General features: G+C 52.6%; 42 protein-coding genes, 1 tRNA gene and 1 riboswitch. Of the genes, 31 read left to right on the plus strand and 12 right to left on the minus strand.

The annotated features are described in order from the left end of the window. Positions 1 to 113: 113 nt before the first annotated feature. Positions 114 to 608 (minus strand): CinA family protein, encoded by a 495-nt coding sequence (locus FHS90_RS07445; protein ID WP_182512564.1) that lies wholly within the window; start codon positions 606 to 608, stop codon positions 114 to 116. A gap of 165 nt (positions 609 to 773) precedes the next feature. Here FHS90_RS07445 and FHS90_RS07450 point away from each other — a divergent pair, with 165 nt between their 5' ends. The 5 genes from FHS90_RS07450 to FHS90_RS07470 all read left to right on the plus strand — a co-directional run bounded on the left by FHS90_RS07450 (position 774) and on the right by FHS90_RS07470 (position 5,238). Next, entirely contained in the window at positions 774 to 1,499 is a 726-nt protein-coding gene (locus FHS90_RS07450) for a phosphatase PAP2 family protein (RefSeq protein ID WP_066830004.1), read from the plus strand. Between the two features lie 93 nt (positions 1,500 to 1,592). After that, a tRNA-Leu gene (locus tag FHS90_RS07455) sits at positions 1,593 to 1,674 on the plus strand. Positions 1,675 to 1,762: 88 nt separating this feature from the next. Then, entirely contained in the window at positions 1,763 to 2,485 is a 723-nt protein-coding gene (locus FHS90_RS07460) for a phosphatase PAP2 family protein (protein ID WP_182512565.1), read from the plus strand. Positions 2,486 to 2,729: 244 nt separating this feature from the next. Beyond that, positions 2,730 to 3,923 carry an enoyl-ACP reductase FabV gene (gene fabV, locus FHS90_RS07465; RefSeq protein ID WP_182512566.1) on the plus strand — a complete coding sequence of 398 codons (1,194 nt, stop codon included), beginning with the start codon at positions 2,730 to 2,732 and terminating at the stop codon, positions 3,921 to 3,923. A 481-nt stretch (positions 3,924 to 4,404) separates the two neighbouring features. Next, positions 4,405 to 5,238 (plus strand): hypothetical protein, encoded by an 834-nt coding sequence (locus FHS90_RS07470; protein ID WP_182512567.1) that lies wholly within the window; start codon positions 4,405 to 4,407, stop codon positions 5,236 to 5,238. Positions 5,239 to 5,311: 73 nt separating this feature from the next. Here the strand turns inward: FHS90_RS07470 and FHS90_RS07475 are convergent, their stop codons facing one another. From FHS90_RS07475 to FHS90_RS07505, 7 genes are all read right to left on the minus strand, one after another. Next, on the minus strand, positions 5,312 to 5,776 hold the full coding sequence (locus FHS90_RS07475; protein ID WP_343049625.1) for an O-acetyl-ADP-ribose deacetylase: 465 nt from the start codon (positions 5,774 to 5,776) through the stop codon (positions 5,312 to 5,314). A gap of 512 nt (positions 5,777 to 6,288) precedes the next feature. After that, the gene (locus FHS90_RS07480) at positions 6,289 to 8,652 is read right to left on the minus strand and encodes a GAF domain-containing protein (protein ID WP_066830011.1); all 2,364 of its coding nucleotides are present in this window, start codon (positions 8,650 to 8,652) and stop codon (positions 6,289 to 6,291) included. 298 nt (positions 8,653 to 8,950) lie between these two features. Next, on the minus strand, positions 8,951 to 9,643 hold the full coding sequence (locus FHS90_RS07485; protein ID WP_182512568.1) for a hypothetical protein: 693 nt from the start codon (positions 9,641 to 9,643) through the stop codon (positions 8,951 to 8,953). Between the two features lie 466 nt (positions 9,644 to 10,109). Next, positions 10,110 to 12,056, minus strand: coding sequence for a type I pullulanase (pulA, locus tag FHS90_RS07490; protein WP_220483016.1), 1,947 nt, complete (start codon positions 12,054 to 12,056; stop codon positions 10,110 to 10,112). A gap of 116 nt (positions 12,057 to 12,172) precedes the next feature. Next, a complete protein-coding gene (locus FHS90_RS07495; protein WP_066830023.1) occupies positions 12,173 to 13,327 on the minus strand; it encodes an MFS transporter in 1,155 nt (384 codons plus the stop codon). A gap of 183 nt (positions 13,328 to 13,510) precedes the next feature. Continuing rightward, on the minus strand, positions 13,511 to 14,077 hold the full coding sequence (locus FHS90_RS07500; protein ID WP_182512570.1) for a thioredoxin family protein: 567 nt from the start codon (positions 14,075 to 14,077) through the stop codon (positions 13,511 to 13,513). A 129-nt stretch (positions 14,078 to 14,206) separates the two neighbouring features. After that, a complete protein-coding gene (locus FHS90_RS07505) occupies positions 14,207 to 15,586 on the minus strand; it encodes a dicarboxylate/amino acid:cation symporter (protein WP_066830298.1) in 1,380 nt (459 codons plus the stop codon). 221 nt (positions 15,587 to 15,807) lie between these two features. On the opposite strand from FHS90_RS07505, the gene FHS90_RS07510 reads away from it, so the two are divergent. Further along, positions 15,808 to 16,806 (plus strand): dipeptide epimerase, encoded by a 999-nt coding sequence (locus FHS90_RS07510; protein WP_066830032.1) that lies wholly within the window; start codon positions 15,808 to 15,810, stop codon positions 16,804 to 16,806. 105 nt (positions 16,807 to 16,911) lie between these two features. Here FHS90_RS07510 and FHS90_RS07515 read toward each other — a convergent pair whose 3' ends face one another. Then, positions 16,912 to 17,526 (minus strand): DUF6799 domain-containing protein, encoded by a 615-nt coding sequence (locus FHS90_RS07515; protein ID WP_182512571.1) that lies wholly within the window; start codon positions 17,524 to 17,526, stop codon positions 16,912 to 16,914. Positions 17,527 to 17,564: 38 nt separating this feature from the next. Beyond that, the gene (locus FHS90_RS07520; protein ID WP_182512572.1) at positions 17,565 to 18,221 is read right to left on the minus strand and encodes a DedA family protein; all 657 of its coding nucleotides are present in this window, start codon (positions 18,219 to 18,221) and stop codon (positions 17,565 to 17,567) included. Positions 18,222 to 18,365: 144 nt separating this feature from the next. Here FHS90_RS07520 and FHS90_RS07525 point away from each other — a divergent pair, with 144 nt between their 5' ends. Both FHS90_RS07525 and FHS90_RS07530 read left to right on the plus strand, forming a co-directional pair. Continuing rightward, positions 18,366 to 18,815 carry a MarR family winged helix-turn-helix transcriptional regulator gene (locus FHS90_RS07525; protein WP_066830300.1) on the plus strand — a complete coding sequence of 150 codons (450 nt, stop codon included), beginning with the start codon at positions 18,366 to 18,368 and terminating at the stop codon, positions 18,813 to 18,815. Positions 18,816 to 18,866: 51 nt separating this feature from the next. Then, on the plus strand, positions 18,867 to 19,577 hold the full coding sequence (locus tag FHS90_RS07530) for a YceI family protein (protein WP_182512573.1): 711 nt from the start codon (positions 18,867 to 18,869) through the stop codon (positions 19,575 to 19,577). Positions 19,578 to 19,893: 316 nt separating this feature from the next. On the opposite strand, the gene FHS90_RS07535 is transcribed toward FHS90_RS07530, so the two are convergent. Next, positions 19,894 to 20,121 (minus strand): hypothetical protein, encoded by a 228-nt coding sequence (locus FHS90_RS07535; RefSeq protein ID WP_066830044.1) that lies wholly within the window; start codon positions 20,119 to 20,121, stop codon positions 19,894 to 19,896. A 159-nt stretch (positions 20,122 to 20,280) separates the two neighbouring features. Then, positions 20,281 to 20,377: riboswitch (TPP riboswitch) on the plus strand. Positions 20,378 to 20,604: 227 nt separating this feature from the next. Between FHS90_RS07535 and FHS90_RS07540 the strand changes: the two genes are divergently transcribed. The 6 genes from FHS90_RS07540 (at position 20,605) to ruvB (ending at position 30,822) form a co-directional block, all read left to right on the plus strand. After that, a complete protein-coding gene (locus FHS90_RS07540; protein WP_182512574.1) occupies positions 20,605 to 23,046 on the plus strand; it encodes a TonB-dependent receptor in 2,442 nt (813 codons plus the stop codon). 1,617 nt (positions 23,047 to 24,663) lie between these two features. Further along, on the plus strand, positions 24,664 to 25,557 hold the full coding sequence (locus FHS90_RS07545; protein WP_182512575.1) for a TolB family protein: 894 nt from the start codon (positions 24,664 to 24,666) through the stop codon (positions 25,555 to 25,557). A gap of 6 nt (positions 25,558 to 25,563) precedes the next feature. Then, a complete protein-coding gene (locus FHS90_RS07550; RefSeq protein WP_182512576.1) occupies positions 25,564 to 26,883 on the plus strand; it encodes an N-acetylmuramoyl-L-alanine amidase in 1,320 nt (439 codons plus the stop codon). A gap of 646 nt (positions 26,884 to 27,529) precedes the next feature. Then, positions 27,530 to 28,708 carry an acyl-CoA dehydrogenase family protein gene (locus FHS90_RS07555; protein ID WP_182512577.1) on the plus strand — a complete coding sequence of 393 codons (1,179 nt, stop codon included), beginning with the start codon at positions 27,530 to 27,532 and terminating at the stop codon, positions 28,706 to 28,708. A gap of 316 nt (positions 28,709 to 29,024) precedes the next feature. After that, positions 29,025 to 29,537, plus strand: coding sequence for a hypothetical protein (locus FHS90_RS07560; RefSeq protein ID WP_182512578.1), 513 nt, complete (start codon positions 29,025 to 29,027; stop codon positions 29,535 to 29,537). Positions 29,538 to 29,778: 241 nt separating this feature from the next. Beyond that, complete coding sequence (gene ruvB, locus FHS90_RS07565) at positions 29,779 to 30,822, plus strand: Holliday junction branch migration DNA helicase RuvB (protein ID WP_066830070.1); 1,044 nt, start codon at positions 29,779 to 29,781, stop codon at positions 30,820 to 30,822. A gap of 173 nt (positions 30,823 to 30,995) precedes the next feature. Here the strand turns inward: ruvB and FHS90_RS07570 are convergent, their stop codons facing one another. Further along, positions 30,996 to 31,601, minus strand: coding sequence for a phosphoribosyltransferase family protein (locus tag FHS90_RS07570; RefSeq protein WP_246386752.1), 606 nt, complete (start codon positions 31,599 to 31,601; stop codon positions 30,996 to 30,998). A gap of 74 nt (positions 31,602 to 31,675) precedes the next feature. Between FHS90_RS07570 and FHS90_RS07575 the strand changes: the two genes are divergently transcribed. The 17 genes from FHS90_RS07575 (at position 31,676) to FHS90_RS07655 (ending at position 57,603) form a co-directional block, all read left to right on the plus strand. Next, positions 31,676 to 31,918 (plus strand): type B 50S ribosomal protein L31, encoded by a 243-nt coding sequence (locus FHS90_RS07575; RefSeq protein WP_066830073.1) that lies wholly within the window; start codon positions 31,676 to 31,678, stop codon positions 31,916 to 31,918. 74 nt (positions 31,919 to 31,992) lie between these two features. Further along, entirely contained in the window at positions 31,993 to 33,216 is a 1,224-nt protein-coding gene (locus tag FHS90_RS07580; protein ID WP_066830075.1) for a GlmU family protein, read from the plus strand. Positions 33,217 to 34,604: 1,388 nt separating this feature from the next. Beyond that, a complete protein-coding gene (locus FHS90_RS07585; protein WP_066830078.1) occupies positions 34,605 to 35,726 on the plus strand; it encodes a DNA polymerase III subunit in 1,122 nt (373 codons plus the stop codon). Between the two features lie 9 nt (positions 35,727 to 35,735). Beyond that, complete coding sequence (hemC, locus tag FHS90_RS07590; protein WP_182512579.1) at positions 35,736 to 36,683, plus strand: hydroxymethylbilane synthase; 948 nt, start codon at positions 35,736 to 35,738, stop codon at positions 36,681 to 36,683. Positions 36,684 to 36,824: 141 nt separating this feature from the next. Continuing rightward, positions 36,825 to 37,445: a peptidylprolyl isomerase gene (locus FHS90_RS07595; RefSeq protein WP_066830302.1), complete on the plus strand. Its 621-nt coding sequence runs from the start codon at positions 36,825 to 36,827 to the stop codon at positions 37,443 to 37,445. A gap of 12 nt (positions 37,446 to 37,457) precedes the next feature. Next, positions 37,458 to 38,357 (plus strand): SDR family oxidoreductase, encoded by a 900-nt coding sequence (locus tag FHS90_RS07600; RefSeq protein ID WP_182512580.1) that lies wholly within the window; start codon positions 37,458 to 37,460, stop codon positions 38,355 to 38,357. Between the two features lie 433 nt (positions 38,358 to 38,790). After that, on the plus strand, positions 38,791 to 39,738 hold the full coding sequence (locus FHS90_RS07605) for a ComEA family DNA-binding protein (protein ID WP_246386755.1): 948 nt from the start codon (positions 38,791 to 38,793) through the stop codon (positions 39,736 to 39,738). Positions 39,739 to 40,476: 738 nt separating this feature from the next. Further along, positions 40,477 to 43,635 carry a SusC/RagA family TonB-linked outer membrane protein gene (locus FHS90_RS07610; RefSeq protein WP_182512581.1) on the plus strand — a complete coding sequence of 1,053 codons (3,159 nt, stop codon included), beginning with the start codon at positions 40,477 to 40,479 and terminating at the stop codon, positions 43,633 to 43,635. An 8-nt stretch (positions 43,636 to 43,643) separates the two neighbouring features. Beyond that, positions 43,644 to 45,305, plus strand: coding sequence for a RagB/SusD family nutrient uptake outer membrane protein (locus tag FHS90_RS07615; protein WP_182512582.1), 1,662 nt, complete (start codon positions 43,644 to 43,646; stop codon positions 45,303 to 45,305). A gap of 336 nt (positions 45,306 to 45,641) precedes the next feature. Then, positions 45,642 to 47,138 carry a BamB-related PQQ repeat family beta-propellar protein gene (locus FHS90_RS07620; RefSeq protein WP_182512583.1) on the plus strand — a complete coding sequence of 499 codons (1,497 nt, stop codon included), beginning with the start codon at positions 45,642 to 45,644 and terminating at the stop codon, positions 47,136 to 47,138. 59 nt (positions 47,139 to 47,197) lie between these two features. Next, positions 47,198 to 48,052 carry an endonuclease/exonuclease/phosphatase family protein gene (locus tag FHS90_RS07625; RefSeq protein ID WP_074987925.1) on the plus strand — a complete coding sequence of 285 codons (855 nt, stop codon included), beginning with the start codon at positions 47,198 to 47,200 and terminating at the stop codon, positions 48,050 to 48,052. A gap of 161 nt (positions 48,053 to 48,213) precedes the next feature. Beyond that, positions 48,214 to 49,050, plus strand: a complete 837-nt coding sequence (locus FHS90_RS07630) for an endonuclease/exonuclease/phosphatase family protein (protein ID WP_241498911.1) — start codon at positions 48,214 to 48,216, stop codon at positions 49,048 to 49,050. 4 nt (positions 49,051 to 49,054) lie between these two features. Next, on the plus strand, positions 49,055 to 50,914 hold the full coding sequence (locus FHS90_RS07635; protein ID WP_182512584.1) for a BamB-related PQQ repeat family beta-propellar protein: 1,860 nt from the start codon (positions 49,055 to 49,057) through the stop codon (positions 50,912 to 50,914). Positions 50,915 to 51,239: 325 nt separating this feature from the next. Then, positions 51,240 to 52,370, plus strand: a complete 1,131-nt coding sequence (locus FHS90_RS07640; RefSeq protein ID WP_182512585.1) for a glycerate kinase — start codon at positions 51,240 to 51,242, stop codon at positions 52,368 to 52,370. A 9-nt stretch (positions 52,371 to 52,379) separates the two neighbouring features. Beyond that, on the plus strand, positions 52,380 to 53,738 hold the full coding sequence (locus FHS90_RS07645) for a GntP family permease (RefSeq protein WP_182512586.1): 1,359 nt from the start codon (positions 52,380 to 52,382) through the stop codon (positions 53,736 to 53,738). Between the two features lie 251 nt (positions 53,739 to 53,989). Then, on the plus strand, positions 53,990 to 55,243 hold the full coding sequence (locus tag FHS90_RS07650; RefSeq protein ID WP_182512587.1) for an ROK family transcriptional regulator: 1,254 nt from the start codon (positions 53,990 to 53,992) through the stop codon (positions 55,241 to 55,243). Between the two features lie 164 nt (positions 55,244 to 55,407). Beyond that, a complete protein-coding gene (locus FHS90_RS07655) occupies positions 55,408 to 57,603 on the plus strand; it encodes an alpha-N-acetylglucosaminidase (protein ID WP_182512588.1) in 2,196 nt (731 codons plus the stop codon). The last annotated feature ends 68 nt before the right edge of the window (positions 57,604 to 57,671 follow it).

The following is a 57,671-nucleotide window of genomic DNA, read 5'->3' on the forward strand; positions in this document are numbered from 1 at the left end:
GCAATGGCCAGTCACCAAGCCCAGGCAGCAACAGCAGCATGCAGCAAAGCCAAACGGCTGTCAACAGCACCCGGCAATGCTACCCTCACCAACCCAACGAAAAACAACCCTGCTCAGGCATGCTGAAAATGACGTTCTGCCGTCTCCTCCAGTTTGGAGAAGATAAAATCAATGGTTTGCTCGCGCATTTTCCGGGCATCGCCTTTAAAGATCACGCGGTACTCCTCCACCTTCTCTTTAAAGAAAATAGAGACAAAGACGGTGCCCACGGGTTTTTCAGGGTTTTCAGAGCCGCCTGCGCCGTACAGGCCGGTCACGGCAACGCAGACGTCTGCGTGCAGGAGCTTGTGCAGGCCCAGGACCATCTCATTGGTGACTTGCTGGCTCTCGGCGGAGTATAGCTTCAGGCTCTCGTTCTTCACGCCCAGCACTTTGTTTTTAGCGTGGGCGCTGTACGTGACCATGCTCCCCAGGAACACATCTGTGGTGCCGGTGGCTTCACTGATGGCCGCGGCCAGGCTGCCCGCGGTGCAGCTTTCAGCAAACGCCACGGTGAGGCCTTTGTCTTTGAGTTTAAAAATGAGCTGGGAAATGTCTTCGGTCTTCATAGCGGTAGGGTGGCCATAAGGGCTATTACTCTTTTGGGGGCGATGGGGTTGTGGCAACAGCCCGGCGCCAACACCTGGAGAAAGTACTACGTACAGTACAGGAAGTTTCTGTTTTGCGCCTGTTTTTTCCAAAACAGGCGCAAAACAGAAAAGACAACTGGAGCTATGAAAAAAGCAATAAGGAAAATGGTGGCCTCTACGGCCCTGTTCACGGTAGAGCTGGTGGTGATCTGGAGCGTATTCCTGCTGTGCCTGGTGCTCTTCTTCTGGCTGGGCCATGAGGTGCTGCCGGGGCGGGAGCTGGGTTTTGACAGCAGGGCCTTTGCCTGGGCAGATGAGCGGGCCAACCCCGGCCTCACCGAATTCATCAAAGGCATAACGTTTCTGGCCTCGCGCAATTTTATCACGGGGGCGGGGCTCATGCTGATCGGGTATTTTCTGTTTGTGAAGAAGCACAAGTGGTACTCCCTCAAAGTGCCGGTGATTGCGGTGGGCAGCATCTCGCTGAACCTGCTGCTCAAGTACCTGTTCAACCGGCCGCGGCCGTTCATTCCGCACCTGGTAGATTCATACGGGTTGAGTTTCCCCAGCGGGCACGCCATGATCAGCGCCTCGTTCTATGGGCTGTTGATTTATCTGGTCTGGAAGAACGTGGAGGTGGCGGCGTGGCGGTACCTGCTGGTGATCCTGCTCTCGCTGCTGATCCTGTTCATTGGCTTTAGCCGGGTCTACCTGCACGTACACTACGCCACAGATGTGATTGCGGGGCTGGCCGCCGGTCTGGGCTGGGTGATTCTGGCTGTCTTCCTGCTCAACCGCATGGAGAAATTCTCTAAGCGCAACCTGAACCCGGTGGTAAAAGAGGGGCTCCCCACCTCGTCTGCCCCGTAGGCAAAAAAAATATTTCACTTTTTAACGCCTTGGGTATTGACCGAAATAAAAAAGCTAGTATTTTTGTGCTCCCAATAACCAAAAGGGAACGTTGCGCTGGTGGCGAAATTGGTAGACGCACTGTCTTCAGGTGGCAGCGCTTTCGGGCGTGGGAGTTCGACTCTCCCCCAGCGCACTAAAGCCGGTCTCAGAAATGAGACCGGCTTTTTTGTTTTGAATCCTTCCCGCCTGCCTCTTGCGTACAACCCCAGAAAAACGGATGTATGCTCACCAGAGGTCAACGCATTCTTCAGAAGATAGCTGCTTCGCTGGCCGTAGTCACCGCCCAGGTGGCGGTGGCGTGGCTGGTGTTTGTGGGGTCGGCGCTGCTGTTTTTCTGGATGGCCACAGAGGTCTTTGTGGAGCAGGAGAAGGACCTGGACCAGGCGGCCTTTGCGCTGGCCGGTGACATCACTACGCCAGAGACCACCTCGTTCATGTATTTTGTGACCTTCTTCGGGTCTAAGAACTTTCTGATTTACGGGTCACTGGGGCTGGCGCTGCTGTTTCTCCTGTTTCAGCGGTGGCGGTTCTACTCCCTCAAAGTGGTGGCCATCTCAGCCACCACCACCCTTTTCAACCAGACCATGAAATGGCTTTTTAACCGGCCCCGGCCAGAGACCGCGTTTCTGGAGCAGAGCGGCAACAGTTTTCCCAGTGGGCACGCCATGATTGGCGGCGCGTTCTGGGGGCTCCTGGTGTACCTCATCTGGACCAACGTGCGGCAGAAATGGCTGCGGTGGCTCCTGAGTGGCCTGCTGGTCTGCTGGATCCTCCTCATCGGCTTTAGCCGCGTGTACCTCAACGTGCACTATGCCTCAGACGTGCTGGCGGGGTGGGGGGCAGGGCTGTTCTGGCTCATGATTGCCCTGTTCCTGCTCAAGCGCCTGCAGCAGCGCGCGGGCCCCAACGTAAAGCAGCAGGTGGAGCAGAATGTGGAGGGATAACCTCTGGCAGCCCCTAATTTTCTGTTTTTGACCTGTTTTTGGGAAAACAGCCCCAAAACAGGCACCGCCCGGGGCTACGGCCCATCTTCCTGAACCAGACAATCTCTCCCGCCCTGGGGGACCCGGGGAGGCGAAGCCGTGCGCTAAAACTGGCAGATTGGTGGGTTTTATCAAGAAAATTGGCAAATTTACATCTTCAATTGTCCAGATTAGTGAACCAGATTCATCTGCCAAAGAACATACTATGATCATAACGCCCAGAGTACGCGGCTTTATCTGCCTTACTTCGCACCCAGAGGGCTGCGAGCAGAACGTGGTAAACCAGATTAACTATGTGAAATCAAAAGGCGCCATTGACGGTCCTAAGAAGGTGCTGGTGATTGGCGCCTCCACCGGCTTTGGGCTGGCCTCCCGCATCACCGCCGCCTTTGGGTCAAACGCCGCCACCATTGGGGTGTACTTTGAAAAGCCTTCGGCCGAAGGCAAGCCCGGCTCCCCCGGCTGGTACAACACCGCCGCCTTTGAGAAACACGCCCAGGCCGCCGGTCTGTACGCCAAGAGCATCAACGGTGACGCCTTCTCTGATGAGATCAAGCGCAAGACCCTAGACCTGATCAAAGCTGACCTGGGCCAGGTAGACCTGGTGGTGTACAGCCTGGCCTCCCCGCGCAGAACCAACCCCAAAACCGGCGTAACGCACAACTCAGTGCTGAAGCCCATTGGCCAGCCTTTCACTAACAAAACGGTAGATTTCCATACCGGCAACGTGACAGAGGTCTCTATCTCCCCGGCCAACGACGAAGACATTGCCAACACCGTGGCCGTGATGGGCGGTGAAGACTGGGAAATGTGGATGGACGCCCTCAAAGCTGAAAACCTGCTGGCCGAAGGGGCCACCACCGTGGCGTATTCTTACATAGGCCCCGCCCTGACCGAGCCGGTGTACCGCAAAGGCACCATTGGCCGCGCCAAAGACCATCTGGAGGCCACCGCCTTCTCTATTGCTGATAAACTGAAAGACCTCCACGGAAGGGCCTTCGTGTCAGTGAACAAGGCGCTGGTGACCCAGGCCAGCTCGGCTATTCCGGTGATTCCGCTGTACATCTCCTTGCTGTACAAGGTAATGAAAGCCAAAGGTATTCATGAGGGCACCATTGAGCAGATCCAGCGCCTGTACCAGGAGCGCCTCTACACCGGCGGCGAGGTGCCGGTAGACGAGAAAGGCCGCATCAGGGTGGACGACTGGGAAATGCGGGATGACGTGCAAGCCGAAGTAGCCGCCCTCTGGGAGCAGGCCACCACTGAGAACCTGCAGGAGATTGGCGACCTGGCCGGCTACCGCACTGATTTCTTCCACCTGTTCGGGTTTGAGGTAGACGGCCTGGATTACGAGAAAGACGTGAATGAAGTAGTAGAGGTGCCCGGTCTGGTAAGCTAACTTCAACTCCCTGTACTTCCTGTTTTTGGCCTGTTTTTCAGAAACCAGCCCAAAAACAGAAACTTAAATCCTGTTGGCATGGGCGCTTGCCTTGGCCAACAGGATTCTTTTTTCCCCTTTAGAGCCTGTTTACATTTTGATTTTGCAAGCGAAAAATGGGGAGCGAAAGGTTCTGGCGAAGCGATTTTTGAACAGCTAAACGCCCCGCTACGGTGCGAGAAAATGGCAAAGTCAGGTTCTTTTGATACCATTTTGTAGCGCAAAAGATAAATTTAAACATGCTCTTAAACCTGTTTAGTGGGTTCCTTTTCCCTGCCCCGGGAAACCTATTTCTGCTGCAAGGTCTGCTTGCGCCGCCGTTTTGGAGCTGTTTTTTGAAAAACAGCCCGAAAACGGAAGCCTCAATAGACGTAAGCAGTAGCGGGTGCCAAAGAGAAAACCCTGAGCAGCCTCAGTTTTAGATTCCCTTCCCCTGCTTCACATGAAAAAATTTATTGCCGTTGTCTTCGCCCTACTGGCGGCCGTTGGTAGCCATGCGCAGCGCAAGCAGACAGAAATTGTGGTGATTGGCAATATTCACCAGGCCGTGCCCAATTACAACGCAGACACCCTGCTCCAGATGATGGAGCGCATTCAGCCAGACCTCATCCTGCATGAGGTGGATTCCTCGTTCTTCACCAAAGACTTCCGGTTCAAGGCCCCTTCTAAGGAAAACGAGCAGAACGCCTCTGTAAGGTACCTCCAAAAGCACCCCAGAACGCTGCTGCGCCCGTTTGAGTTTGAGGGCCGCAATGAATACCGGCGGGCACGAGGCATGGTGCCCGCAGATAACCTGACTATTCAACTGCTGAACCGGTTAGACTCTGCCCGTGCGCTCACGCCTGAGCAGCAGGGTCTTCTGACCGCCTACCACGCCCTGACAGACTCTTTGAAAGTACTGGCCGCCCAATCACCCCGGCATTTTAACAACCCCGCCACAGATGCCCTGGCCAGGAGGCGGCAGGATCTGCAGCACAAGGGGCTAACCCGCATAACCAATGCCAGGGACGAGTTTGCCACTGCCTTTTTGACCAAGCCCAACGGGGAGCAGATCAGCTACCGTGAAGGCTACCAGCTCTGGGCTGATTTCTGGGACCTCCGCAACCAGACCATGGCCAGAAACATTGTGCGCATGGCTGAGAAGTTTCCCGGCAAGCGGGTGGTGGTGCTTACCGGTTTTCTGCACCGGTATTATCTGCTGAGTGAGCTCCAGAAACTGACGGCAGGCAAGAACATCCAGATCAGGGAGTTCTATGACTATCAGCACCGCAATTAAGCACAGCGAAGTCTTTACGGGTGCAGGAGTTGCTCATACAGCCGCAGGTTCTCAGCATCAAACACCACAAACGTCACCTGCTCCGGCAGTTCATGCTCCCCAGAAAACCCAGCACCGTGTGCACGGCCACCTGTGCCGCCTGGTCTTTGGGGTACCCGTACACACCCGTGCTGATGTTGGGGAACGCCACCGTTTTCAGGCCGTGGGCCCGGGCTAACGCGAGGGAGTTGTGGTAGCAGCGGGCCAGCAGGTCAGGCTCGCCTTGGTGACCGCCGTTCCAGACAGGGCCAACGGTGTGAATCACGTGCTTTGCCGGGAGGTTGCCGCCGGTGGTGATCACGGCTTCGCCCGTAGGGCAGCCGCCTTGCCGGGCCCTGATGCGCTGGCACTCTTCCAGAATAGCCGGCCCGCCCGCTCTGTGAATGGCCCCGTCTACGCCGCCGCCGCCCAGCAAACTGGAGTTAGCCGCGTTGACAATGGCGTCTGCCGTTATTTTGGTAATATCACCTTGTATTAACTGGATACGGTTTGGGGTCATGGCGTTTTGGGGCTGTTTTCTGAAAAATAGGTGAAAAACAGGAGTTAGTTGTGGAGGTTATTTAGTAGCTGTTGGTGTAGATGGGTGTCTTGAAAGGAATGAGCTACCTAAGAATGCACGGTACGGGCTAAGTTTGTTTGCTGGCGAGTCCCGGTTGGGAAGCAGGTTCATGTGCACGAGTACTTGCCACTGAAACGGGGTTGCTCCCCCCCTATACCTAAGGAAGGGGAAGACTTTGCTGGCGTTTTGGGCCTGTTTTTCAGAAAACAGGCCTAAAACAGGAGGTAGAGCATTACACATTTGCCTGTTGCGTTACAAAACGGTAGCAAATGAACCTGCCTTGGCCGTTTTCATAAGGCCGTAGCACTGCCACGGGGCTCAAGATTGCATGGGCAAAACCGTTCGCTGGTATTTTTTTCGCCAGCTAAACCAAATGTTTAAAGGTTCTCAACCTGCCTTGACAGTAAGGCATCTGCACTTTTTGTGTCCGTCATTCGGCGTGAGCACATTGATTATTCTTCACCTGCGTCTCCGTCTGGGTTGTCACGGTTCAGGTTCACTTCTACCCGCAGCGCTTTGAGGCCGCTCACGCCTTGCAGGTCTTCTACCTCCAGGTTTTCTACGTTCCCTGTCAGGATCCCTTTGTTTTGCAGGTACTCAATGTACTCTGTGTACTCGTTGGCTTCGCGGGCGTGGGAGTAGACAATGGCAATTTTGTAGGGCTGGGTTAGGCGCTCCTCGGTATCGCGCACGTGGGCCTTGTCTACGCGTTTTTTCACTATCTCATAGCGTATGTTGTAGGCGCCGTCTACGTCAAACTTGCGCTCGTCTTGCCTGAACCTGATGGCCAGCGGCTGGCTGTGGATCAGGATCAATTGGGTGGTTTCCAGGGGGACCTTGAGCTTGGGTTTGAGGGCGGCGGTGCGGCGGGTGATTTCGCACATGACCATGAGCTGCCACAGGCGCAGGTTGCGCAGGAACATGAGGTCAAACGGCTGCCGTTCCTCCAGGGAGGCGCCCACGTAGATGTTGAACTCCACGCCATCGGTTTTAAACTTCTCAAAGTAGTGCGGGTACATCTGCTGCGCGTTCAGTTCCTCCTGCTCCACATAGTCTGAGATGGTCTCATTGATGAGGGTAAGGCTCTCTTCAAACGCTTTGCGGCGCTTGTAGAGAATGCCCAGCTCCGGGTCCATGGCTGCGCGGTACGCCTGTATGTGGGGCAGCAGGTCTGGGTGCGTCACCTCCAGAAACTCAAACATGGGTTCTGCCTGGGTCCTGATCAGCTCAAAAATTGTGAGGCCGTCCTGCACCAGAATGCCCTGCTTCAGCTGCTCCAGGTGCCGTGAGACAGAGAACCGCAGTTCATCAATTATGGGCAGCGAGTGCACCTCGGCGGCTTTTTTCAAGATGGCCTCTGCCAGCTGCAGGTGTTCAATCAAATCACCCAGAATAGCGGTGTTGCGCTCTGTGCTGGAGCCGCGCACGTCTGCGGCGGCATAGAGCGGGTACACGTCTGGGAACACAATGGGCTCCATCTCTACGGGGCCGGTGGCGTGGTTCATCTTCTCCAGGAGGTTGAGGGCCGCTTCGCGGAAGCGCCACTCCAGCACCGGGTGAATGGCGGTGAACCGGTCTCTGATCACCGCCTGTACGCGCGCCTCAATCTCCTCTGAGTTTCGGTTTACCGCCACTGAGAACAGCGGCAGGAACTGCTCCATCTTAGAGATGGAGAAATTGTCCAGGTCACCGGGGTTGGGTGAGCCTAACTCCAGAATGCCAATGGGGTCATCACCGTAGCGCAACAGGGCCAGCACAATGTTCCGGATGCCCATGCCCAGCATCTCTTCCCGCACGCCGTCTGGCAGCTGCTCGGTTTTTTCCACGTCTTTCACCACCAGCGGGTTGCCGTCGCGCACCAGGCTGTCATAGATGGTTTTGAAGCCCACGTAGCTGCTGCTGCCGGGCTCGCTCTGCAACAGAAAGCTGTGGTTGATCTTGTTCCCGAAGTTGACAAACGCGCTCTTGTTCTTGTGGAACGCCGCCACGCCCAGCTGCAGGTGCGGCCGCTTGAAGTAGATGCGCACCTTCTCCTGCAACTGCTCAAACCTGTCAGCGGCCAACATCACGTCGCGCTCCAGCAGGTCGTTTTTCAGGGAGGAAAGCACTTCCTGCTCGGTTACATCTACCAGGTGCAGCGTGTAAAAGCCGTTGACCTCAAACAGGCGCGGCGGAAGGGCCTCCATCCAGACATCCATGTCTCTGATGTTGTCCAGCAGGTGCTGAATGGCCTCCTCGTCCAGGGGGGGAAGCGGTTCAGTGTTGGTAATGTCCAGGAACTGGGTGTTGATCTCTACGTTGTAGTGGCGGTACAGCCCCAGCTGGTAATCTGGCACGGTGTAGATCAGGAACTCGTCATGCGGCACCTGCACCCCATAGAATTTCTCCAGAATGAGGAAGTACAGCATGCGCACCCGGTTAAAGAGCACGCGCTGCTCGTCTATGTTCAGTGGTCGTTTGAGATGGTTCTGGTCTGTCAGGATGATCTGCTTGAACAGCTCTGTATGGTAGATGCTCACATCATACTGGGGCCCCACGGTGCCAATGGCCTCAATCTCCCGGGTGGCCGGCGGGAAAACGGCCGTCATGAGCAAATCTATGATGCACTCATGCTTGTGCAGCGTGGTCAGGTCTTTGATAGGTTCCAGCAGCTCAGGCGCCTCTTTCAGTTGCTTGTTGATTTCCTGGGCGCAGAGCATGAAGCTGCTTCGGCAGCCGTCATGTTGCTGCTGCCAATACCTGATGATAGGCTTAAAGCTAAGGTTGGCCTTGAACGGGAAAGTGGCGACGCTGATGTTGTGTTCTCTGGAGTGCATACAGGGCTTTTAACGCAAAATACCCTTTGCAGATACAGTAAAAGGCCAGCTATCTGGTGGCTGACCTTTGGTGTTCTGTTCAGGAAGAGGAAGAGGCGCGCTATTGCTTCAGAAACCGGACAGATTCTGCGCCATTTGGCGCGGGGAGGCGGTAGTGGTAGAGCCATGTAAAAAGTTTCATTGTGTCTACCGGCACCTGATGCCCCCGCTGGTTTGGGTGGTTCCCGGCTCTTCCCTGGCCAGTAGCCCCGGGTGGTTCTTCCTGCTCCAGGCGTACCTTGCCCCGCTTGGGCAGGGGCTATGCCACCACTGACTGGGCTGCCACCGGGGTTGGTCTTTCCTGCAGGTTGCCTGAATTTGTCTCATCAGTGCCTTTGGGTACCAGTTCTTCCAGATAGGTCTCTGTGCTGTTGGGGTCCAGGAGCAGGAAACGGGTGAGAGACCAGTAACTGCGCCGTCTTTCATGGACCAGTGCCCGCTTGGCCAGGGTGGAGTCACCGCCAGTGCCGCGGTACCGGGAGGCAATGGCCTGGAGGTCAGCGTACCATTTCTCCTGCTGCGCTTTCACCTGGGTGGCCACAGCGGTCAGCGCCTTCTGGTTTCTGTTGGCAATGAGGGTTACCTGGCCCATGAGTTGTTGGTAGTGGGCGTGCTGCGCTTTGATTTCTGCTTTGTGCGCCTCAGACAGGGGTTGCCTGGAGGCTTTGCGTTCTTCGCGCACCTTCTGAAAATAGGCCAGTTGCTGCGTACGGTGGTTGGCCACTTCTTCGCGCAGCTGGGCTAGTGTGCGTCTGTCTGCTGCAGAAAGCTGCCTGTCCAGCTCTCTGCGTTTGGCAAGCAGGAAAGTCCCAATAGTCTGCTGGTGGTATTGGGCCAGTTCCTGCCGGAGCCCCTGTTGGTCTTGCCGGGGGCGGGTACCGGTTTGAGCACGTACACCCATCTGCCCCTGCAGAATCAGAAAAATAACAAAAATTAAATGCTTCCCGCTCATGGCTGCCTGTCAGTTAAAGAAAAATTGTCTTGAAAAGAGAGTTGCTGCTCAATTGGTTAGGCCTAAGATAGTGATTTTAAGTGAATATGTAAAATGGCCAGTTGTGCGTTAGGTAACGGGGGAAAGCCTTTTCTTGGTCTGTGGGTGCCGTTTTGGGCCTGTTTTGGGAAAAGTAGGTCAGAAACGGCGTGGATGCAGCTCCCTTGTTGGAGCTGCGCGCACAACAGGGGCTTTGGAGCAGGCGGGGTTGCCGAGTGACGGAATGGAAGCCTATTATTCAGGGAGGAAGAAACAGTTGAATGCCCGGCGCCATTGTCATCTGCGCAGGTCTGTACAGACCGTCTCAGGATAATAAAAGACCTCACCGGTTTTCAATACCGGTGAGGTCTACTCTGTTTTAGACCTGTTTTTGCTAAAACAGGTCTAAAACGCAAAACTGGCTATAGCTGAGGGGCAGAGGGTAGGACTACCGCTGGAACAGCACCAGCATAGACACCGGCGGAACTGCCAGGTGGCCACTCACCTTGCGGCTGCCGTTCAAGTCAATGGTCTTTCCTTCGGCGGCTACTTCCCAGGTGCCGTCCAGGGTAATCTGGGCGGCATGTTCATGGCCGTTGTAGTAGACCAGAATTTTCTTCCAGGTATCGCCGTGGGCGTGGTCTTTCAGGCGGAAGCCCACCAAGCCTGACCTGGTTTTGAGAAACTCCAGATGCTGGTTCACCTGGGCGGCCGTGGGCATTCTGAAGGCGGGGTGGGCCTGGCGCAGGGCAATGAGCTGCTGGTAATAGGTGAATACATCCTGGTGCTCGGCTTTCCAGCCCCAGTTGATTTGGTTGACGGCGTCTGGTTTGTTGTAGCTGTTGTGCTCGCCGTTCTTGGTACGTAGCATTTCCACGCCTGCATGCAGAAACGGCGTGCCCTGGCCCGTGAGTACAATGGCGTTGGAGAGCAGGTGCATCTTTTTCAGCAGCGCGGGCGAGGCGTCTGGCCGGGAGGCTTTGAGCTTGTCAAACAGCGTCATGTTGTCATGGCAGGAGACGTAATTCACCGCCTGCCACGGCTCCCGCGCCCAAAACGCTTTGGAGTAGTTCACTCTGCTGATATCCACCTGCGGGTGGGGCACACTCCCTGCCACGCCAAACCTGACAGATTCTTCGGTCCCGTGGGCGCCGCTCACAAAGCCGGTGCTCTTGTCATCAAACACTGAGCCTTTAATGGCATCACGCAGGTCATCTGAGAAGGCGGCCACGTGGGCAAGTTGGTGGGTGTTGGCCTTTAGCGCTTTCTGGGCGTCTGGCAGGGGAGAGGCGCCGGCGGTCCAGCCTTCGCCGTAAATGATAAGGTTGGGGTTGATTTTCCTGAGTTCAGCGCTAAGCTGGTGCATGGTTTCCAAATCATGAATGGCCATAAGGTCAAACCGGAAGCCGTCTACATGGTACTCCTTCGCCCAGAATTTGCAGGACTCTATGATGAATTTACGCACCATGGCGCGTTCGCTGGCGGTCTCGTTGCCGCAGGCAGAGGCGTCTGAATATTGGCCATCCGCCGTCTGGCGGTAGTAATAATCAGGCACCTCCAGGTTGAAGTTGGAGCCCTGGGTGAGGCCGGTGTGGTTGTACACCACGTCTAGAATCACGCCCAGCCCACGGTCATGAAAGCCCTTTACCATCTGCTTGAATTCTTTGATGCGCACCTCGGCCCGGTACGGGTCTGAGGAATAAGAGCCTTCGGGCACGTTGTAGTTCTGCGGGTCATAGCCCCAGTTGAACTGCGGTTTGTCCAGGGCCGTCTCGTCAATGGAGCGGTGGTCAAAGGCGGGCAGCAGGTGAATGTGCGTCACGCCCAGTTCTTGCAGGTGGTCAATGCCGGTGGCCTGGCCGTGGCTGTTCCTGGTGCCCGCCTCTACCAAGCCCAGAAATTTGCCGGGCTGGCTGCTGCCGGAGCTGGGGTGGGAGGTAAGGTCGCGCACGTGGGCTTCCCAAATGACCGCGTCATTGGGTGATTTTACTTCTGGCCCTTTGTCCCGGGCCCAGCCCGCAGGGTTGGTAGACGCCATGTCCAGCACCATGGCCCGTTGCCCGTTCACCCCCACGGCGGTGGCGTAAATGCCGGGCGTTTCAGCCAGCCATTTGCCGCCGGTCTTTACCTGAAAGGTGTAGTAAACGCCGTTTAAATCTTTCTGCACGGTGGCCTGCCATAGCCCTTTCTCCCCCTTTTGCAGGGGGAACTTCTGCTTCGGCCTGCCGCCCTGGCCTTTGTCATAGAGGTTCACCAGCACCTGCTCTGCCACCGGCGACCAAAGCCTGAAAGTAGTTTGTTGGGGCGAGTATTCTGTCCAGAGGTTGGCGTCTGTAGGGGTGGGGTACTGCTCAAATTTTTGAGCGTTTACCGGAACATGGAAAGAAAAAGCCATAAGCAAGGCAAGTAGGACACTACAGAAGAACGTACGTTGGCGCATGTGATTGATAGAAGGAATGGTCTCCCGGCAATATCCCTAAATGAAGGAAACTTGAGGAGAGGCGGTTTCGGCTACGCCGATTTAATACGGCTGGACAGCAGCGAAACCGTTACGCCCATCACGGCAATCAAGGCGAAGGAAAGGCGCAAACTGCTCATGCCGGCAATTAGCCCAATAAAAGGCGGGCCCACCAGAAACCCGGCAAACCCAATGGTGGTGACGGCGGCCAGGGCCATGCTGGGGGCCATGGTGGTAGATTTCCCGGCCACGCCGTACACCAGCGGCACCACCGCCGAAACCCCAATGCCCACCAGCAGAAACCCTAGAATAGCCGTAAAAAGTTGAGGGAAAATGACAGAGATTGCCAAACCGATGGCGGTCAGCAAACCGCTTAACTGGAGAACCCGCTTCAAGCCAATTTTGGAGGTTGCCCAGTCAGCTATGAAGCGCGTGGCGGCCATGGTGCACATGAAGGCGGTAAAGCCCGAGGAAACCCAGGCTTTCTCAGCCTGCACCACCTTCTGGAAATACACGCCGCTCCAGTCAAACATGGCGCCCTCACAGATCAGCGAGCAGAACGCAATCAGCCCCAGTCCCATCAGGGCTTTGTCTGGCATCACAAAAAGTGGCTGGCCTTCTGGGGAGGCGGGGTCTTGCACCATGGTGTATCTGTACGCCACGGCAATGCCCACCAGTATGATGGCCATGATGACTAAAAAGTGGTACAGCGGCAGAATGTTGGCACCAATCATGAGGGTGCCAAGGGCGGCCCCTACAAACCCGGCCAGGCTCCAGAGGCCGTGAAAAGAGGCCATGATAGATTTCCCGTAAAGGTTCTCTACGCTGACTGCCTGGGTGTTCACGGCAATGTTGGCCATGTTGCTGGCCAACCCGAACAAGAAAAGCAGGACTGTCAGCTGAAAAACACTGCTGACCAACCCCAGGCAGACCAGGATGAGGCTGTACATGACCAGCGCTATGGTGACCACTTTCCGGCTTCCTATTTTAGAGGTCAGCCAGCCTGTGAACGGGAGTGAAAGAATCAAACCCACCGGCAAGGAAAACAAGACACCGCCCAGTTCTGCCTCTGAGAGCTGCAGTTTCTGCTGAATGGTGGGAATGCGGGAGCCCCAACTGGAAAAGCACAGCCCATGGAAAAAGAAAAGGGAGCCCACGGCGGTTCTGCGTACGCGGTTAGAAAACTGGGGATGGGGACTGGAAATCATCAGGAAGAAATAAGCACAAACGTTTCCTCTTACTTATAGCAACACAGCAAGGTTCAAAGTACGCCCAGGGAACTGGCTTTGGCAAGTATCTAAAAAGAAACCCGCAGTCCTGCTGTCAGCGCTGCGGGGTAGGGCGGTTTCTGTTTTTGGCCTGTTTTCTGAAAAACAGGCCAAAAACAGAAATTACTTGGTGGCGGTGCTGTCTTTGAGCACGGTGTGCATGTTCATCTCCAGGGTAGGGTAGGCAGTTTCAACTATGCGCCCCAGCTCCTTGCCGTTTTTGTAGAAGATGAAGGTAGGCACGGCGGTGATGTTGAGGGTTTTTTCCTCACCGGTCAGGCCGGTTTTGTCTTCCCGCAGGCTGGTCATCTCTACACGGGAGTAGGGAAAACGGGCGGCATCCAGCACTTTGTAGAACCGCGGTATCTCGCGCTGGCTGTCAAGGCACCAGCTGCCCATGAACACCTTGATGCGTACGCCTTCCAGCTGGGGCTGCAGCTGGTCTATGATCTGCTCGTTGGGCTTGTAGCGCAGGTACATGGGGTGAAACCAGGCACTGTACCGCGGCATCTCAAACGCTACGCGGGTGGTGGTGCCAATCAGGAGGGAGTCATTGCCGGCCTGGGTAGGCTCCTCCCGGTTTTCTTGGGGGTCTAAGCCCGTGTGCGTTGCATCTGTGATGACTGCCTGGCGGGGGGTGGAACAAGCCGCAAAGGCCAACGCCGCAAAAATGAAAAGCACGTAACGCATGATGAATAGATTCTTGTAACTGGAGACTAGAGGTTAGGTTTCATGTTCTGGGCTCCTTGCTTAAGAAGCATACGGGAGAGACAGGTTCCTTTCCTCAAGGTATCTAACGTCTGTTGCGCCAATAAGATTTTATACTGATTCAATGGGCCTTGGCTCGTCCAGGTCTACAAACTCGCCTTCCCAGCGGGCAATCACGGCGGTGGCCAGGCAGTTGCCAATCACGTTCACTGAGGTGCGGGCCATGTCCATGAGTTCGTCAATGCCCAGAATAATAAAGATTGGCTCTACCGGCAAGCCGAAAGATGCCGCCGTTCCCATCAGGATCACCAAAGAGGCGCGCGGCACGCCGGCCACCCCCTTGCTGGTCAGCATGAGCGTGAACACCATGAGCAGCTGCTGCTCCCAGCTTAGGTCAATGCCCGCCGCCTGCGCCACAAACACAGAAGCCAGTGACAGGTACAGAGTGGTGCCGTCCAGGTTGAAGCTGTAGCCCATGGGCATCACAAACGCCACTACCTTGCGCGGCACCCCAATAGACTCCATGGCCTCCATGGCGCGCGGAAGGGCGGCCTCAGAGCTGGTGGTGGCAAAGGCGATAGACACCGGCTCGGCAATCACCTTGGCAAACATTTTCACCGGAATCCGGAAGAACAGCGCCACCGGCAGCAGCACCAGCAGCAGGAACGCCAGCAGGGCTACGTACAGCGTGGCCAGCAGTTTGAAGAGGTTGATGAGAATACTGAAACCCATGTGGCCCACCGTGTAGGCAATGGCCGCACCCACGGCAATGGGGGCAAAGTACATGATGATGTTGGTGAACTTGAACATGGTCTCGGCCAGGCTCTCTGTAACCTCCAGCAGCGGGCGGCGCTTGCGCTCGTTCAGCATGGCCAGCCCAATCCCAAACAGCACACTGAACACCACAATCTGCAGGACCTGCCCTTCGGCAATAGACTTGGCAATGTTCTCCGGGAAAATGTGCAGGATAATGTCCTGCCAGGTCTGCGGCGGCGGGGCCTGAAGCTCACCATGGGCTTCGCCTTTGAGCACAATCCCGTCGCCGGCACGGCTAATGTTGATGGCGGCCAGACCAATGAACAGTGCAATGGTGGTCACCACCTCAAAGTAAATAAGGGCTTTCCCTCCCATTTTGCCCACCTGCTTCAGGTTAGAGTGGCCGGCAATGCCTACCACCAGCGTGGCGAAGATGAGCGGTGCAATGATGGTCTTCACCAACTTGAGGAAGATCTTGCTCAGCACGTTCAGGTTCTGGGCGAAATCAGGGAAACTGTACCCAATCTCGGCACCAATGACCATGCTGACCAGAATCCAGGTGGTGAGGCTTTTCTTACGCACGGCAAAAAGGCACAACACGGCAATGCCAATCCAGCGCATGGCGGCCAGTGCCAGCTCAGGCAGGGCCACTACGCCGTAGTTGTGCATGACGGTAAGAACAGCCGCAATTGAAATGATGACAAATGCCACCAGGGCAAGTGAAGATTTTTTCATAAACAGAGTACTGTCAACGCACTTGCACAGGCAGAGGGCGCCATTGGGTTTGGAGTTATAAAGGGTGTGGGCAGGCTCAGATTGCCACGGCAACTGACAAATATAAGGTATTTCTATGGTTTCAGAAAAAGGCAGAAATGCGGGCTGGTTCTTAAGATATTTTAGAAAGGTGGCATTTTTTTATCTATACTTGAGCCTTCTTTCTAATAAAACTACACCCTATGTTAATTTGGCATTTAGAGACCCGTGAGCTCACCCTGCGTTACACCTGGAAGATCTCACGCAATGCCTCTGATGTAAAAACCAACCTTTTTGTCACCGTGGGTGATGGCAAGGTGCATGGCCGCGGCGAGGCGGCGCCCAACGTGCGCTACGGCGAAACCCCCGAACTCCTGAACCAGCAGTTCAGCGCCCTGCAGGCCGGTGGCCTAGACCAGATTGGCTCTGTAGACGAGCTGCAGCAACTGATGAGGCAGGTAGAGGTGCTGCCCGCGCTCAGGTTTGCGCTTGAGTCTGCGTTCATCCATTACGTTTGCCGCAAAAGCAACCAGACAGTGGGCCAGTTTTTAGGGGTGCAGCCCATGACCTCTGTGCCCACGGCCTATTCATACCCCATCATGGACCCCGCCAGGATAGCCCCCTTCACCCAGGAACACGGCCTGCAGCGGTTTGAGTACCTGAAGGTGAAGGTGAACCAGGAAACCGGTCTGGACATGATGGCTGAAGTGGCCCGGGCTACCTCCAAGCCGTTGATGGTAGACGCCAACGAGGCCTGGCAAGACCCAGACGCCATGGTGGTGTTCATGGAGAAGCTCAGGAAGTACCCTGTTATCATGATTGAGCAACCCATGCCTTCGGCCCTGGCCGAAGAATACCTTTACCTGAAAAAGCATTCCCCTTATGACCTGTTTGCAGATGAGTCTGTAACCGACCACGCAGATTGGGGGCTGTTGAAGCAGCAGTTTCACGGGGTGAACATGAAGCTCATGAAAGCCGGCGGCTACCTGAACGGACTGGAGATTCTGAACAAAAGCCGCGCCGCCGGGTTGAAAACCATGATTGGCTGCATGATGGAAACCAGCATGGGCATCTGGTCTGCTATTCAGCTGGCCCACGGCGTTGACCTGCTGGACCTGGACGGCATGCTGATTGTGAAAGAGGAGCCGTTTGCACTGGTGAAGGAGCAGGAAGGGAAACTATACCCCATTGAGATGCCCTAATGCCTCAGTTGTGTTTTAGGGCTGTTTTTAGAAAAGTAGCCCTAAAACAGGAAATCCCCGGCAGACCGCTCTGCCGGGGATTTCCTGTTTTACAGGGGAACAAGGCTACTGCCGTTTCTTCTCCTCACTGGCCAGCTGCTGCTGCACCTTGGCCAGTTCGGCATCCAGCTTCTGGAGGTTAGCTGTTTTGGCCTTGTCTTTTACCGCGCCTTGCAGGAGTTCGTTTTTCTTCTCTAAGATTTCGCGTTTGCGCTGCAGCAGCTGAATGCGCTCTTGCAGGGCCTGGGCATGCAGGAGCTGGTTGCCAAAGCCGGTGGTGTCGCCGGTGAGGGCGGTGCTTTGCTGAACAATGACCGGGTTCTTGATCAGATTCCCTTGCAGGTCCAGCCGGTCGCCGTCCTGGAGCAGCCGGGTCTGCCCGTCTGCGGTTTTCAGTTGGCCGTTGGGCTGGAGCTGGGCACCGTTAGGGAAGGTCTTGGCCTGGCTCAGGGGGGCGTACCCTTTGGGTAAAATGGTCATGGGCTTTCCATTCCGCATGATCACGCCTTCCCGGGCAGGCGTGACACTGGGCGTGGTGGTGCGTCCGCTTTCAGTTTTCTGAATGGTGGCCCCCTGCGCCAGGGCAGACCCGGCCGTAAGGAGTGCCAATACCAGTAGGGTGCCGCTCACCTGCAGACAACGTTTGGGCATAGAGGTAAAATGATGGGTTCCTGTTTTCATGCTAGTTTCAGAAAAATAAGCCGGAAACGCAAATAAGGCTACTGCTGGTGCTCAGCTTTGCCCTTCTTGCGCTCCTTCAAATACTGGATAATACCCGGCAGTACCGAGATGAAAATTATAGCCGGTATGGCGTAGTGTAAGTAGTCTTTCAGCTGCGGGAACTGCTGGCCCAGGTAATAGCTGGCTAAAACCAGTGTGCAAATCCAGAGGGAGGTGCCCACCACGCTCAGGAATAGAAAGTGCTTGATGTCCATGCCCGTCACGCCCGCCAGCAGCGGGTTGAACGTGCGCACCACCGGTACAAATTTGCCTACCACAATGGCGGTTTTGCCTTTCTCCTTGTAAAATTTTTCTGCCCGTTCCAGGTGCTTTCTTTTAAAATACCATGTATCTTTCTTGTGGTAAAGCTTTTTGCCCATGCGTCTGCCAATGGTGTAGCCCAGCAGGTCGCCGGCCACGCCGGCGGCGGTCATGCTCGCCAGCAAACCCGCCAGGGGCACGGTCAGGACCTTGGCCCCGGCCAAAAGCCCCGTGGTAAGCAGCAGAGAGTCACCGCCTGGTATCACCAACCCAATGAGCAGGCCCGTCTCTACAAATACCACGGCCAGAATGAGGGTAAGGCCGCCATATTTGATCATGTTCTCAGGGCTGGAGAAAAGCTCTGTCCAGGAAATAAGGAAAAAAGGTTCTTGCATGATGGGGTGCTGCGTGGTTTATGAGGCATACGGTGCAAAGAATATGGATGTTGGTTTTTACCTTTGCTAAGGGAGCCGGCAGAAGTTTCCGGTTAAATGCGGGACAAAAACATAGCCCTTTCCCCCCAGGTGATAGACTTTGTCATGAAAATAGAAGAAGAGATCAAGCAGAGTGCCTTCAAAAATGCCTATCAGAAGGTGTTCATAAACATACTGTACACCTCTAACTGGCTGCAGCTGCGGCAGTCTACCCAGTTCAAGCAATTTGGGGTGACCTTGCCGCAATACAACGTGCTGCGCATTCTGCGCGGGCAGTTCCCCAAGCCGGCCACGGTGAACCTTTTGATTGAGCGCATGCTGGATAAAACGTCTAACGCCTCCCGTATTGTGGACAAGCTGGAGGCCAAGGAGCTGGTCACCAGAACCCAGTGCCCCACTGACCGGCGCACGGTAGATATTCTGATTACAGAAAAAGGCCTCACCCTCCTGAAGCAGATTGATGAGCTCAACCTGGGCAAACTGATGGGGGAAGAGAACCTTACCCCTGAGGAGGCTGAGCAGTTGAGTGCCCTGCTAGACAAAGTGCGGGGATAAAACCCCTGTATTGCTGATAAGAAAACGACCACCTTCCAAATTCACATACCCATGAAAAAAGTAGTACTCTCTGCCTTAGTGGCTGCCGCGGTAGGCGTGTCAGCTTTCAAAGCAGCCTCTTCTGGCCCGACACATGCAGCCTCAGCCGCTGAGGTGCGCACAAGTGATATGAAAAGGTACAAAGTTGTGCCTGAGGAAAGCAAAGTCACCTGGGTTGGGCGCAAGGTGACCGGTGAGCACAACGGTAACATCAAACTGGCCAGCGGGGTTATCCTGCATGAAAAAGCCGGTTTGCGGGGAGGCACCTTTGTCATGGACATGACCAGCATCACGTGCAATGACCTGCAGGGCAACTCAAACAAAAAACTGGTTGACCACCTCAAGGCAGATGATTTCTTCTCAGTGGCCAGCCACCCCACCGCCTCTTTCGCCATCACCAATCTGGCGCCCAGGCAAAACGCCAAAGCAGGTACCGCCAACTACATTGTCACCGGCAACCTCACCATTAAAGGGATCTCAAACGAAGTGACGTTCCCGGCGTATGTGGGCGTGAAAAAAGACGTGGCCACTGCCAAAGCCACCTTGAAGTTTGACCGCACCAAATGGGACATCAAATACAGGTCTGGCAACTTCTTTGAGAACCTGGGTGACAAAGCCATTCAAGATGATGTAGAGCTGCAGATTGAACTGGTAGCCAAACTAGAAGAGGTAGCCAAGGCCAAAAAGAGCAAAGACCCCAAAGACAAAACCGCCAGACTCTAAGCAGCCATACCCTTCCAGGAAAAGCCGATGCTCCCGCCAGAGCCTCGGCTTTTCTTTTGAAGCGTAGCAGTGGAGGTTCCTGTTTCTGGGCTGTTTTTGAGAAACCAGGGCAAAACCAGCGGTTGCGGGCCGGGAGAACCCCAGTTGCCTGTGAGCAGGTGGCAGTGTTCCCTTGCAGCAAGCGGGTAAATAGGGCCATCTGGCGCAGGGGGGCTGCGTGGGCAGAGTAGAGAAGGGCGGGGTGGCCTCATGAAAAAGCAAACCCCGGAAGCTCGGCGGTGGGGCCGGGCTTCCGGGGTTTTTCTGTTCAGGCAGATTAGTAGGCCGGTGAGGTTTTAATGCTGGGCCGGTTATAATCTGGTTCCCAATCATTGATTGGCAGGCAAATGCCCGGTGGGAGGTCAAGGTCTGGCAAGCCGTCATTCAAAGGTTCGCCGCCGTCATCATCACTGTCATCTTGCGGCGGCACGGTGAGTTTCTTGCGCGGTGCCAGCGCCAGAAAGGCAATCAAGGCAAACATTGCCAGAGAGTATACAATCAACATAATACTGCTGCATTAGGAGTCTCACATCACATCCACGGCTTTAGAAAAGCGTCTCTCCCTGTTCAACGTATAGCAGCCTTGCTATGTTAGCCCTAAACGCAAAAAAATGATCAACTTCTCGCCCGGAGTTTGATTATGAAAAAAGCGGGTGTAGCTTTGCCCCAGTTTTAGGGGTGCCTTAATATAACGGGCTGAGATCATACCCATTGAACCTGATACGGGTAATACCGGCGAAGGGAAAAACAAGGGAATCAAAACAGAGTGGGAGAGCCGGCCCCTGGTGGCTCCTGTTTGTTTTACATTGAGCTTGTACACTTTTTTGATTTTGTAAGCGAAAACTGGCAGAGGAAGGTTCTGCCGAAGCGTTTTCTGAGAAACGTAGCCGCGCTACGGGTCTAGGAAAAGGCCAACGCAGGTTCTTGCTATAAAAGTTTGCAGCGCACAAGCAAAAGGTACACAAGCTCTTACAACTTTCTTTTTTACATGAAAAAAGTTTTAGCCCTGCTCATGGGCTGCCTGCTGCCGTGGTTTGCCATGGCGCAGACCACCTTGTCTGGCCGCGTACTAGATGCCGCCACGCAATCACCGCTTATCAGTAGTACCGTTGCGCTTACCCCCGGTAACCGCGCCACACTCACAGATGCCTTCGGGCGTTTCTCTTTCACAAATGTGCCTGCTGGCGAATACACCGTGCAGGTTAGTTACCTGGGGTACGGTACCGCCTCGCAGACAGTGACCGTTCCGGCTGCCCAGCCGCTGGAGTTCAGCCTCACCCGTACCAGCGTGGCCACCAAAGAGGTCTTGGTCACCGCCACCCGCGCCAATGAGAAAACCGGTACCACGTATTCAAATGTAACCAAAGAGGAGCTGGAAAGCCGTAATTTTGGCCAGGACCTGCCGTACCTGCTGGAGAATACGCCTTCACTGGTGACCAACTCAGACGCCGGGGCGGGCGTGGGTTACACGGGCATGCGCATCAGGGGTTCAGACATAACCCGCATCAACGTGACCGTGAACGGAATACCCGTGAATGATGCCGAAAGCCACGGCGTTTTCTTTGTGAACATGCCAGACTTTGCCACTTCATTGCAAGACGTGCAGATTCAGCGCGGGGTGGGAACGTCTACCAACGGACCGGGAGCCTTCGGCGCCAGCCTCAATTTGCAGACTCAGGACGCCAGCCCAGAAGCCTACGCCCGCACAGACAATGCCTACGGCTCTTACAACACCTGGAAAAACAACGTGCAGTTCGGCACCGGGCTGCTGGGCGGAAAGTTTGCCGTGGACGGCCGCCTGTCCCGCATTTCTTCTGACGGGTACGTGGAGCGCGCCTCTTCTGACCTGAAGTCTTTCTATGTGTCGGGTGGCTATTATGGTGCTAAAGACCTGCTGAAAGTGGTGGTGTTTGGCGGCCACGAGAAAACCTACCAGGCCTGGAACGGCGTGGACGAGGAAACCCTGAAAACCAACCGCCGCTACAACTCGGCGGGGACAGATATGGGCGATGACACGCCGTATGACAACGAGGTAGATGATTACCAGCAGTACCACTACCAGCTGCACTACGGCCATGAGTTCAGCCCGGCGCTTTCTTTCAACGCGGCGTTGCACTATACCCGCGGCTTCGGGTTTTATGAGAACTACAAGGCCGGGGAGAGTTTCTCTGATTACAGGATTCCGCCGTTGGCGATTGGGGGCACCACTGTAGCAGAAACCGATTTGGTGCGCCAGAAATGGCTGGACAACCATTTCTACGGAACCACTTTTGCGTTGCAGTACCGCGGAACGGGCAAGTGGAGCGCCGTGTTGGGCGGCGGCTGGAACCGCTATGACGGCGACCATTACGGTGAGGTCATCTGGGCGCAATATGCCCCTACCATTCAACCCGGCCACCGCTATTATGACGGCAACGCCCGCAAAACCGACTTCAACGTGTACGCCAAAGCCAACGTTCAGGCCACAAAACAACTGGGTTTCTTCGGAGACCTGCAACTGCGTACCGTTGACTATAAAATTGACGGCACTGATGATGACCAGCGCGACGTGACCACCCGCGCTGACTATGACTTCTTCAACCCCAAGGCCGGCGTGACCTTTGCGGTGAATGAGGCGCACAGTTTATACGCCTCAGTGGCGGTGGGCCACCGCGAGCCCACGCGCTCAGACTTTGTGGACCGCCCCGCCAATGACCGGGCCAAGGCCGAACGCATGGTTGACTATGAGGCAGGCTATCGCTTGAACCAACCCTTGGGCGATGTGAACGGGCTTCCGGTGCGCCTCACCACTGACCTCACGTATTTCTACATGGACTACAAAGACCAGCTGGTATTAACCGGCCAAGTGAACAATGTGGGCACGCCGCTGAGAACCAACATTGCTGAAAGCTACCGTACCGGGGTAGAAGTGGCCGCCGGTCTGGGCTGGGGGAACTTTGCTCGTTTGACTACCAATCTGTCATGGAGCCGCAACCGCATCAAGAATTTCGGGGAAACCGTGTACCGGTTTGATGAGGACTACAATCCCGTAGAAGCCGTAGTGAGCCGCTACGCGGAAACTACTATTTCATATTCGCCCAGCGTGGTGACGTCCAGCCAACTGGAAGTGCAGCCGGTAAAGGGTTTGCGGTTCCAGTACCAGTTCAAAACGGTGAGCGAGCAGTTCCTGGACAATACCGCCAGTCAGGAGCGCCGTCTCAAACCCTATGAGGTGAGTGATGTGCGGCTGTTCTACCGTTTCAGCGTAACCAACTGGATGAAAGAAATAGAGCTGGGGCTGTTGGTGAACAACCTGTTCAGTGAGAAATATGAGGCCAACGGTTTCACCTTCTCTGAATATTACGTGGGTGATAATACCCGCTATCACTACAACTATTATTTCCCGCAGGCGCCGCGCAATTACATGGCGCAGGTGAGTTTGCGTTTCTAGCCTGTTTTAGCCAAAACAGGCCGAAAACAGGAAATGCCGTTCAGCCCTCACAGGTGTTAGAAACCTGTGAGGGCTTTGCGTTTCCGGGCTGTTTTCCGGAAAACAGGCCAGAAACGCAAAGTGTAGTGGCACTGACACGACGAGGTGCTACGAAGCCTTGCCGCCTCCAGGCAAAAAGAACTTACTTTGCAACCATTGCCTTGAACAGAAGACAATGCTTAGGCGCTCTTTCTGTTTCATGGAGCCACGTCGTGTCAAGGCCACGACGCTACATTTCTGATAGGTCAGCAAGTAAATTCTGTTTTCGGGCTATTTCTCAGAAAACAGGCCAGAAACGCAAGCGTGGTGTTATTTTACGGAAAGCCGCTACGTATAGATGGCTTTCCGCTTCCGGCCTGTTTTTTAAAAAGCAGGCCGGAAACAGCCTTTGCTGTGACACTCGGAAGTCTGGCCTATAGCCCCTTCTGAAAGTCGGTAAACACAATTTCCGGGCTACAGCCGCGGCGACAAGAGGGCTTTTCGCTACAGAGGCAAGAGCACTGCCCTGTTTCTTGAAAGTAAATAGCTACTTTCAGAAATTTATTTTGTTAATAAATAGCTTAAAAAATTGAAATTTATCATTTAGGTGCGCTTGTTGAGATGAATTATTGATAAGATTTAAAATTGTGTGGTGGTGCCTTTTAAAGCGTTAGGCCGCTTTATTCTAACGGTGTACATGAAATGCCAGCGTAATTTGTTTATTATCAACCCTCTGCGTTGATATATTTTGTGTTAAAAACATTCTATATATAACTAGAATATTCATAGTTATAGGAGTGCGGTTAGTTTCCTTTTTAGTAACCGCAATGCAAATGAAATTTGGGCAGTAGAATTGAGAACCAACTGGCTGCTTGTGAAGTTTCTGGCGCTGTAACCGATTGCTTACCAGTTGGTTTGCAGGTAAAACCAGTGAGCATAAGTTTCTTGTAACAGTATTTTTGAACAGTATAAGGCATGTTACGGTGTCCTCACATGGCAACGGCAGGTTTTGGCGATTTCCGTTTGCAGCGCAAAAGGGTAAGGTTAAACATACTCTTGGTGAAAATGACCTGCCGGTTTTTTTGGAGAAGCCTAGCAGGCGAGCCGAGTCCGGAATGCCGTGAACAGGGATTTATTATAACTGTTCCGGAGCACGGTGAGCAAATTTTATGCTTGCTCTTAGAGCTGGTTGAAATCTGTCTTCCGCGCTGCAAAGCGGCAAAAGAAGAATCTGCCTTTGTGCTTTTTTCTCCCCTTGGTGCTGCTATGCTGCCCAAAGGCCACTTAGGCAGAACCTTATTCTGCCTCTTTTCGCTTGCTACATCAAAATGTAACCAAGCTCTTACGCATACACTTTCAGCGTTCAGGTAATAGCTTATTTTCTGCTACGCAGCCCCTATTACAGAAACACCGGGTAAAGTAGCAGACAAATTTTAACCACTGGCCCCAGGGAGCCGCCGGCATAGGCAAACTGCCTCTGCGTTCTTCCGGTGCCCGGCACTTTTACAGATACCCAGATACGTTTTAGCGCAATGCAGCCGCGTTGCCACAGCTTTTCTTTTTTTCAATAATTAATCTTTCACCTAACCAACAAACAGTATGATGTTAAAAAAAACGCTTCGTTGTTTCACCTACCTGAGCCTATCAATAGGTAGTGTAAGCCTTCAGGCGCAGGCGCAAGGGCCGGCCCTGCAGAACATCCGGGAGGTAACCTCGGGTGACCATGAGTACAGCAGCCCGGTGTGGTCTCCAGACGGGCAAAAACTCCTGTTCACAGACCACCACAATGACGCTTTGTACATTAAAGACCTGGCCGGCAATGGCAGTGTACAGAAAATCAAGGAAGGTCAGGGCATTGGGTACAAGGCCAAATGGACACCAGACGGAAAGGGCGTGATCTTCTATGAGAAGCAGACTTCTTCCGGGGCCCGGACGTTCTTGGAGAAAAGCATAGATCTAAAGGGCGGCAGAGAGCGCATCTTGTCACAAGACAACTCTTCTAAAGCCAACCGCACCTTCTCTTCCCGCAAAAGCCCTTCGCTAAAAGTGTACATCAACCCCCAAACCCTAAAACTGGAGGCCAAAAACGGCAACGGAGAGCCCTGGGTCATTACCCAGGAAGAAGGCCAGTACTACAGCCCGCTGGTTTCACCGGACGGTAAAAAGGTAGTGGTCAATGACGGCCCCAACATGTACCTCTACGCCATCAATGGGAGCGGGAAGCGCAAGAACCTGGGTGTTGGCTTGCCTAGCAGCTGGTTGCCAGACGGCAGCGGCATTGTCACGTTTGAAGACGAATCTAAAGACGGCCATACCGTCTCTGGTTCTGAACTTTATCATATTGCCCTCACCAGCAACGCCAAAACCAAGCTCACCAATACGGCAGACAGAATAGAAATGTGGGCAGATGTGTCGCCAGACGGCAAAAAGATTGCATTCGCTGATGAAAAATCTGGGAAAATATACGTGGCAGATTTAAACCTCAAAAAGTAAACCACCATGACGAAACATATACAAAACAATTGGTTAAAAGGGGCGCTGGCTTTCTGCCTGGCTTTCTTCACATTCGCCGCACAGGCGCAGATAGTCATTGTGATAGACCCGGGCCATGGGTACAACTCTTCTGGCGGTAACCCAGACGGCCGTACTGATACTGAAATTTCTACGGCGCTGGCCGTTGGGCTTAAACTGAGAGACAAACTCAACAGCCAATGTACCAGCTATTCAGTAAAAATGACCAGAACCACCGCTAATGGCTGGATCTCAGTGACCCAACGCCGTGACATGTCTAACAGCTGGGGCGCAGACCGGTTCCTGAGCATACACTGCAACGCCGGCGGCGGAACGGGCACCGAAACCTTCTGGTGTAACCAAAGCACCTCCAGCAACACCAGCAACAGCAATTTTTCAAATGAAGTACAGGCCCGCATGGTGGCCGGGGGCAGTTGGACAAATCGCCGCTCTGTAGAAGATGCCACGTTCCTTCCGTATCATTTAGGTGTGTTGAATGGCAATAACGCCATTGGCGTGTTGAACGAGATTGGTTTCGTAGATTCAGGTGATGCCACCAAACTCCTGGACAATACCTGGCGGGATAAATTTGCCACCGCTTACTTGACGGCCCTTAAAAACAGCTTGGGCACTTCTACGTGTACGCCACCAACCAGCACCGGCACGCTTATACAAGGCGAGAGCTACTCTTCTGCACCTGACGTGCAAACAGAGGCTTGTTCTGATACCGGCGGTGGCCTGAACGTAAGCCATATAGATACCGGTGATCAGATTTCGTACGCCAACGTTAATTTCCCAACCGCAGGTAGCTACAAAATTGAGTACCGCGTAGCCAGCGCCAACGGCGGGGGTATCATAGAGTCTATTCTTACCGGGGTGGTGATACTTGGCCGCGTGAACGTACCTTCTACCGGGGGGTGGCAGACAGGCTGGACTACCATTTCCCAAAACGTTACCATCAACCAAGCTGGCACCTACACCCTGCGCTTAAGCGCCATTGCAGGCGGCTGGAACCTGAACTGGCTCCGGATCACCAAGAACACAACGGCCAGGATGACCATTATAGCTGAGGAAGTAACCCAGGACATTTCCCTTTACCCTAACCCAGCCGAGAATGAGCTGTTCCTGCGTTACACCGGCACTGCCACCAACAGTCGCGTTTTAAACACCTCTGGGCAGACCGTGCTCACTTTGCCAACTTCCACCAATGAACAACCTATTGACATTTCGTCTCTGGCAAGCGGTATCTATATCTTAGATATGACCATTGACGGCAAAAAAGTCACCAAGCGGTTCATCAAGCGGTAATGCATAAGGGGCAGCCTGTAACGCACACCGCTGTGCCAAGGCTGCCCTGTGCTTTTGTCACCCAGCCGGGCCCTGCCTTTCTAAGATCAATAGCAGGGTTCTGTTCTCACAGCGTGCCCTTAGTTTCTGAATCTGCCTCATGTCTAAGACAGGCTGGCAAGGAGACGCTGTTTCTAGGCTGTTTTAGCCAAAACAGGCCGAAAACAGGAAATACCGTTCAGCCCTCACAGGTGTTAGAAACCTGTGAGGGCTTTGCGTTTCCGGGCTGTTTTCCGGAAAACAGCCCGGAAACGCAAAGTGTAGTGTTGTGGCACTGACACGACGTGGCACTGACACGACGTGGCACCACGCAGCCTTGCCGCCTCCAGACAAAAAGAACCCCCTTCACAACTTTGCCTTGAACTGAAGACAATGCCTAGGCGCCTTTTCTGTTTCATAGAGACACGTCGTGTCAAAGCCACGACGCTACATTTCTGGTAGGTCAGCAAGTAAATTCTGTTTTGGAGCTGTTTTCCGGAAAACAGCTCCAAAACAGAAAGCGCAATCGTTTACGTGGCAGGAATTCTGTTGATTCTGTTGCCGTGGCTGTAGTTTCTTCTTATGTTTGGAGACAACACCGTACTAACAGAAGTTAACCTATACCACTATGGCGTCAGAGAATTCCGGCTTCACCGATTATTATAACATAGACGACCTGCTCACGGAGGAGCACAAGCTGATCAGGCAGACCATGCGGGACTTTGTGAAACGCGAAATCTCCCCCAACATTGAGAAGTGGGCGCAAGACGCGCATTTTCCCAGTGAGATTGTGCCCAAGTTTGGCGAAGTGGGTGCGTTTGGCCCTACCATTCCAGAGGAATACGGCGGCGGCGGCCTGGACTACATCAGCTACGGCCTCATCATGCAGGAGATTGAACGCGGTGACTCTGGTATGCGGTCTACGGCGTCAGTGCAAGGCTCGCTGGTGATGTACCCCATTTACGCGTACGGTTCAGAGGAACAGCGCAAGAAATACTTGCCTAAACTCGCCTCCGGCGAATGGCTGGGCTGCTTCGGGCTCACCGAGCCCGATTTTGGCTCAAACCCCGGCGGCATGGTGACCACCATCAAAGACATGGGCGACCATTACCTGCTCAACGGGGCCAAGCTCTGGATTTCCAACTCACCGGAGTGCCAGGTAGCCGTGGTGTGGGCCAAGAATGAGCAGGGCCGTATCAAAGGTCTGATTGTGGAGCGCGGCATGGAAGGTTTCTCTACCCCGGAGATCCACAACAAGTGGAGCCTGCGCGCCTCCTGCACCGGTGAGCTGGTGTTTGACAACGTGAAAGTGCCCAAAGAAAACCTGCTGCCCAACGTAGACGGCCTGCGCGGTCCGTTAGGCTGTCTGGATTCGGCGCGGTACGGCATTGCGTGGGGAGCCATCGGGGCCGCTATTGACTGCTACGAGAGCGCGCTGAGCTACGCCAAGCAGCGCATCCAGTTTGACAAACCCATTGCCGGTTTCCAGCTCATTCAGAAGAAACTAGCTGAGATGATTACCGAAATCACCAAGGCGCAGCTCATGGTGTGGCGCCTGGGCATGCTCAAGAACGAAGGCAAAGCCACCACCCAACAGATCTCCATGGCCAAGCGCAACAGCGTAGACATGGCCCTGCAGGTAGCCCGTGAGGCCCGCCAGATTCATGGCGGCATGGGCATTACCGGCGAATACCCCATCATGCGGCACATGATGAATCTTGAGAGTGTGGTTACCTATGAGGGCACCCATGACATTCACCTGTTGATCACCGGTGCTGATATCACGGGAATTCAGGCGTTTAAGTAGTTCTTAGTTATTGGTTGTTCGTTGTTCAGATGACCTTAGAAAAGGCAGTTGCGGAAACGTGGCTGCCTTTTCTATTTGGGGCTGATATTATGGAAAGTTGACCTTATAACTTTTTTAGGATCCTCCATTGGTCAGGGGTGGCAGCGTCGTAAATTGTACCTCAAGTTCCCTGATACCTCCTTAGGTATCTTTAGAGATTTTTCAATATATAGTTATTTTTATATTTTATAATAATAAATTGTTGTATAATTTTTTGATGTAATTGGAAATCCAAAATTAGTAAGTAATTTTGCCGCCACTTTTAAACTATAACAATATGAAATTCAAAATCTTTACTAATTTGTTCTTCGCCCTATTAATGGTTTCAGGAACAGTTGTTTTTTCTGGATGCTCTGATGATGAAGACCCGGCCCCACTTACGTCAAACAATACGGCTACTGCAACCATTGGCTCCACCACTTTTACTTCAGTAAAATTGAATGCTTCTACTGAAAAGCTCCTTGGAGAAACTATCATCAATCTTGATTACATTAACCAAACTGGTGATACTTTAAAACTCTCTATTTTAGGGTCAATACCAGGGAAGACATATACGTATGAGATGAAAATGAATGAAGCAGATCTAGGATTCATTCTGAACTATAATAAAAAAGACGGAACTGAGTATGCTCCAGTTGATGGTCATAAGGGAAGTCTAACCATCACAGCTCATGATAAATCTGCCAAAGTTATCAAAGGCACCTTTAACGGTCAGTTGGGGCCTTTTGACTATAACAGCACCCTGCCCTCTATAACAGTTACTAACGGTCAATTTGAGGCGAAGTACTAGATTAGATTCGTTAGAGAGTTCGGCAATAAAGGCTGATAAAAAATCTTTCCCAAGAGCCCCTGCACCATCAGGGGCTTTTTTATAAGTAATACAGTTTTGCTATTTTAATTAGTTTTTGTTGTGATTTGTTAAAATTACTAGCAAAATCTGCCGCTTTTCCTCGTGCACTTGGAGCGTTTTTAGCCTCAGATGTGTTATCTTTACAACTGAATCTTTGCCCAACAGCCAAGAGATTTTACACATGAGAGAAGATTATTTAACCGGCTCCGCCGATGCCATGGCGCCCTCTGACCGGGAGCTGGACCGCGCCCTGAGGCCACTAGATTTCGGTGATTTTGCCGGCCAGGAGAAAGTGGTGGAGAACCTGAAGGTGTTTGTGGGCGCCGCCATCATGCGTGGTGAGGCCCTGGACCACGTCCTGTTGCACGGGCCTCCGGGCCTTGGTAAAACCACGCTAAGCCATATTATTGCCAACGCCCTGGGTTCCAATATTAAAATCACGTCTGGTCCGGTGCTGGACAAGCCCAGCGATCTGGCGGGTTTGCTCACCAACCTGGAGCGCAATGACGTACTCTTTATTGACGAAATCCACCGCCTGAACCCCATTGTGGAAGAGTACCTGTACTCGGCCATGGAGGACTACAAGATTGACATCATGCTGGACTCGGGCCCCAATGCCCGGTCAGTGCAGATCACGCTGAACCCGTTCACACTCATTGGCGCCACCACCCGCTCCGGTTTGCTAACCTCGCCGTTGCGTGCCCGTTTCGGGATTAACTCAAGGCTGGAGTATTATGACTCCAAGCTACTGACTACCATTGTGCAGCGGTCTTCAGAAATTTTGGGCGCGCCCATTCATGAAGACGCCGCCTTTGAGATTGCCCGCCGCAGCCGCGGTACGCCGCGTATCGCCAACAACCTGCTACGCCGTACCCGTGACTTCGCGCAGATCAAAGGAGACGGTACCATCACGGTAGAGATTGCCAAGTTTGCGCTGAATGCCCTGGATGTAGACCAAAGCGGACTGGATGAGATGGACAAGCGCATTTTGAGCACCATTATTGACAAGTTCAAGGGGGGGCCGGTGGGGCTGTCTACCATTGCCACCGCCTGCGGCGAAGAGGCTGAGACCATTGAGGAGGTCTATGAGCCGTTCCTGATCCAGGAAGGGTACGTGAAACGTACCAGTCGCGGCCGTGAGGCCACAGAGGCCGCTTACCGCCACCTGGGCAAGATTCCGCCCAACCATGTGCGCAGCGGCACCTTGTTTGACCAGGCTGAGTAGCAGTTTCTGTTTTGGGGCTGTTTTCCTGAAAACAGCCCCAAAACAGAAGACCCTCTAAAGTATTCGTGCTTTAGAGGGTCTTCTGTTTTAAAAAGGAGGGGCGCTATTGGTTAATGGGGCAACAGTCTTGCCGCCAGCAGATGGGCGCCGGGTCTAACAGGGAATGCTGTTGGTTAGATCAAATACGCGTTCCACTCCTGCTCTCTATAGATGACCCTGATGTGCTCCCGCAGGGTGGTTGCCAGGGAATAGCCGGTGTAAGTGGCCGTAATAGGGTAGAGGGTATGGTGGCGGTTAATGAGGGTGGCAATCTCCAGCTTCCTGCAGTCTTTGTCCAGAAAGGCGCGCAGGGTGTAGGCCAGAGTCTTGCCGGTGTTCAGCACGTCATCTACCAGCACCACGGCCGTGTCTTTCAGAGAGTCTGGCAGCGGCTGAATGTGAATGTCATGGGCCAGCGGCTCGGTTTTGTGCAGGGTCACCTCAAGCAAAGAAAGCTCTAAGGCTGAAATAGCCCGCAGTTCCTGTTCCAGCAGCTGCGCCAGCAGATACCCATTCTCATGGATACCGGCCAGGACTAATCTTGTTTCGCCAAAATTCTGCTCGTAGATCTCAAAGGCCATGCGCTTGATTTTCTGCAGGATCTGTTGGTGGTCCAGAATGAGGCTCTCTTTTGTAAAAACCATGGTCAGGTGCTGTTTTCCGGCGAATTTAGGGAAATAATCTGCAAACCCGCCAACCTGTACTCCTTCAGGAGGGGTGTCTTTAAAATATTTGCACATAACAGTTTTAAATTTCAGGCAGATGTATTACTTTTGCAGTCCTATTGAAGAAATTCGTCTAAAAATAGCATATAATGAAAAAGGACATCCATCCTGAATACAGAGAGGTAGTTTTCCAGGATACTTCCAGCGATTACAAATTCATCACACGTTCTACCATGAACTCAAGTGAGACCATCACTATGGAAGATGGCAAGACATATCCTGTGATCAAAGTAGAGGTTTCTTCTGCTTCTCACCCGTTCTACACCGGTAAAAACATCTACGTGGATACTGCCGGCCGTATTGACAAGTTCAAGCAGCGTTACAAGAAATAGGTCTAGCCTATTTTACGCTTCTCCGTATAGAAGTCTTCCTGAGGTTTTCAGGAAGACTTTTTTATTTTTGTCTTATGAAGAACCTTGTCCTGTTTGATGATCCGGCCTTGCGGGCGAATCTGTTGCCGTTTACCTTCACCAGGCCTGTGGCTGACCTGCGGGTGGGTATCCTGACTATTGCGGAGAAGTGGCGGAATCTGTCACAGGCAACCGTGTCTTTTCTCACGCAAGGGTACCTGCAGGGCAAATTTGGCCTCCCCGTCACCGGCAGCGAAGATACCGTGTATGTAAACGGGGCCGTCTGCCCCTCTGCCGAGCTTCTGGAACAGGTGCAACAGCTGCCCGTGGGGCACGGACTGGAATTTGAGGGCCTCCTGGTAGCCCTGCACGCCCCGGCCGCAGAGGTGCCAGACATAGAAGCCCTCTACCGCTACGCCCATGAGCACACCACCCGGGAGACAGACCAGTCTTTGGTGGTGGTGCGCCAGCTCTGGGACATCTTTAAATTGAACGGTGACCAGATCAGGGTTGACTTCAAGCTCCTCACCCAAGGGCGCACCAGCCAGCCCATCACAGATGAGCACACCCGCGTCTATAACCTGGGCAACATCTTCATTGAGGAAGGCGCTAAAATCAAAGCCGCCATACTGAACGCAGACACCGGCCCTATCTATATTGGCAAGAATGCCGAAGTGCACGAAGGTTCCATGATCAGGGGGCCGTTTGCGCTGGGCGAGGAAAGCCACGTGAACGTGGGGGGGCGTATGCGCGGGGATATCACCATTGGCCCTTTCTGCAAAGTGGGGGGCGAGGTGAACAACTGTGTTTTCTTCGGGTACTCCAATAAGGGCCATGAAGGCTTCTTAGGCAATTCAGTGGTAGGCGAATGGTGTAATTTTGGTGCCGATACCAATGCCTCTAACCTCAAGAACAACTACGCGCCCATTAAAATCTGGAGCCATGCCCAAGAGAAAATGATAGACACCGGTCTGCAGTTCTGCGGCCTCATGATGGCAGACCACGTGAAGTGCGGCATCAATACCATGTTCAACACCGGAACAGTGGTGGGCGTGGGCGCCAACATCTTCGGGGCTGGGTTCCCGCCAACCTTTGTGCCGTCCTTCACCTGGGGCGGCGCTGATACCATGGTCACGTACCGGCTGCCCAAATTCTTTGAGGTGGCAGAAGCGGTTCTGGGCAGAAGAGGCCTGGCGCTGAGCAGCGAAGACCGCAAAATTTTTACCCAAATCTTCCACCTCACCCAGTCTGGCCGCCCCTGGGATGGTCTGCCGGTTTAAGGGCCGCAACAGATTATTCCCGTTTCTGGCCTGTTTTTGAGAAAACAGGCCAGAAACGGGAATTGGGCAGGCACCCGCAGGTCCTCCGGGCGCTAGGGGGGCTGCTGGTAGTAGTCCTGAGTCAAGCATGTGATTTGGCTTCGGATGGAAACAACTTGCCATGCGTGTGACCCACCACTGCCCCTCCCAGGAGGGGGATTCTCTGGAATGCGTGGACCGGCAGGTGTCAACATCCCCTTCCGCCCCTTCAATGGGGGAGTATCTGGTGACGTTAGAAGACACGGAAGTAACTTCCGCAGCTTAGAGAGCAGAAGCTGTTTGAGGCTGTGCCACCGCTGTTTGGGATTTACACTCCCGAACTTACGTATCCCTCAGATTTGCAATCTGCGCTACAGGAGCCAAGCGAGAAGGGGCCGGGGATTTCAAATCCCCTCAGTACCTGCTTCCGGATTGCAAATCCGGAAGAGCGGCCTCTTTTCTAGTAGAAATAACGGCCCTGCCCTTCAAAGGGGGAGTATCAGCTGGCGTTAGAAGGCACGGAAGTAACTTCCGCGCCATAGGAGGGCAGAAGTAATGTGAGGCGGCAGCCTCATGGAAGCTGAAAGCCTCCGACATTATAGGTCCAAGTTGGAAACTTGAACCAGAGATTGTGACAAACAAGCAGCAATAAGTAAAAAAACAACAATGAACAATCAACACTTCTGCTAGTGGCACCTGGGTTAATTAGCACTTCTGCCCCTGGCTGATGTGCGCAGCACGGGCTCGTCACAGGCTAGCGGATCAGCAACGGTTACCTGCAGAGGCAGACAGTGCAGGAGAAGCAGTAACAGGAGGGGAACCTAAACCAGTCCTGGGGGTGAGCGCCTCTGTTAATACGGTGCCGCTCCAGCGGCAAGGCCGGAGGGCCTAGTTTTAACAGCAGTGCTCACCGCCAGGACGGGGCCCCGCGGCCGTGAGCGCTTACCGGAAGAGATGAAACAGTACAGTGAGTGAGGCACCGGAGCAAACGGGAGATCCAAGGAAACTACAGACTACGCATTCCTGCCGCAACACAGCTAAGGGGCCCGCAGCCCACGCAGTCCAGCAGCAACTGCAGCCGCAGCCTATGAGGGCACCGCATTCACGCCAACGTCAGGCACAGCAGACTACGCATTGCCATCCGCAGACAGCCTCAGAAAAATGTCACCTAAACCGCCCCGGCAGCAAGAGGCAAGAATCTCCTTGCACCTGGCAGCGCAAACCTGTTTTTAGGCTATTTTCAGAAAAATAGCCCAAAAACAGACAAGGCATCTTATCTTTACATTCCGTTTGAAACCCATGCTGGGCTCCGGCAAAACGGTTAAGACCCGGGAGGCGACCCTCCTGATTTTCTAAACTCAGAACCACCCGTGCAGTTCTCTACTATTTACGGCCATCAGGAAACCAAGCAGCTGCTGCTGAACTCCGTTACGTCACAGCACGTGGCGCACGCCCAGTTGTTTCTGGGGGCAGAAGGAGGTGCCAACCTGGCGCTGGCGCTGGCCTATGCCCAATACCTCAACTGCGAAGACCCACAGCCCCAGGACTCCTGCGGCGTCTGCCCCAGCTGTACCAAAATCAGCAAGCGCATTCACCCAGACCTGAACTTTGTGATGCCGGTGACCAAGGTGAAAGACAGCGAGGCGCTCAGCAAGAACTTTGTACCCCAATGGCGCACCTTCCTGGCAGATAGCCCCTACCAGACGCTCAATGACTGGATGCAGTACATAGGGGCCGAAAACAAACAGGGAACCATTCCGGTGGGGGAGAGCCGGGAACTGGTGCGCATGACCTCGCTCAAAGCCTTTGAGGCCAAATACAAGGTGATAGTGATCTGGCTGCCGGAGCTTATGAACATCAGCGCGGCCAACGCCCTCTTAAAATTGCTGGAGGAGCCACCTGCCGCCACGGTCTTCCTGCTGGTAAGCAACGGGTCAGACAAGATCATGCCTACCATTCTCTCCCGCACCCAGCTGGTGAAAGTACGGGCCTTTACAGACGCCGAGGTGATCCGGTACCTGCAGGAGCAGCAGGGCGTGGAGGAGGAGCGGGCCTACCAGGTGGCGCAGCTCGCCGAGGGGAACCTGCAGGCGGCGCGGGTGCTGAGCCGGGAAATGACCTCAGACTATTTTACGTTTTTCCTGAGCTGGATGCGCCTGTGCTACAACCATAAGTTTGACGCCGTGCTGGAGCAGAGCGAAGACTTCCAGAAACTGGGCCGCGAGAATCAGAAAAACTTTCTGCAGTTTGCACTAAGCCTGCTCAGAAAAGTGTTGCTGTTTGGGGTAGACAACCAGCTGATTACCTTTCTGCCGGCACCGGAACTGGACTTTGTGCAGAAATTTGCAAAGCTCATTCACCAGGGCAACGGGGCGCAGCTGGCGCAGGAACTGAATGAGGCCCATTACCACATTGAGCGCAACGCCCACCCCAAGATCACGTTCCTGAATACATCTATCCAGATTGCGCAGCTTATACGGCCGGTCGCATAACCTTATATTATGGAAACAACTTCAACCACGTCTCCCATCAGAATAGGCACCCGCGGCAGCCGTCTGGCCCTCTGGCAGGCGCACCACGTGGCAGATACCCTTCGGGCCAACGGCATGGAGGTAGACATCATCACCATCACCACCAAGGGAGACCTGGTGCTTGACAAGTCACTGGATAAGATTGGCGCCAAAGGCGTGTTCACAGAGGAGCTGGAGGAGAGCCTTCGGAACGGGGCCATTGACATTGCCGTGCACAGCGCCAAAGATGTGCAGTCAACCATTCCGGAGGACCTGGAGCTGCTGGCCTTTATGGAGCGCGAGCAGGTGCATGACGTGGTGATCTCCTTTGACCCGCTGTTCAAGCTGGGCGAGGGGCAGCAGGTCATTGGCACCTCGTCTACCCGCCGCCGGTCATTGCTCAAACGCTTCTACCCAAACGTGATCACCGCTGAGTGCCGCGGCAACCTGCAGACCCGTATCCAGAAGCTCAAAGACGGGCAGTATGACGCCATTCTGCTGGCCTACGCCGGGGTGGCCCGCATGCAGTATGACCACATGATTGCCCAGCACCTGCCGCTAGACACGTTCATTCCGGCCGCCGGGCAGGGCAGCGTGGCCATTGAGTGCGCCAAAACCCTTCCGCTGGAGCGGAAATTGAACCTGAAACTGGCGTTAGACCACAAACCCACCCACCTCTGCCTGCTTGCTGAGCGGGCGTACCTGCGCACCATGGAAGGCGGCTGCAGCATTCCTTCCTTCGCCCTGGCAACCTTAGACGCAGACACCTTGACCTTGAAAGCAGGCATCATCAGCCTGGACGGGGAAGAGCTGCTGGTGGAAGAAATGACCGGTTCTCCTGAAGACGCAGAAACCATGGGCGAGCAACTGGCGCACGCGGTACTGAGCCGTGGCGGTGACCGCATCCTGGCTGAAATCAGAAAAGAGAAGGATAGTTAACAGGCCAGGCCGCCCTTTTCACCCGGCTACCCTGGGAGCCGGGTGAAAAGGGCGGCCTGGCGTAGAAAAGAAGTACGTACCAACTTGAAAACCTGTTTTTGGCCTATTTTTCTGAAAACGGCCAAAAACGAACATTGTAACATGAGACCAATTTTGTTCCTGCTGGTGCTGTTGCTAGGTGCTGGCGCCGTGGCTACCGCCCAGAAGAAAAGCAAAAAAGACTATCTGGTGACCATAGAGACCAGCCAGGGCACTATGCGGCTGGTGTTGTTTGAAGACACCCCCAGGCACCGCGAGAACTTCCTGAAGCTGGTGAAAAAGAAGTTCTATGACGGCACCACGTTCCACCGCGTGATCAATGACTTCATGATACAGGGCGGTGACCCCAACAGCAAAGACAGTGACCCCAACAATGACGGGGCGGGAAACCCCGGCTACACCCTTCCGGCCGAGATTCTGCCCCACCACCAGCACGTGTACGGTGCGTTGGCGGCGGCGCGGTTGGGTGATGCCATGAACCCCCGGAAAGAGTCCAGCGGTTCCCAGTTTTACCTGGTGGAAAACCATGAGGGCGTTCCGTTCCTAAACAACCAGTACACCGTGTACGGGCAGGTGATTGACGGTCTGGCCGTAATAGACAAGATTGCCGAGGTGCAGAAAGATTACCGTGACCGGCCCACCGCTGATGTGAAGATGACGGTGACGGCCAGGAAAATGAAAAAGAAGAAAATCACCAAGACCTACGGCTACCGCTACCAATAACCCCCTTTCCCTATGAAAACCATCCTCATCACCGGCTCTAACGGCCTGCTGGGCCAGAAACTGGTAGACCTGCTGCACGCAGAGCCTACTGTCAAGCTCATTGCGTCTTCGCGCGGCCAGAACAAGCTGGCCCAGATTTACCCGCAGGTGGCCTTTGCCGCTATGGATGTCACCAACGCCGGGCAGGTGGAGCAGGTGATTGCTGAGACCCAGCCTACCCACCTCATTCATACGGCGGCCATGACCAACGTAGATGACTGCGAGAGCCAGCGCGAGGAATGCTGGAAACAGAACGTAGACGCCGTGGAGAACCTGGTGAAAGCCTGCGAAAAACATGGCGTGCACCTTATTCACGTTTCCACAGATTTCATCTTTGACGGCGAAAACGGACCGTACTCAGAGGAAGCCGAGGGCAAACCGGTGAACTTCTACGGCGAAAGCAAGCTGGCCGCCGAGGAGCTGGTGAAGCGCGCTGCCTGCAAATGGGCCATACTGCGCACCGTGCTGGTGTTTGGCATTGTGCATGACTACGGCCGCTCCAACATTGTGCTGTGGGTGAAAGGCAGCCTGGAGCAGGGCAAGCAGATCAAAGTAGTGAATGACCAGTTGCGTACGCCTACGCTGGCCGAAGACCTGGCCCAAGGCTGCTGGCTGGCCGCCAAGCATGACGCCCAGGGCATCTTCAACATCTCGGGCGAGGAGCTGCTCACCCCGCACCAGATGGCCGTACAGGTAGCCGAGTACTTCAACTTAGACCAGAGCCTGATTGAGGAAGTAGACGGAACTCTCTTCACTCAGCCCGCCAAACGCCCACCGCGCACCGGCTTTGACATCACCAAAGCCAAAACGCAACTGGGCTACCAGCCGCATACCTTCAAAGAAAGCATTGCCATTGTGGCGGGGCAGATTTAGGTTTATTCAAGATTTTGCAAAACCCGTTTTTGGCCTGTTTTTCAGAAAACAGGCCAAAAACGGGTTTGCTTTTACCGGTAGGGAAGACCCTGTGGGGATGATGGCGGCCGCAGTGGAACCCACTCCAATCCCTCTCAGGAGGGGAATCTCTGCCCGGGTAAAAAAAGCGATAAGCTCTACCGGATTTGCAATCTGGAAGTACATACCTCAGGGATTTGTAAACCCCGCACGTATTGATCAGCTCGCGCCGCGGATTACAAATCCGCAGGTATCTAAATTCGGGATTGTAAATCCCGAATAACGGAAGAGTATAGCAAGATCATCTGCAAAAGTAGAAGAGGGAAATCCCCTCCCGGGAGGGGTAGGGGTGGGTTTTACGCAGGAGGTTACATTTCCTTACCACCAATCCTAAATTATTGCGTAGAAGCAGGTTATGCTGAAGCGCCTGCTGCAAAACCTACAGGAATACTTCTCCTTCTCCCAGCGGGAGTTGCGGCAGTTTTTTCTGCTGCTGTTGCTCATGGGGGCGTGTATTGCGGCCCCGTTCCTCTTCTTTCAAGAAGATGATGCCTATGACCCCACCACTGACCAGCAGCTACTGGACAGCCTGGTGGTACAGCTGGACCAGCAAGCTGAGGACGCCGCCGTGGCCCGGGCTGAGCGCTACAGGCGCAAGCCCATCAAGCTCTACCGCTTCAACCCCAATCAGCTAACGGTGGCACAGTGGCAGGAGCTGGGTCTGAACCAATACCTCGCGCAGCGCATCCTGAACTACCGCGCCAAAGCCGGCGACTTCAAGAGCAAGGCGCAGCTCCAGAAAATCTACGGCCTGCCAGATTCCCTCTTCCAGCTGTGGTACCCGTACATTCAATTGCCAGATGAAAGTCCGGGCTACGCCCGAAACCAAGACCGTGCGTTTAGCGGCTCTTTTTCTGAAAACAGGCCAAAAACAGACTTCCCGCGTAAGCGGTGGCAGCTGCAGCCGTTTGACCTGAACACCGCCGACACGACTGAACTGAAGCAAATCAGGGGCATTGGCAGCAAGCTCTCCCAGCGCATTGTCACGTTCCGGGATAAAATGGGTGGCTTTCATAGTGTAGCCCAGGTGGCAGAGGTGTACGGGCTCCCGCCCGAAGTGGCAGACAGCGTGCGCAAATACGCGTTTATTTCAGAAGCCAGCCGTGTCCAGAAAATCAACCTGAACACCGCCACGTTTGACGAACTCAGGGCGCACCCGTACATTGGCTACAGCCTGGCCCGCGCCATTGTCAACTACCGCACCCAGCACGGCCCGTACCCCAGCGTGGAGGAACTGCGCAAGATCAAGGTGCTCAAAGAGGAGCAGTTCCAGAAGATGCAGCCGTATCTGGTGGTGCAGTAAGCCAAGATTTTTTTACGGCACCACAGTGTTCTTGTGCATACCCTATGGTAGGGCGGGTTTGGTGCTGGAAGGGTGTGGTTAATGCAAACCGTTCTTCCGGCAATACTCTTTTTTTAGGCAACAGCCCTTGCCTTCTTCCTGATGTACAAATTCTGCTTTCCCATCTTTATTGATCAAGGAGTGTCTCCTCTGCTCCTATTAGGTAATCATATGTTATTTGTTTATTAACAATTATTTAATCCAATGCTCAGGACTTATTGCAAAATTTGTCAAAAGTTTTTGTTTTAATAAAAAATATTTGTTCCTTGGCCATGAAGAAAGAAATGCCTGCCTTTTAGGAGGATAAGCTGCAGATATTAAAATTTTTTCAAAAGTTACACGACCAGATTAGAGGGATTATTGGAGAAGGGCAGGTGAAGGGAGTCGTTTTATGAAATTCATAAAAGAGCTCAGGAGGGAACTGCTAAGAACAGCCAACCCTCTACAGCGTGCTGACTGGTACCACCCTCAAGCCAACAAGCGCTAGAGCAGCGGGAAAGGGTAAGCCAAGGATAAGCTCCCATTCAAAAAGTACCACATAAGGGATAGTGATTTGTGATGGTAGGCTTTCACGAGCTTACTGAATGGAGCGGTCAATACAGAAAAACAATTGCCGGGGGTATGACAAGCTGCCCTTCAAAAACAGGATCAGTAATAAACTAGAACGGATACATAAGACTAATTAGACTTCATGCTTTTATGAAACAATTGCTACTACTAAAAAACACTGGAAGTGCCCGACGAGGAGGCTCGCTGCTGTTGTTGGCGCTGCTGGGCCTTGCTCCGTTTGAGGGCTCTGCTTCTAAGAGAGAGCCTTCTAAGGTTGGTCTGGAGGTGACTTCTGCCAATGAGAAACAAAATGGACCCGTCACCGGGGTGGTAAAAGACGCCGCCGGCCAACCGCTGCCTGGTGTTTCGGTTTCTATCAAAGGAACCACCATTGGAGCCGTTACTGACATTGACGGGAAATTCAGCATCAACACCTCAGGGGTTAGCCAACCCGTACTTGTCTTCACCTACATAGGGTTCAGGAACCAGGAGATAGCCTACACAGGGCAAACATCCTTGAATGTAGCTCTGCAGGAAGACACCAAATTGATGGATGAGGTGGTAGTGGTAGGCTATGGTACTCAAAAGAAAGCAAATTTGACGGGGGCTGTGCATCAAATTGAGGCCGAAGCTTTGGAAGACAGGCCGATTACAAATGTGACCTCAGGTATGCAGGGCCTTATGCCGGGCGTTACCATCACCGGTGCTTCCGGTGCGCCAGGTAACAACGGCGGCTCCATCCGGATCAGGGGGATTGGTACCATTGGGAATGCTACTCCATTGGTAGTGATTGACGGGATACCGGGCGGAACCTTAGACATTCTCAACCCAAATGATATTGAGACTATTTCTGTGTTGAAAGATGCGGCTTCTTCCTCTATCTATGGGGTACGGGGAGCCAACGGCGTAATTCTGGTGACCACTAAGAAAGGACATTCAGGCAAACCTTCCATTTCCTATAACACTTATTATGGCATACAGACACCCACTGCATTGCCAAAATTTTTGGGATCCCCAGATTATATGACCTTGCTGAACGAGGCGCAAAGTAACGCTGGCCGGAACCCAACCTATTCTCCTGAGGAAATTGAGATTGCCCGGAACGGGTCTGATCCTAATTACTACGCTAACACCAATTGGATAGAGGAGGTATATAAAGATTACGCGCCCCAATTGAGCCATAACTTAAACATTAGCGGCGGTGCGGACAAAACCAATTACATGCTGTCTTACGGCTACCTGAAAGAAGGTGGTCTGGTGGTTGGTGATGCATTTGAAGCCAACCGCCATAACGTAAGAGCCAAGATTAGTACTACCTTGGTTGACCGCTTAGAAGTGGCCGTCAATCTAGGCTATGTAGACAGAGCCTATTCAGGCTCTGCGGCCGGAACCGGTCCCTTATATTCAGCACTTTCTATCAGACCTTTAGTGCCAGTGCGGTTTACGACTGGTACGTGGGGCTATCATGGTGGGCAAAGTAACCCTATAGCTATTGCGACAGATGGAGGGACAAATAAATTTGGCTCTCAGGAATTCACGGGTAACCTTAGTGCAATTCTTAAAATTTTTGAAGGCTTGAACGTTAGAGGGCAATACGGAATTATCCGGTCTAACTCTAAGCGGGATATTTTTACCAAAACCATCAGATACTATAGTCCGGACCCTTCAATTACAGCACCTATCCATACCACTGGTGCTCCTAATTCCATTGATGCCCGCGACTACACCAATATGTATCAAACCTTTATTGGCACTGTTGAATATGAAAAGCGCGTTGCTGAGCATCATGACTTTAAGGTGTTATTAGGAGCATCACAGGAAGAAACTATCAGTGATAACTTTACTGCTACCAGATCAAATTTGGCTGGACACCAAACAGGCCACCTCAATATGGGGACAAAAGACCAGCAAAACAGCGGAAATGCATCTCAAAATGCTCTTCGTTCTGCATTTGGCCGGTTAAACTATGGTTTTAGAGACAAATATCTGGCAGAACTAAATTTTCGTTACGACGGCTCCACTAGGTTTGCCAAAGACGTACGCTGGGAGTTGTTCTCTGCTGCTTCAATAGGGTGGGTATTTACCGAGGAAAGCTTCTTTGCAGGGCTCCAAAATGTGTTGAACTTCGGTAAAGTGCGGTTTTCTTATGGAACTCAGGGTAATGACAGAATTACGTTGCCAGGCGGCGGGGTTATTGATTTTGGTTACATGGATATCCTAAGTACAGTTGCTACCATGCCCATTGGAAATGATGTAACTATAGGAGTAAGACAAACTGGGGTAGGGAATGAATTTTTAACCTGGGAATCAGCCATAAAGCAAAATGTTGGAATAGACTTAGCATTTGCTAATAACCGTCTGAATATTACCGGAGACTATTTTATCAATGAGACGGCTAATATTCTTTTGGTTCTTCCGCAACCAGGTCCTTTCGGAAATATATTCCCGCCCCAAAACGCCGGTAAAGTAGAAAACAGAGGCTGGGAGGTTCAAGTAGGCTGGAAAGACAAGAAAGGCGAGTTTGACTACGGCTTTAACTTTAACATTTCTGATGTAAGAAATAAAATTACCAGTCTGGGTAGTACTTTGGCTACTTACGGTGACCAAGTTCGTTTGGTAGGCCACCCAATTGATGCTTTTTATGGATTAGTAGCTGATCGCTTGGCTCAAGAGTCTGATTTCTCCTACAAGCCAGAATCTGGCACATTTGTAGCAGATTTCCCTTACATAGCGGGTGACAAAATTGCCCCCGGCGATATCATTTACAAAGATCTTAACGGTGACGGTTTAATAACGCTTGATGGTGATAGACAGGTGATAGGAAGTGCGATTCCACGTTATACTTTTGGGTTCCGGGGTGATGTTGCCTTTAAAGGCTTTGACTTCCGTTTCTTCTTACAAGGTGTAGGAGACGTAGACGGTTACCTGTCTGGAAATGCCCGTCATGCCTTTGCGTCTGAAAGTAATATGGCTCAAACGGTACACTTAGACCGTTGGACCCCAGACAACCCGGGAGCCAGCTACCCGCGTTTAGCATATCAACTTACCCATAACCAACGGCTGTCTACTTATTGGCTAGAAGATGCTTCTTATCTACGCCTTAAAAACGTGCAACTAGGGTATACTTTGCCTACCACGCTTACTGAAAGAGTGCGGATAAGCCGTTTGCGTGTTTATGCTTCCGCTGATAATTTGTTTACGGAAACTAATTATTTCTATGGTTTCGACCCTGAATCTCCTATTAGCAACGGGAATTTTTATCCTCAGGTGAAAACGTTTGTATTTGGGGTAAACATCAATCTTAAGTAAGCTGTAACATGAAAAAGATAACTATATATAGCCTGGTATTAAGTATGCTTTTATTAGGCGCATGTAATGATGATTTTCTGGAGAGGACTCCTCTTGATGAGATATCAAATGAAACCTTCTGGCAAACTGAAGACCAGTTAATTCTTGCCGTTAATGCATTATATGCCAATGTAAAAGCCAAAAATACCATTGACATGGAGAACATGGGGGACAACACCCTATGGCCTTCCTCTACTGCCTACCAATTGATAGGGAGCGGAAACTATGGTAATGATTTGGCTACTCTAAACAATGAGTACACCTCCCAGTATGCGGGAGTGCGTCAGGCTAATTTGTTCCTTGAGAATTATCAAAAAGCCTCAGTTAACCCCGAGCGTAAGGAAGAGCTTGCGGCAGAAGTAAGGGTCATTAGGGCGCTTATGTATAGCTACCTGACTAATTTTTGGGGTGATGTTCCCTTAGTTACTAAAACACTCCGGTTAGATGAGGTTTTTGTGCCCCGCTCTCCCAAAGAGGAAGTAATAGACTTTATCTTGCAAGATTTGGAAGAAGCCGCTCAGCATTTAAAGCCAACCATTCCTACAGGTGCTAACCTTGGTCGTATGAACAGAGGTGCCGCCTTAGCTTTAAAAGCGCGGATTGCCTTATACAACGGTCGCTGGGAGGTAGCTGAAAAAGCCGCTAAAGATGTCATGGACCTGGGTATCTACCGATTGTTCACTTCTGGTGATCCAAATAGAAACTACTATGATTTGTTTACCTATAAGGGGAAATTGGCTACAGGTAACAACAAAGAGACTATTATAGCCCGCTTAAATATTGATGTTATAGATTATCATCATAACCTGAGCCGCGAGATTCAGGTGCCTGATCAGGTAGTACGCTGGAACCCTACTAAATCACTGGTAGATTCATACCTGATGGAAGACGGGTTGCCTATAGATAAATCTCCGCTCTACAATGTTACCAAGTACGAAGATGTGTTTGAAAATCGCGATCCGCGCATGACCCAGACTATCTTGCAGCCAGGTGCAGCCTGGGGCGGGCGTTTAGATGGCCGACCAGCTAACCAGAATCCAGACCCTTCTATTTTCATGGTCCCTAAATTCACGTCAGATAGCCGTGGGGCAGTTACCATTACAGGCTATTACTTCACTAAATACGCTGAGATTTCTACAATAAGTAGTGTTAGCCGTGATTATAATGATTTTCATTTACTGCGCTATGCTGAGGTGCTGCTCACCTATGCTGAGGCACGTTTGGAGCAGGGCAAACTGACCCAGGCAGACTTAGATATGACCATTAACCTGTTGCGTGACCGGGTAGGCATGAAACGTATGGACTTGGCAGAACTGGCGGCAAATGGGCTTGATGTGCGGGAAGAAATAAGACGGGAACGCCGGGTGGAGCTTGCCCTGGAGGGACAGCGCTATTTTGATATCAAACGCTGGAAGCAAGGCCATCTTTTGGCCGAGGATACCAAAGGAACCAATGTGAACTGGTTATCAAATCCTGCTTCTGCTTCTAACTTGCGTAGAGATCCCCAAGGGTTCATTATAGCCTTGAGCGGTAGAACCTTTGATCCTGCTAAGCATTACTTATGGCCAATCCCGCTGTCACAGCTAGAGAGATTCCCTGGCTTAGGGCAAAATCCAGGTTGGGATAGATAATGAATAAAGAAGCTCATCTATCTATTTGTTCTGATGGTAAACAAATGGATAGATGAGCTTCTCCTTGACATTCTGAGGATAAGACAACTGTTGTTTATAATAGTTTGGTTGATTCTGTTAGGGCTTAAATACTTAGTATTTACTTACATGTATAGCTATAACTGAATTTTATTATCATGTAATTCTTTAGTAAACACAGTTATAGTTATTAAAGCTTATTTGATAAAATACCCTTGTTTATTCTCCTAACAGGTGCTAAAAGAAATCTAGTAAACCTTTGCATCATCCATGCATTTTGTACTATCAGATTGTAGTGACATTTAACATTTTCAAACAATGAGAAAAATTCTAATACTATTTCTTGCACTCTTAGCAGGCGTTTCCCTTAATGCCTGTAAAGATGATGATATGGACGGCTTGATGGCGCCTGCAGCAGACTTCAATTTTACTCCATTGAAACCGGTAGAAGGAGTAAAAATGCTCTTTTATGCTGATCCAACTGAAGGTTCTGAAAAAATAACAGAATGGCATTGGAGTTTTGGAGATGGTAAAAACTCCACTTCAAACAAGCGGAACCCATATTTTACCTATGAGTCACCAGGGACTTATGAAGTAGTCCTAACCGTCAAAAATGCGGGTGGGGCTACTACTAGAGTGACTAAGTCAGTTACAGTCAATAAGATTCCAAAATTTAATTACACTAAAGTTTGGGAATTCAGTAACAGTACACCTGTTACTAAACTGAATGAAGGATCTAGTTCGCCAGTGATTGGTGATGACGGCACCGTTTATTATGTAGAAGGCCAGGGCAATCCAGTGGCCAACAGCAAAGTGGTGGCGGTGACAGACCTGGGGGCCACAGCCCAATTGAAGTGGGCTACTGCTGTTGGAAATTATATCGCCAATGCTCCGTCTATTGGAACTGATGGTAGCATTTACATAAATACTTGGGACAACACTAAATCTCTCTATAAACTAAACGGAACTGATGGATCTGTGATGTGGATGCGGGGAGGATCAGGACTTCTGGGAGCTTCCAACACTACCCCCGCCGTAGATGCACAAGGTAATATTTACCATGGTTCAAGATACACTTCACCCAATGGAGGCTTTTTCTCATGGACTCCGGGCGGCGATAAACGCTGGCAGATTGTTGGGGTAGGCTCTTTCTTCTCCTCCCCTGTATTGAGCAAAGATGAAGCGACAGTCTATGTGTACAACGCCACCGAAGGAAAATTATGGGCAGTGAATACCACAGACGGATCCCGTAAATGGACTGAATCTGTAGGGGTGGGCACTGCTGTCCATGGAACCTCATTGTCTATGGGCGCAGACGGTACTATTTATTATACTACCAATACACACGTGGTGGCCATTACAGATAATGGCGCTACTGGTGCGGTGAAATGGTCTACCGCAGTTACCGGAGCTGCCCAATCAGGCGTGGTTATTGGAGCTAATGGTGATCTGTATACGGGTTCTACCTTAGGGCTTGTTTGCTTAAACCCAGCAGATGGCACTATCAGATGGACCTATGCCATGAGCAGCAATGAGAGTGTACCCGCCGTAGACAAGGAAGGGCGCATCTACCTGGGCTCTACCAATGGGAAACTGGTAGTAGTGAACGAGGAAGGGATACTAGTGTCTGAAATTCCGTTGGGAGACGGTAACGTGAACTCCCCCACCATTACCAGTAACGGGACAGTATATGTAGAGGGGGTTTCAGGAGCCAACATCAAACTCTACAAAATTGCCGTGGAAGACAGCGGTCCCGCCAACTCTTTCTGGCCCATGAAAGGAAGAAATGTGAAGAACACCAGCCAATCAAAATAACCGGTTTATCTTAAACTGAAATTTTGGGTTCCTCTCCTCTTAAAATGTTAAGCATACAAATGAAGAATATCCTCCTTGGAGTGATGGCAGGAGCCGCCTTAATGGTGGCCTCCTGTTCTCCTTCCGCCACTCAATCTGCCTCTGAGAGCCAGGCAAAAAAGCAAAATGCGCGTAAATCCCAGAACCCAGAACAATTGCGGGTCATGTGCTACAACATCCACTACGCCAACCCACCCAGCAAGGAGAAGACGTTTATTGATTTGGACGCCATTGCGCGGGTCATCAAAGATGAAAACCCAGACGTGGTGGCGCTACAGGAGGTAGATGTAAACACCGCCCGTTCCGGTAAAATCAACGAAGCAGAGCAACTGGCTAAGAAAACCGGCATGAAAGCCTATTACTTCGCCAAAGCCATTGACCATGACGGCGGCGACTACGGCGTAGCCATGTTGTCTAAGTATGACCTGACAGACACCAAGACCTATGCCTTGCCAGATGACCGCAGCACCAACCCAGAGCCACGGGTCATGGCCACGGCCAAGGTGAAAACCAAGTCAGGGTTTGAGTTCATGTTTGCCGTTACCCACCTGGAGGTGAGAAGGGAAGAAAATCGGATGATGCAGATGGCTGAGATTGAGCGCATTGTAAAAGCTACCTCGCTGCCCGTGATCATTGCCGGTGATTTCAACGCCCGGCCGGAAAGCACCACTATTCAGTATTTGGATAGATTGTTCACCCGTACCTGCCAGACCTGCCCGCCTACCATACCGGTCATCAACCCCAACAGAACCATTGACTTCATCGCCTTCCGGCCAGGTGAAAAGTTTAAGGTATTGGAGCACAAAGTGATACCGGAGACCTACGCCTCTGACCACTTGCCCGTCTTCAGCGTATTGGAGATTAACCCCAACTAATGCCCTCGTCTGCACGTGACAGCCGGAGGCTGTTTTCGGCCTGTTTTTTGAAAAATAGACCCAAAACAGCCTCCGGCTCCTGTGCCGTATAGAAGAAATATTTCATTGCCTGCTCCTCATTTTAATCTTCAGCAGGATTTTACCTTTTAAGCACCACTTGTATGCCTAGACATCTTTTTGCGTTTTTCATTGGCCTTGCTTTCTTCTCCCTCTCCTGTAAAGACTCTGACAAGAAAGAAGACCCGGCTCCCCAACCAGAACCTAAAGAAGTAGTGTCTTCTATAAAAGTGATGACCTACAACATTCACCACGCCAACCCGCCGTCCCGCGCCAATGTGATTGACCTGGATGCCATCACCAACGTGATCAAAGCCGAGAAGCCCGATGTGGTAGCCTTGCAGGAAGTGGATGCCAACACCCAACGGTCCGGACCGGGGAACCAGGCGCAGCAATTGGCCGCGCGGCTGGGCATGCAGTTCTATTTTGTAAAGTCTATTGATTACCAGGGCGGAGAATACGGAGTGGCCATCTTGTCTAAATACCCGCTAACCGAGAAAACTATGTATATGCTGCCAACTAAAGCCGGTACTGGCGGGGAGGCCCGTGTGTTGGCCACTGCCAAAGTAACCCTGCCAGATGGGATGGTATTCCGGTTTGGGAGCACGCACCTAGATGCGCAGTCAGACCCGGCCAACCGCCAGTTGCAGATAGAAAAAATTACCGATTTGGCCTCCCAGGAAAGCCTGCCCTTCCTCATTGCCGGTGACTTCAATGCCACTCCGGGCTCAGAGGTCATCAATACCCTGGACGGCAGCTTTAAGAGAACCTGCCAAGCCTGTGCGCCTACCATTCCGGCAGTGAGTCCAACTAAGGCTATTGATTTTATTGCCTATAAGTACCCGGCCCCCAAACTAAGTGTAGTTTCTCATAACGTAGTCAATGAGCAGTATGCCTCAGACCACCGGCCCGTTGTAGCAGTGATTGGCATTGCAAAGTAACTGCATGAAGAACCTCTGGAGAACCTTTACCCTGGTGCTGTTGCTAGTGGCTTTTTGCCGTACGGGAATGGCCCAGCAAAAACGGGCCCTCACGTTTGCAGTGGTCACTGATACGCACATTGGCAAAAGCGGGAATGATACGGGCTTGGCGTCCATTGTGAAAGACATCAATGGAAACCCTGACATACATTTTGTCCTGCACGCCGGCGACGTTAGCGACTTTGGGTACAATGACCAGCTGGGCAAGGCCAAGGAACTCATGGACGGGCTGAATAAACCCTATTTCATAGTACCCGGTAACCATGATACCGGCTGGTCTGCCAGCGGAGGCCTGGTGTACAACACCCTCTGGAAAGAACAGAAGTTTGTGACTGATATTGAAGGCGTCCGTATCATCGGGTTCAGTACTGGGCCTTACGGCCGAATGTCAAGAGGATATGTGCCGCTGGACCAGATGCGGTGGCTGGACAGTCTGGTGCAAGCTACGCCAAAGAAGCAGCCCGTATTTTTCATTAGCCATTATCCGTTAGATGAAGGGCTAAGCAATTACAGCCAGGTCATTGACAAACTGCACCAATTGAACACGCTCGCCGTTTTCTGCGGGCATGGGCATGTGAACAAGCTGTATGACTATGACGGGGTGCCGGGCATTATGACCAGAACCGCCCAGGTAAGACAAGGTACGCTGGCCTACAATATCTTCACCCTCACACCAGATTCGCTCCGTGCTCAGATGAAAGAGGTTGGGAGGCCACTTGGTGCTGCTTGGGCTTCCCTTTCGGCCAAAGGGAAAAGAGCAAGAACCAGAACCGCTGCTTTAACTCCCGGCAGATCCCCTATCGCCCCTGAGCATAAGCAGGTGAGGGCGGTATGGACCTACCAGGACAAAGGCAACATTGTCTCTACCCCGGCAATCTGGAAAGATCAGGTGCTGCTAGGGAACCTGCTGGGCGAGTTCAAATCCCTTAACCCAAAGAAAAACAGGGTCAACTGGAGTTTCAACGCAGGGCAGGGAATTTATGCGTCGCCGGTGGTGACGGGCAACCGGGTGATATTTGCCTCTTCAGACAGTTCTGTCTACTGTCTGAATGCCCGTACAGGAAAGCTGCTGTGGCGGGTGAAAACCCAGGCTCCGGTGCTGGCCACCCCTACCGTTGAGAAGGGGACAGTCTATATTGGCAGCAGTGACTCCACCTTCAGGGCGTTAGACATACAGTCAGGCAAAGTGCTGTGGGCATATAAGGGGCTGGAGGGGTTTCCGGCCAGCCAGCCAACGGTGGCAGAAGGGAAAGTGGTGTTTGGCACCTGGGGCAAAACTCTTTATGCGCTCAACAGCAGAGACGGGAGCCTTGCCTGGACATGGAAGAACCTTGACTACAGCCACTACTACTCCCCGGCCATGTGTGTTCCCGTGATCCAGAACAAGAAGGTGTACATGGTGGCCCCAGATGAAAAACTGCGCCAATTTGACTTAGAAACCGGTGAGCAAACCTTTACCACCGCCAGATACCGGGTGCGGGAGTCGTTAGGCGGACAGGCAGAGCAGAATCTGTTGGTGGCAAAGACTATGCAGGACTCAGTAGTGGTTTGGAGCACAAAAGGAGCGCAGCCTGAGCCAGTACTGAACTTCCATGCAGGGTTTGGAAACGATTTTTCAGCCTCCATGCCCGTTATTCAGGAAAAAACAGCCTTCTTCGGGACCACGTTTGGGCGGGTTTATGCGGTTGAGTTGCAGGCAGGGAAGGTGAGTTGGGTTTATCAGGCCAGTGAAGACATGATCAACACGGTACGGGTGTTACCCAACGGGAAAGTGCTGGCTGCCAGCGTTGACGGTAAAGTTGTATTACTGGAAGGATTAAAATAAAGGATCTCTGCCGTGCCTCTAACAGTGGGCGCAGCTAAGATGGTGAATTTTCTGTTTCCGGCCTGTTTTCTGAAAAACAGGCCGGAAACAGAAAACCTATACAGGCTGCAAAAGGAAGGCAGGAAAATGAAACTCATGCTGGAGGAACCTCCTTCTCCCCATCTTTGCCTGTCTGGAGGCTCCTGTTTATGGGCTGTTTTTCTTAAATCAGAGCAAAACCAGGAGTAATGTTTCGCGTGCCACCGGTTAGGCAAATGCTGCCAAAGCCAGATAATGGCTATTCCTCTTATAATAATTGTCTATTGCCCCTCGTAACTAGAAGCCTATGAATATTGTCATCGCCCCAGATTCTTATAAAGGGAGTTTATCAGCTAAAGAAGTGGGGCTTACAATTCAGGAGGCTTTTCAAATGGAGGCCCCTGAGGCAAAGGTGTGGGTGGTTCCTATGGCAGATGGCGGTGAAGGAACCCTGGAAACCCTGCTCTATTCTACAAACGGTACCAAGGTAGAAACAACGGCAAGTGGCCCTTTGGGCCACGCTATAACCACAGGCTATGGCATCCTGGGTGATGGGCGTACCGCTGTTATTGAAATAGCCCAGATTGCTGGCCTGACCATGGTACCTGATGCGGAGAGGAATCCAATGCAGACAACCACGTACGGGGTGGGGGAGCTGATCAAAGAAGCCCTTGGCAAAGGCATCAGAAACTTCATCATTGGTCTGGGCGGAAGTGCCACCAATGATGGGGGCTTGGGCATGATGCAGGCGCTGGGGGTGGTGTTTCAGGATGAAGAGGGGAAGCCGGTGCAACCCATTGGGGCATCCCTTTCTAAAATAGTGAGCGTAGACTTTGCGCCTCTTCTCCCTCAGATGAAGGAGTGTCAATTTAAAATTGCCAGTGATGTGAAAAATCCGCTGTGCGGATCAAATGGCGCCTCCTTTACCTATGGCTCCCAGAAAGGGGCCTCTCAGGAGCAGGTGGTGCTGCTGGATAAGGGCATGCGCAACTTTGCTGATTTAATAGAGCAGGCCCTGCAGCAGAAGCTGCAGCAGATGCCGGGGGCAGGGGCTGCAGGAGGCCTGGGGTTTGCCTTTCTCGCTTTGGGCGCAACCCTGGAGCCAGGGGCGCAGCTTATAGCCAATGCCGCAGGTTTAGACCGTTATGTGCAGCAGGCAGACTGGGTTATTACCGGTGAGGGACAGAGTGATTACCAGACTTTGTACGGGAAACTCCCTTTGCATATAGCCCAGGTGGCCCGTTCTTACGGCAAGCCAACCATTTTGATTTCTGGGGCCTTGGGGCGCGGGCATGAACAGCTTTTACCCCATTTTTTCAGCTGCCACGCCATTACCCATGCCCCCGTGACGTTGCAAGAGGCCATGGCCAGCAGCAAAGAAAACCTCTATTTCTGCGCCCGTAACATTGCCCGGCTTATCTCAAAGAAAAACCACTAAACAGGCTATATGGTACAGGGAGCTTTACTTTGTTTGATACTGGTGGCAGGGGTGGCGTTCATTGTGGTGGCCACTGCAAAATTTAAGCTGCATCCTTTCCTGGGGTTACTGCTGGCTGCCTTTGGGGTGGGTATTGCCGCTGGGGTTCCCTTGCCAGAGGTGGTCAAAGCGGTGAATGACGGTTTTGGCGGACTCATGGGCTATATTGGGATAGTGGTGGTGGCCGGCACTATCATTGGTAAAATTCTGGAAAAATCAGGTGCTGCGCTGCGTATGGCCGAGGTGGTTCTGCGGGTGGTGGGGGAGAAAAGACCGCAGCTGGGCATGTCCTTAATTGGGGCGCTAGTGAGTATTCCGGTGTTTTGTGATTCTGCGTTCGTCATCTTGAGCAGCCTTAGAAAAGCGCTGGCGCAGAGGGCGCACGCCCCGCAGGCATCTATGTCAGTGGCCCTTGCCACGGGTTTGTATGCAACGCATACGCTGGTCCCGCCCACCCCGGGTCCCATAGCCGCAGCGGGTAATATTGGTGCCAGTAACTACCTGGGTACGGTGATTCTGTTCGGGTTGATCGTGTCTGTGCCTACCATGTTGGCCGGCTATTTCTGGGCCACCAACGTCGCCGTTAAAATTCCGGTGGAAGAGGAGCAGGAGCCAACCGCCTCCTATGAGGACATTCTCAAGGATTTCGGCCAAATGCCCTCCGCTTTCAAAGCCTTCATCCCCATTCTATTGCCCATTGTCTTGATTGGGGCAGGCTCAGTAGTCAGCTTCCAGCAGTGGTCAGGGGAGGCGGCCTATGTCATGCTTTTTCTGGGAACGCCTGTGGTGGCGTTGCTCCTAGGGGTTTTGGCCGCGTTTGCCCTACTGCCCAAATGGAATGAAGAAACCCTGACCGGTTGGGTGGGCGAAGGGCTGAAAGATGCCGCCGTCATTCTCCTCCTTACCGGTGCCGGCGGTGCCTTTGGGGCGGTGATCAAAGCCACCTCTGTTGCAGAAGTGATCAAAGGGGTGGCTCAGGGCGAAGCCATGCAGGGAGCCTTGTTGCTGCTTGTGCCCTTCCTGATTGCGGCAGCCCTAAAGACGGCCCAGGGGTCTTCAACCGCCGCCCTGGTTATTACCTCAGCGCTGGTTGCCCCTACTCTTGCTCAGGCGGGCATTGTGGGCGCGGTGCCCTTGGCTTTAGTGGTCATGGCCATAGGGGCAGGGGCAATGGCGGTAAGCCATGTGAATGACAGCTATTTCTGGGTGGTGACACAGTTCAGCGGCTTAAAAGTAGCAGATGCCTATAAAGCCCACACCATGGCTACCTTGCTGCAGGGGATCACGGCTATTATAACGACCATGATCCTGTGGTGGCTCTTGGTATAGCCAGCTGCAAGTGGTTACTGCTGGTGCAGGCTCTGGTTTTACGCTGATTTCTGAAAAGTAAGCCATAAACAGCCTGTAAAGAGGGTATGATGCTGGCCAAGCTAAGAAATTATATTTTGTAAGCGCATAGAAGTAGTAAATTATAAGGAAAACCAATTTTTAGCGTAAAGACTTTTATAAAAAAATACCGAAAGTATTTTAAGATTAGGTAAAAAAGTTGTTATTTGTAAAGTGATTAGTTGCAAACAGGTATGAGTACATTAATTCAGGTAGATGCTTATATAGATTCTCTAAACCATGTAGAGAAGAAAAAATATAACCAGAAGATTAAAATAATCAAGGAGTTGTATGTGCAGGGGCCTAAGACCAACGCAGAAATCTGTACAGATTTCCGGATCAGTTCCCCCACCTCCAAAGGTCTTCTGAAAGAGTTGATAGAAGAAGGGTTGGTAGAGAAGCAGGGGCAGGGGAAATCTGAGGGCGGGAGAAAACCAGCCCTGTATGGTCTTCGGGATAACTCTTTATACGTGTTGAGCATAGCCTTGGGCCGTTTTAGAACCCGTATGGCCATCTTTGACAACAACAACAATAACATTACCCGTACCCGCGTCCTGCCTATCCATATCTCCAAAGACATGGGCATCATAGAACAACTCTATGAACACGCAGAAGAGCTCATAGCCTCCTCTGGTATTGACCGGGAAAAACTGTTGGGTATTGGGCTCAGCATGCCCGGCCTGGTAAATGCCAAGGAAGGAAACAACCACACCTATCTTATTCCGCCTACCGGAGCAGAGTCCCTGCAAAAAATACTTTCCAGCAAGTTCAACAAACCTGTCTACCTGCAGAATGACGTCAAGAGCATTGCGTTGGCAGAGTATAGGTTTGGGTTGGCCAAAGGCCGGAAAAATGTGCTGGTGCTAAAACTGGACTGGGGCATTGGCCTGGGCATTTTAACCGACGGGAGACTGAACAGCGGCTACACGGGCTTCGCCGGTGAGATAGGGCACATCCCGCTGGTAAACAATGGCGCCCTTTGCTATTGTGGCAAGATAGGCTGCCTGGAAACGGTGGCCTCCGGCATTGCGCTCACAAGAATGGCCAAAGAGGGCATCCAATCGGGCCAGTATTCCCTGCTCAACGAGCTTTCCGGAGGCGAAATAGACAAGATTAACCCGCAACTCATCATTGACGCCGCCAACCTGGGTGACCAGTTTGCCATTAATATTCTTTCAGAAATGGGCATCAGCCTGGGCAGGGGCATTGCCATTTTGATTCAGTTGCTGAACCCGGAGCTCATTATCCTGGGCGGCAGAATGGCCGAGGCCAGACAATACATCACCACCCCCATTCAGCAGTCCATTAACCAGTACTGCATGGCCCAGATGCGGGAGAAGACAGAGATTGTGCTGTCTACCCTAGGGCTGGAGGCAGATATTATGGGGCCGGTGGCCGTGGTCATGGAGAACATTTTTGAAGACGTGCTGGAGAGTGACAGTGAATAATCCCAGGCCAGGTTTCTGTTTTTGGCCTGTTTTCAGAAAAGCAGGCCAAAAACGCCTAAGACGCAGCTAGCTAGGTGTGCCCTTGTAGCGCCTTTGTTTTGATAAGATTATAAAGACTGTAGTGCTGAGTAAGAAGTTAATAGTGGAAGATGAAACAATTACAGATGAATAAATACTTTTCTTTTGTACTGGCCCTAATAGCCCTGCTGGCGGTGGCTTGTACCAACACGGGGCAGCGGGAAACAGAGGCGGGCAAAGCCAGTGAACAGCAAGACCAGGTGATTGCGGCGGCCAGAGGGGTGATGCAACGGTTGATTGGCGACCGGGCCAAAGACATCACCCTTGAAATCATTCCAGCCCAGGACAGCCTGGATACCTATGAGATTGAAGCCAAAAACGGGAAATTAACCGTGAGGGGCAGCAGCGCCGTGGCCATGACCTTTGGGTTTCACCAGTACCTCAAAAAAGCCACCAACAGCATTGTAAGCTGGAGCGGGAACCACCTGAACCTGCGGGACCAATGGCCAGACTATGCCAAAGAACGCGCCACCTCGCCGTACCAATACCGCTATTTCCTGAACGTGGTGACCTACGGCTACACCACGCCTTACTGGGACTGGGAGCGCTGGCAAAAAGAGATTGACTGGATGGCCCTGCACGGCGTGAACATGCCGTTGGCCGTGGTAGGCAGTGAGGCCATTGCCGAACGGGTTTGGAAAAAGCTGGGCCTCACCAACGAGGAAATCAGGGAATTCTTCACCGGACCGGCGCACTTGCCGTGGCACCGCATGGGCAACATCAACAAATGGGACGGCCCTTTCCCAGACGGTTGGCATGACGGTCAGGTAAAACTACAGCACCAGATTCTGGACCGCATGAAAGAACTGGGATTTGAACCCATCGCGCCCGCGTTTGCCGGTTTTGTGCCTGAGGGTTTCAAGAAAAGGCACCCAGAACTGAAAGTGAACGCCCTGAAGTGGGGTGGGTTCCCAGAGGAAAACAATGCCTACGTGCTGGCCCCAGATTCGCCTTTCTTTGAGAAGATAGGGAAGCTATTTGTGGAGGAATGGGAAAAGGAATTTGGGAAACACAAGCTGTATCTGTCAGATAGCTTCAACGAGATGGACGTGCCCGTACCCAAAGACAACCCCAACGCCAAATATGACCTGCTGGCTGGCTACGGTGAGTCTATCTACAAGTCTATTATGGCCGGTAACCCAGATGCCGTGTGGGTGACCCAGGGCTGGACCTTCGGCTGGCAAGCCGATTTCTGGGACAAGAAAACCCTGAGCGCCATGATGTCCCGGGTGCCAGATGACAAAATGATCATCCTGGACCTGGCCAATGAATACCCGAGCCTGGTTTGGAACATCCCATCGGTATGGAAGGAGCACGAAGGCTTCTATGGAAAGAAATGGGTGTACAGCTACGTGCCAAACTTCGGGGGCAAAACCCCTTATACCGGCGTATTGTCTATGTACGCCTCGGGGGCTATTGAAGCTCTGAAATCACCGTACCGCAAGACGTTGATTGGTTTCGGCTCAGCGCCGGAAGGCATTGAGAACAATGAGGTGGTGTATGAACTGCTGGCAGACATGGGCTGGGCGCACGAGGAAATCAACCTGGACCAATGGATGCAGGCGTACAGCAAAGCCCGCTACGGCGGCTATCCGGCCGAGGTGCAGACCGCCTGGGACCAGCTCCGCAAATCAGTGTTCAACAGTTTCTCGCCGTACCCGCGCTTTGTGTGGCAGTTGGTGGTGCCAGACACCAGAAGAAAAGGGGTGGTGAACACAGAGCCGCTCTTCTTTAAAGGGGTTGAAAACTTCTTGGCCGGTTCAGAGAAGCTCAAAAGTAGCCCATTATACCGCCATGACGCTATTGAGATGGCCATGCTGTACCTGGGCGCCAAAGCAGATGAGCATTACAAGCGGGCCCTGGCCGCCAAGGCTGCCAAAAACCAGGCTCTGATGAAACAGGAAGGGGACAAGGCCATTGCTATTCTGTTAGACATTGACCGTTTGCTGGAGTCGCACCCCACCAACCGCCTGCAGCCGTGGGTAGAGTTGGCCCGGTCACACGGCAAGAATAGCCAGGAGAAAAATTACTATGAAGCCAACGCCAAGCGCCTGATAACCACTTGGGGCGGCGTGAACGAAGACTATGCCGCCAGGCTCTGGAGCGGTCTCATCAAAGATTACTACGTGCCGCGCATGAAACTGCACCTGTATGAACCCAACGCCAATATTGATGCCTGGGAAGAAGCCTGGATACAAAAGCCCTGGACCAACAGGACCACTCCTTTTGAGGACCCGCTAGCCAAAGCCAAAGAACTGGTGCAGAAGCACAAAGGCGCATGAGGTATTATCTGGTGAACGGAAATTCATCTGAAGGTTCGGGTCACCGGAGTGTATAGAAAAGCTGTTTT

The sequence above is a fragment of the Rufibacter ruber genome, from assembly GCF_014138425.1.
Taxonomy (GTDB): domain Bacteria; phylum Bacteroidota; class Bacteroidia; order Cytophagales; family Hymenobacteraceae; genus Nibribacter; species Nibribacter ruber_C.

Bases quoted from the DNA above. Each gene is read 5' to 3' on its own strand.
- FHS90_RS07545 (WP_182512575.1), top strand. From the start codon at position 24,664: ATGATGTTAAAAAAAACGCTTCGTTGTTTCACCTACCTGAGCCTATCA.
- FHS90_RS07470 (WP_182512567.1), top strand. From the start codon at position 4,405: ATGAAAAAATTTATTGCCGTTGTCTTCGCCCTACTGGCGGCCGTTGGT.
- FHS90_RS07450 (WP_066830004.1), top strand. From the start codon at position 774: ATGAAAAAAGCAATAAGGAAAATGGTGGCCTCTACGGCCCTGTTCACG.
- FHS90_RS07510 (WP_066830032.1), top strand. From the start codon at position 15,808: ATGTTAATTTGGCATTTAGAGACCCGTGAGCTCACCCTGCGTTACACC.
- FHS90_RS07485 (WP_182512568.1), bottom strand. From the start codon at position 9,643: ATGAGCGGGAAGCATTTAATTTTTGTTATTTTTCTGATTCTGCAGGGG.
- FHS90_RS07540 (WP_182512574.1), top strand. From the start codon at position 20,605: ATGAAAAAAGTTTTAGCCCTGCTCATGGGCTGCCTGCTGCCGTGGTTT.
- FHS90_RS07445 (WP_182512564.1), bottom strand. From the start codon at position 608: ATGAAGACCGAAGACATTTCCCAGCTCATTTTTAAACTCAAAGACAAA.
- FHS90_RS07560 (WP_182512578.1), top strand. From the start codon at position 29,025: ATGAAATTCAAAATCTTTACTAATTTGTTCTTCGCCCTATTAATGGTT.
- FHS90_RS07575 (WP_066830073.1), top strand. From the start codon at position 31,676: ATGAAAAAGGACATCCATCCTGAATACAGAGAGGTAGTTTTCCAGGAT.
- FHS90_RS07655 (WP_182512588.1), top strand. From the start codon at position 55,408: ATGAATAAATACTTTTCTTTTGTACTGGCCCTAATAGCCCTGCTGGCG.
- FHS90_RS07610 (WP_182512581.1), top strand. From the start codon at position 40,477: ATGAAACAATTGCTACTACTAAAAAACACTGGAAGTGCCCGACGAGGA.
- FHS90_RS07505 (WP_066830298.1), bottom strand. From the start codon at position 15,586: ATGAAAAAATCTTCACTTGCCCTGGTGGCATTTGTCATCATTTCAATT.
- FHS90_RS07605 (WP_246386755.1), top strand. From the start codon at position 38,791: ATGCTGAAGCGCCTGCTGCAAAACCTACAGGAATACTTCTCCTTCTCC.
- FHS90_RS07550 (WP_182512576.1), top strand. From the start codon at position 25,564: ATGACGAAACATATACAAAACAATTGGTTAAAAGGGGCGCTGGCTTTC.
- FHS90_RS07515 (WP_182512571.1), bottom strand. From the start codon at position 17,526: ATGAAAACAGGAACCCATCATTTTACCTCTATGCCCAAACGTTGTCTG.
- FHS90_RS07460 (WP_182512565.1), top strand. From the start codon at position 1,763: ATGCTCACCAGAGGTCAACGCATTCTTCAGAAGATAGCTGCTTCGCTG.
- FHS90_RS07530 (WP_182512573.1), top strand. From the start codon at position 18,867: ATGAAAAAAGTAGTACTCTCTGCCTTAGTGGCTGCCGCGGTAGGCGTG.
- FHS90_RS07500 (WP_182512570.1), bottom strand. From the start codon at position 14,077: ATGCGTTACGTGCTTTTCATTTTTGCGGCGTTGGCCTTTGCGGCTTGT.
- FHS90_RS07480 (WP_066830011.1), bottom strand. From the start codon at position 8,652: ATGCACTCCAGAGAACACAACATCAGCGTCGCCACTTTCCCGTTCAAG.
- pulA (WP_220483016.1), bottom strand. From the start codon at position 12,056: ATGGCTTTTTCTTTCCATGTTCCGGTAAACGCTCAAAAATTTGAGCAG.
- FHS90_RS07495 (WP_066830023.1), bottom strand. From the start codon at position 13,327: ATGATTTCCAGTCCCCATCCCCAGTTTTCTAACCGCGTACGCAGAACC.
- FHS90_RS07625 (WP_074987925.1), top strand. From the start codon at position 47,198: ATGAAGAATATCCTCCTTGGAGTGATGGCAGGAGCCGCCTTAATGGTG.
- FHS90_RS07570 (WP_246386752.1), bottom strand. From the start codon at position 31,601: ATGTGCAAATATTTTAAAGACACCCCTCCTGAAGGAGTACAGGTTGGC.
- FHS90_RS07600 (WP_182512580.1), top strand. From the start codon at position 37,458: ATGAAAACCATCCTCATCACCGGCTCTAACGGCCTGCTGGGCCAGAAA.
- FHS90_RS07475 (WP_343049625.1), bottom strand. From the start codon at position 5,776: ATGACCCCAAACCGTATCCAGTTAATACAAGGTGATATTACCAAAATA.
- FHS90_RS07580 (WP_066830075.1), top strand. From the start codon at position 31,993: ATGAAGAACCTTGTCCTGTTTGATGATCCGGCCTTGCGGGCGAATCTG.
- FHS90_RS07595 (WP_066830302.1), top strand. From the start codon at position 36,825: ATGAGACCAATTTTGTTCCTGCTGGTGCTGTTGCTAGGTGCTGGCGCC.
- FHS90_RS07615 (WP_182512582.1), top strand. From the start codon at position 43,644: ATGAAAAAGATAACTATATATAGCCTGGTATTAAGTATGCTTTTATTA.
- FHS90_RS07645 (WP_182512586.1), top strand. From the start codon at position 52,380: ATGGTACAGGGAGCTTTACTTTGTTTGATACTGGTGGCAGGGGTGGCG.
- FHS90_RS07520 (WP_182512572.1), bottom strand. From the start codon at position 18,221: ATGCAAGAACCTTTTTTCCTTATTTCCTGGACAGAGCTTTTCTCCAGC.
- hemC (WP_182512579.1), top strand. From the start codon at position 35,736: ATGGAAACAACTTCAACCACGTCTCCCATCAGAATAGGCACCCGCGGC.
- fabV (WP_182512566.1), top strand. From the start codon at position 2,730: ATGATCATAACGCCCAGAGTACGCGGCTTTATCTGCCTTACTTCGCAC.
- FHS90_RS07650 (WP_182512587.1), top strand. From the start codon at position 53,990: ATGAGTACATTAATTCAGGTAGATGCTTATATAGATTCTCTAAACCAT.
- FHS90_RS07630 (WP_241498911.1), top strand. From the start codon at position 48,214: ATGCCTAGACATCTTTTTGCGTTTTTCATTGGCCTTGCTTTCTTCTCC.
- FHS90_RS07635 (WP_182512584.1), top strand. From the start codon at position 49,055: ATGAAGAACCTCTGGAGAACCTTTACCCTGGTGCTGTTGCTAGTGGCT.
- ruvB (WP_066830070.1), top strand. From the start codon at position 29,779: ATGAGAGAAGATTATTTAACCGGCTCCGCCGATGCCATGGCGCCCTCT.
- FHS90_RS07555 (WP_182512577.1), top strand. From the start codon at position 27,530: ATGGCGTCAGAGAATTCCGGCTTCACCGATTATTATAACATAGACGAC.
- FHS90_RS07640 (WP_182512585.1), top strand. From the start codon at position 51,240: ATGAATATTGTCATCGCCCCAGATTCTTATAAAGGGAGTTTATCAGCT.
- FHS90_RS07535 (WP_066830044.1), bottom strand. From the start codon at position 20,121: ATGTTGATTGTATACTCTCTGGCAATGTTTGCCTTGATTGCCTTTCTG.
- FHS90_RS07525 (WP_066830300.1), top strand. From the start codon at position 18,366: ATGAAAATAGAAGAAGAGATCAAGCAGAGTGCCTTCAAAAATGCCTAT.
- FHS90_RS07620 (WP_182512583.1), top strand. From the start codon at position 45,642: ATGAGAAAAATTCTAATACTATTTCTTGCACTCTTAGCAGGCGTTTCC.